The sequence below is a fragment of the Gottfriedia acidiceleris genome (genome assembly GCF_023115465.1).
GTDB classification, from domain to species: Bacteria; Bacillota; Bacilli; order Bacillales; family Bacillaceae_G; genus Gottfriedia; species Gottfriedia acidiceleris_B.
Window position 1 is genome coordinate 172285 of the sequence record NZ_CP096034.1, and the last position, 57671, is coordinate 229955.

Genomic DNA, 57671 nt, shown 5'->3' on the forward strand with positions numbered 1-57671 from the left:
AGTTGGGTTTATGTTTGGAATACTTTTAAATAAGGAGCATGTATTAGAGATTGAGTCGCTCATAATACGCTCGCTATTCGAATTAGATAAAGAGTTATCATCGCATAACTTAAATGAAAGAGTAAAAAATGAAATTGTCCAAAAGAAGAAAATCTTATATGACGTGTATAATAGATTACCGCTATAGGAGCTTATCCCTTTATTAATCGTATAGGGGGTAAAAAGCATAATTGCACTCCATTTTCGCAATAATAAAAGGCCGTTCACTTAGTCCATGAAAAGATTTTAAAAAAAATCATATTTTGTGTTGACGTTATATTTGAATACGTGGTATATTATTTCTTGTCTTCAACGACAACAAAAACTGATTCAACAAATTAAAAAATATTTTTTTAAAATGTTGACAGGCTATATTACAAAATGGTAATATTAAAAAGTCGCTTACGGGCGATTAAGTGAACTTTGAAAACTAAACAAAACATGAAGTAAACGTCAATTATTAGTTTTTTTGAGCAATACAAGATTTAAACTTAACTTTTATGGAGAGTTTGATCCTGGCTCAGGACGAACGCTGGCGGCGTGCCTAATACATGCAAGTCGAGCGGACTAATGGGAGCTTGCTCCCATTAGTTAGCGGCGGACGGGTGAGTAACACGTGGGCAACCTACCTGTAAGACTGGGATAACTTCGGGAAACCGGAGCTAATACCGGATGACATAAAGGAACTCCTGTTCCTTTATTGAAAGATGGCTTCGGCTATCACTTACAGATGGGCCCGCGGCGCATTAGCTAGTTGGTGAGGTAACGGCTCACCAAGGCGACGATGCGTAGCCGACCTGAGAGGGTGATCGGCCACACTGGGACTGAGACACGGCCCAGACTCCTACGGGAGGCAGCAGTAGGGAATCTTCCGCAATGGACGAAAGTCTGACGGAGCAACGCCGCGTGAGCGATGAAGGCCTTCGGGTCGTAAAGCTCTGTTGTTAGGGAAGAATAAGTGCTAGTTGAATAAGCTGGCACCTTGACGGTACCTAACCAGAAAGCCACGGCTAACTACGTGCCAGCAGCCGCGGTAATACGTAGGTGGCAAGCGTTGTCCGGAATTATTGGGCGTAAAGCGCGCGCAGGCGGTTTCTTAAGTCTGATGTGAAAGCCCCCGGCTCAACCGGGGAGGGTCATTGGAAACTGGGAAACTTGAGTGCAGAAGAGGAAAGTGGAATTCCAAGTGTAGCGGTGAAATGCGTAGAGATTTGGAGGAACACCAGTGGCGAAGGCGACTTTCTGGTCTGTAACTGACGCTGAGGCGCGAAAGCGTGGGGAGCAAACAGGATTAGATACCCTGGTAGTCCACGCTGTAAACGATGAGTGCTAAGTGTTAGAGGGTTTCCGCCCTTTAGTGCTGAAGTTAACGCATTAAGCACTCCGCCTGGGGAGTACGGTCGCAAGACTGAAACTCAAAGGAATTGACGGGGGCCCGCACAAGTGGTGGAGCATGTGGTTTAATTCGAAGCAACGCGAAGAACCTTACCAGGTCTTGACATCCTCTGACAACCCTAGAGATAGGGCTTTCCCTTCGGGGACAGAGTGACAGGTGGTGCATGGTTGTCGTCAGCTCGTGTCGTGAGATGTTGGGTTAAGTCCCGCAACGAGCGCAACCCTTGATCTTAGTTGCCAGCATTTAGTTGGGCACTCTAAGGTGACTGCCGGTGACAAACCGGAGGAAGGTGGGGATGACGTCAAATCATCATGCCCCTTATGACCTGGGCTACACACGTGCTACAATGGATAGTACAAAGGGTTGCAAGACCGCGAGGTGGAGCTAATCCCATAAAACTATTCTCAGTTCGGATTGTAGGCTGCAACTCGCCTACATGAAGCCGGAATCACTAGTAATCGCGGATCAGCATGCCGCGGTGAATACGTTCCCGGGCCTTGTACACACCGCCCGTCACACCACGAGAGTTTGTAACACCCGAAGTCGGTGGGGTAACCTTTTAGGGGCCAGCCGCCTAAGGTGGGACAGATGATTGGGGTGAAGTCGTAACAAGGTAGCCGTATCGGAAGGTGCGGCTGGATCACCTCCTTTCTATGGAGACATCATGAACCGATGGTTCATGTATGAAATGTTTCTTCATTGTTTTGTTTAGTTTTGAGAGTTCACTCTCAACTTTGTACCTTGAAAACTAGATAATGTCATTCATTAAACTGCGTAAGTTTAATTCAATTAGTTTTAAAATTAGTTAAGTTAGAAAGGGCGCACGGTGGATGCCTTGGCACTAGGAGTCGATGAAGGACGGGACTAACACCGATATGCTTCGGGGAGCTGTAAGTAAGCTTTGATCCGGAGATTTCCGAATGGGGAAACCCACTACTCGTAATGGAGTAGTATCTTTACCTGAATACATAGGGTACTGAGGACAGACCCAGGGAACTGAAACATCTAAGTACCTGGAGGAATAGAAAGCAATAGCGATTTCCTGAGTAGCGGCGAGCGAAACGGAAGATAGCCCAAACCAAGAGGCTTGCCTCTTGGGGTTGTAGGACACTCTATACGGAGTTACAAAGGAACGGGGTAAATGAAGCGACCTGGAAAGGTCCGTCAAAGAAGGTAAAAACCCTGTAGTTGAAACCTCGTTCCCTCTTGAGTGGATCCTGAGTACGGCGGAACACGTGAAATTCCGTCGGAATCTGGGAGGACCATCTCCCAAGGCTAAATACTACCTAGTGACCGATAGTGAACCAGTACCGTGAGGGAAAGGTGAAAAGCACCCCGGAAGGGGAGTGAAAGAGAACCTGAAACCGTGTGCTTACAAATAGTCAGAGCTCGTTAACGAGTGATGGCGTGCCTTTTGTAGAATGAACCGGCGAGTTACGATCCCGTGCAAGGTTAAGTTGAAGAGACGGAGCCGCAGCGAAAGCGAGTCTGAATAGGGCGATATAGTACGTGGTCGTAGACCCGAAACCGAGTGATCTACCCATGTCCAGGATGAAGTTCAGGTAACACTGAATGGAGGTCCGAACCCACGCACGTTGAAAAGTGCGGGGATGAGGTGTGGGTAGCGGAGAAATTCCAATCGAACTCGGAGATAGCTGGTTCTCCCCGAAATAGCTTTAGGGCTAGCCTTATGTGTTAGAGTCTTGGAGGTAGAGCACTGATTGGACTAGGGGCCCCCAACGGGTTACCGAATTCAGTCAAACTCCGAATGCCAATGACTTATCCATAGGAGTCAGACTACGAGTGATAAGATCCGTGGTCAAGAGGGAAACAGCCCAGACCGCCAGCTAAGGTCCCAAAGTATACGTTAAGTGGAAAAGGATGTGGAGTTGCTTAGACAACCAGGATGTTGGCTTAGAAGCAGCCACCATTTAAAGAGTGCGTAATAGCTCACTGGTCGAGTGACTCTGCGCCGAAAATGTAACGGGGCTAAACGTATCACCGAAGCTGCGGATTGATACCGTATGGTATCAGTGGTAGGGGAGCGTTCTAAGGGCGTTGAAGCTAGATCGTAAGGACTGGTGGAGCGCTTAGAAGTGAGAATGCCGGTATGAGTAGCGAAAGACGGGTGAGAATCCCGTCCACCGTATGCCTAAGGTTTCCTGGGGAAGGCTCGTCCTCCCAGGGTTAGTCAGGACCTAAGCCGAGGCCGAAAGGCGTAGGCGATGGACAACAGGTTGATATTCCTGTACCACCTCATTTCCGTTTGAGCAATGGAGGGACGCAGAAAGATAGGGTAAGCGCGCTGCTGGATATGCGCGTCCAAGCAATTAGGCTGATGTGTAGGCAAATCCGCACATCATAAGGCTGAGTTGTGATGGCGAGGGAAATATAGTACCGAAGTTCCTGATTCTACGCTGCCAAGAAAAGCTTCTAGCGAGGAAATAGGTGCCTGTACCGCAAACCGACACAGGTAGGCGAGGAGAGAATCCTAAGGTGAGCGAGAGAACTATGGTTAAGGAACTCGGCAAAATGACCCCGTAACTTCGGGAGAAGGGGTGCTCTTTTGGGTGTATGCCCGGGAGAGCCGCAGTGAAAAGGCCCAAGCGACTGTTTAGCAAAAACACAGGTCTCTGCGAAGCCGCAAGGCGAAGTATAGGGGCTGACGCCTGCCCGGTGCTGGAAGGTTAAGAGGAGGGGTTATCCCTTACGGGAGAAGCTCTGAATTGAAGCCCCAGTAAACGGCGGCCGTAACTATAACGGTCCTAAGGTAGCGAAATTCCTTGTCGGGTAAGTTCCGACCCGCACGAAAGGCGTAACGATTTGGGCACTGTCTCAACCATAGACTCGGTGAAATTATAGTACCTGTGAAGATGCAGGTTACCCGCGACAGGACGGAAAGACCCCGTGGAGCTTTACTGCAGCTTGATATTGAATTTTGGTACAGCTTGTACAGGATAGGTAGGAGCCTGAGAAGCCGGAGCGCTAGCTTCGGTGGAGGCGTCGGTGGGATACTACCCTGGCTGTATTGAAATTCTAACCTAGAGCCGTGATCCGGCTCGGAGACAGTGTCAGGTGGGCAGTTTGACTGGGGCGGTCGCCTCCTAAAGAGTAACGGAGGCGCCCAAAGGTTCCCTCAGAATGGTTGGAAATCATTCGAAGAGTGTAAAGGCATAAGGGAGCTTGACTGCGAGACCTACAAGTCGAGCAGGGACGAAAGTCGGGCTTAGTGATCCGGTGGTTCCGCATGGAAGGGCCATCGCTCAACGGATAAAAGCTACCCCGGGGATAACAGGCTTATCTCCCCCAAGAGTCCACATCGACGGGGAGGTTTGGCACCTCGATGTCGGCTCATCGCATCCTGGGGCTGTAGTCGGTCCCAAGGGTTGGGCTGTTCGCCCATTAAAGCGGTACGCGAGCTGGGTTCAGAACGTCGTGAGACAGTTCGGTCCCTATCCGTCGTGGGCGCAGGAAATTTGAGAGGAGCTGTCCTTAGTACGAGAGGACCGGGATGGACACACCGCTGGTGTACCAGTTGTTCTGCCAAGAGCATGGCTGGGTAGCTATGTGTGGAAGGGATAAGTGCTGAAAGCATCTAAGCATGAAGCCCCCCTCAAGATGAGATTTCCCATAGCGTTAAGCTAGTAAGACCCCTGAGAGACGATCAGGTTGATAGGTCAGAGGTGGAAGCGTGGTGACACGTGGAGCTGACTGATACTAATCGGTCGAGGACTTAACTAACAAGTTTGATGATGACATTATCTAGTTTTGAAGGTACAAAAATTATTATAAAAAACTTCAAAAAGTTATTGACTTTTTAAAGAAATTTGATATAATAATTAATGTCTTAAAGAAAATGAATCAAGTGATGATAGCGAAGAGGTCACACCCGTTCCCATACCGAACACGGCAGTTAAGCTCTTCAGCGTCGATGGTAGTTGGGGGTTTCCCCCTGTGAGAGTAGAACGTCGCTTGGTTTTAAGATTATTCCGCAGTAGCTCAGTGGTAGAGCACTCGGCTGTTAACCGAGTGGTCGTAGGTTCGAACCCTACCTGCGGAGCCATTTTCAACTTAATGCTTCCATAGCTCAGCAGGCAGAGTACTTCCATGGTAAGGAAGAGGTCACCGGTTCGAGCCCGGTTGGAAGCTTAGGAAAAATTGTACTGGCCCGTTGGTCAAGCGGTTAAGACACCGCCCTTTCACGGCGGTAACACGGGTTCGAGTCCCGTACGGGTCACCATTTATTTTACGGAGGATTAGCTCAGCTGGGAGAGCACCTGCCTTACAAGCAGGGGGTCGGCGGTTCGAGCCCGTCATCCTCCACCATTTAATTTAATAAATACCGGAGGGGTAGCGAAGTGGCTAAACGCGGCGGACTGTAAATCCGCTCCCTGTGGGTTCGGCGGTTCGAATCCGTCCCCCTCCACCATTTATTGTTGGGCTATAGCCAAGCGGTAAGGCAACGGATTTTGATTCCGTCATGCCCTGGTTCGAATCCAGGTAGCCCAGCCATTTTTTTTTATTTTATCGTAATTTTATTGCGAGCCATTAGCTCAGTAGGTAGAGCATCTGACTTTTAATCAGAGGGTCGAAGGTTCGAATCCTTCATGGCTCACTCTTTTTTTTTATGTGCGGAAGTAGTTCAGTGGTAGAATACAACCTTGCCAAGGTTGGGGTCGCGGGTTCGAGCCCCGTCTTCCGCTCCATTCGCATATACATAAATAGTGGGGCCTTAGCTCAGCTGGGAGAGCGCCTGCCTTGCACGCAGGAGGTCAGCGGTTCGATCCCGCTAGGCTCCACCAATATACATAAAGTTAAACCTTAGTCAAATGACTAAGGTTTTTTGTTGTATATAATCATATGATATAGTATCTCAAAAGCCAAAAATGCATATGTATACAAAAAAATGTCGAGTTGACCCATTTGTTTCAAAAGATTTAAACTATTAATATAATTAATAACTTTAACAGTCAAAAAATTATATTTTTTCAAAAACAAGTAAGCGTTTTCTTTTATGAATTTCAATAGATGGGGGAAATAAAAATGTTAAAAGATATTTCAATTATTGGAGTACCACTAGATTTAGGACAAACTAGACGTGGAGTAGATATGGGGCCAAGTGCAATTAGATATGCACAATTACACGAACGTATTGAAAGAATGTCTTATCAAGTAGAAGACTTAGGTGATATTTTAGTAGAACGTACACCAGTTATAGAAGATAATTCAGAACATAATTTAAAGAACTTAAAATCTGTAAAAGAAACATGTGAAAAGCTTGCTGCTGAAGTAGATGAAGTTATTAAAAGAAACAGAATGCCACTAGTACTTGGCGGTGATCATAGTATCGCAATCGGTACATTAGCAGGTGTATCAAAACATTATAATAATCTAGGATTAATTTGGTTTGATGCACATGGAGATTTAAATACTGCTGAAACATCACCTTCTGGTAATATTCATGGTATGTCATTAGCTGTTTCTTTAGGTCATGGTCACGATTTATTAACGAAAATAGGTGGATACTTCCCTAAAGTAAAACCAGAGAACGTGATCATTATTGGCGCACGTGATCTTGATGAAGGCGAAAGAGCAATTATTAAAGAACTAGGAATTAAAGTTTATACAATGCATGAAATTGATAAATTAGGAATGACAAAAGTAATGGAAGAAAGCATTGACCACTTAAAAGGTTGTGATGGTGTACACTTATCTTTAGATCTTGATGGTCTAGATCCAATTCACGTTCCTGGAGTAGGTACACCTGTTCCTGGAGGTATCACTTATAGAGAAGGTCACTTAGCGATGGAAATGTTATCTGATGCTGATATCATTACTTCAATTGAATTCGTAGAAGTTAATCCAATCTTAGACGAAAGAAATAGAACAGCAATCGTAGCCGTTGCATTAATAGGCTCATTATTAGGTGAGAAGTTACTTTAATTATTTCAAAAATAAAAAAGCTAGCATTCGCTAGCTTTTTTGCATGCTGTTGAAAAACTACTTGTCAATTAATTATCAAATTTTCGTAAAAGGAGTAGAGTGATGTTGATTTCCATTACAGGATGCTCGCTTTCCATGGGGCGAGACCTGAGCCTCCTCGGCAAGCCGAGGCCACTGAAAAAGTCCTTGTGATTAAAAAAAGTGAAGGCTTTCTCGATTTCATCGAGGAAGCCTTCACTTTTTTCTTGTATAATTGTTGTATCAAGTAACGGTGGTGTATCGAATGATCTCAAATCAAGAATCTTTTACTCTCAGTCCTTTCATGGCTTTATACGATTTAATTGTTCCGAAAGATAATATACTTCGTCAAATAAATGAATTAGTAGATTTTACGTTTGTTTTAGAAGAATTAAAAAATAAATATTGCCTTGATAACGGCCGGAATGCAGTGCCGCCTATTCGTATGTTCAAATATTTGTTACTAAAATCGATCTTTGATTTATCAGATGTTGATGTTGTTGAACGATCAAAGTATGATATGTCTTTTAAATATTTTCTTGATATGGCTCCGGAAGAATCAGTGATCAATTCAAGTTCTTTAACGAAATTTCGTAAGCTTCGTTTAAAAGATGTTGAATTATTAGACATGTTGATCAATAAAACAGTCGAAATCGCACTTGAAAAAGAACTAATTAAAAGTACTTCCATTATAGTTGATGCAACTCATACAAGATCGCGATATAATCAAAAATCACCAAAAGAATTTTTAATGGAAAAGTCAAAGCTTCTTCGAAAAGCTGTTTATCAAATCAATGAGGGAATGAGAGGAAAATTCCCACAAAAGCCAACAACGAATGATTTAATCGATGAAATTAAATATAGTCAAAAAGTCATCCAATCTGTGGAAAAAGAAGAATCAATCCGTGAATATCCAAAAGTCAAAGAAAAACTAAACTATCTAAAAGAAATTGTAGAAGATTACGAGGGCAACCTAGAATTTTCACATGATCCTGACGCAAAAACTGGTCACAAATCAGCTGATACCTCATTCTTTGGTTATAAAACACATATTGCGATGAACGAAGAGCGTCTTATTACAGCTGCATTGGTTACTACTGGTGAAAAAAATGATGGAAAGTACCTACAAACATTGATTGAAAAAAGTTGTGAAACAGGAATGGAAATTGATACAGTCATTGGTGATACAGCTTATTCAGAGATTGATAATCTTCAATACGTAAATGAAAATGAATTAAAATTAGTTTCGAAATTAAACCCAACGATTACACATGGAACACGTAAAAAAGAAGATGAATTTCAATATAATAAGGATGCGGGTATGTACGTTTGCAAGGCAGGTCATATGGCAATCCGAAAAAGAAGACAAGAAAGAAAAAATCAGAAAAAAAATCCGCGAGATATGTATTACTTTGATATTGAAAAATGTAAAAAATGTCCCTTTAAAGATGGATGTTACAAAGAAGGTGCCAAAAGTAAATCATATAGTGTAACAATTAAATCAACTGAACACAAAGAGCATGCACAATTTCAAGAAAGCGAATATTTCAAAGAGAAATCAAAAGAACGCTATAAAATTGAAGCAAAAAATAGTGAATTAAAACACAGACACGGGTACAATGTAGCAAATTCCACGGGTCTATTAGGCATGGAAATGCAAGGGGCAATGGCCATATTCGCAGTTAATTTAAAACGAATACTGACCTTAATGAAGGAAGAAAAATAAAAATGTATAAAGGAAAAGGCGATTTTCCGTTCAATTCTGAACGAAAAATCGCCTTTTTTAGATCATATATAGATTACAGTAAATAAAATTGACTGTTTTTCAGTGGCCTCGGCAAGCCTGCGGGGTCTCAGCCTTCCCGCTTATCCCATAGGAGTCGAGCATCCCTCCATTCCAATCAACTTATTCATCTAAAAATGTCTGCGATAAACCCTAATCAAAAAGCCTTTACTTAGAGTAAACTAAGTTTAATCAGATTGTAGATCAATTAATATTGAACATTTATTAAACTAAAAAATCTAATTTGTTTTCTAAAAAAAGCTCATAATATTTTTTTAACTTTTAAAAAAATCATTTCTAGTGTTATTGAAATAATGAAATTGCTCAGACATATTAACATTTATAACCATTAAAAGATCATTCAAAAAATGCTAATTTTATAATTATGAAATGTTCACTTAAAGTCCGTTTTCTCTATTGACGTTTTTATATTTCAACACTCTGTAAAGTAAAAAAGCTAGCATTCGCTAGCTTTTTTGTTTTTATCAAAAAATTCTTGAGAACTATCCTTCAAAAAATTCAAAATTAAATATGAATTGATGGTCATTCTCCTATTAATACAGAGAGCCAACATATATATATCTGTAATTTTGTTTAATATAATTAAAATAGTCGTTAAAGTATTGTTAATATAATTAATAACTCACAAATTTTGTGTATTGCAAAAATATGGTATAATACTCAAGATACAGTTTTATTCTATAGAATTTGGAGGGTAAAAGATGCCTTCTTTACATATAAATTTTTTACAGTATTTACAGAATGGATTAGATATCCTAATAGTTTGGTTTGTTATTTATAGATTAATTATCATTATTCAAGGGACGAAGGCTGTCCAACTCTTAAAGGGTGTTACAATCATTATTGTTGTAAAAGTATTAAGCAGCCTATTTGGACTGCATACCTTACAATTTTTAATGGATCAAGCATTAACATGGGGATTCTTGGCGGTTATTATTATCTTTCAACCTGAATTAAGGAGAGCACTAGAACAGCTTGGACGTGGCCGTTTCTTCTCTAGAACGACAGGTAGTGGGATTAATGACCGAAATGATATTGTTGAAAACATTGCAAAGGCCACTGAATACATGGCTAAACGAAGAATAGGTGCACTTATTTCATTTGAGAGACAAACAGGTATGGGTGACTACATAGAGTCCGGTATTCGTATGAATGCTAATTTATCATCAGAATTATTGATTAATATCTTTATACCAAATACACCACTACATGACGGAGCGGTAATTATACAAGGTGAAAAGATTACAGCAGCAGCCTGTTATTTACCTTTGTCTGAGAGTGCATTTATTTCAAAGGAATTAGGAACGAGACATCGAGCGGCAGTTGGTATCAGTGAAGTTACTGACAGTATTACGATTGTGGTTTCCGAGGAAACAGGTGCAGTTTCAGTAGCAAGGAATGGAAATCTATACAGAGAATTATCAAAAGACGAGCTTATAAATTTATTAAATACTGAACTAAAATCACCAGAAGAGTCCACTACATCTAAATGGAATTGGAAGGTGAAACGTAATGGATAATTTTATGGATAATCGATGGATATTAAGAGGAATCGCTTTATTAGTAACATTATTACTTTTCATGTCTGTCAATCTAGTTCCACAATCTAGTACATCGGGATTAGGAGACATACCGTTTGTTAATAATAAAGAATTAGTACGAGATGTACCAGTAACTCCTATTTACGATCAGCGCAATCTAATTGTAACTGGAATTCCAAAGAATGTTTCAGTGCAATTAGATGGACCTAATAGCATTGTAAAAACGGCTGAAATGAAGAAGGATTTTGAAGTATATTTGGACCTAACTTCTTATGCTTTAGGTACATATGAAGTTCCTTTAAAAATTAGAAATATTTCAGATAAAATAAAAGCGACTATTAAACCAAGAACTGTTAGAGTAACAATTAATGAAAAAATTGAAAAAGCAGTTTCAGTTAAAGTTGTTTATTTAAATGAAAAAAAGATTAAACATGGCTATAAGGCAGAAAATGCGATTGTTAAACCAGGTTTAGTTTCAATTGTAGGATCAAGAGATGAAGTATCACAAGTGGCATATGCAAGTGTTGGTGTGGATGTTACTGATGCGAATCAAACATTTAGTCAGGTGTTACCTGTTAGATTATACAATAAAAAAGGTATTCAACTTCCGTTCACTACAAGTCCAAGAAAAGTTGAAGTAACTGTTCCTATTGTTTCTGAAAGTGCTAGCTTCCCGATTAAGTTAGTGCAAACAGGAACACTTAAAGAAGGTTTAAAACTAAGTAGTCTTGCTAGTAAAGTTGATGCAGTAAGAATTTATGCGTCTAAAGATTGGTTGGACAAGTTTAACGGACCTATAGAAGTGCCAGTTGACATCTCTTCATTTGATCAAAGTGGTACATATGAAGTTAATGTACCTACTCCAAATGGAGCATTTAGAGTTGACTCAAGTACGATTAATGTAGACGTTAATTTTGATCAAGAAACGGAAAAGAAATTTAGTAATATCCCTATTAATTTAGTGGGTGAAAATAATCAATTTGAATATAAGTTTACTAAGCCTCCATTAGGAAAAGTAGTAGTTACTGCCAAGGGATTTAAGGAAGACTTGGATGCGATTAATCCAAGCGATTTAAATATTACAGCAAAAGTTAATGGGTTAGATCCAGGAACTAGAGATGTAGCGCTTACTATTACCGGCCCAAAAGGAGTTATATATAGTTTAGAGTTTGATAAAATAACGATTGAAATTACTGATAAAAAATCTGCTCAAACTGATGAAAATGAGAATTCAGGCGATGTAGGACAGTCATCGAATTAGAAGGAGAGTTAAAATGGGTAAATATTTTGGTACTGATGGTGTACGAGGAGTTGCAAATAAAGAGTTAACTCCTGAATTAGCATATAAAATTGGACGATGTGGCGGTTATGTATTAACTAAAAACAATGTCAAACCTAAAATTATTGTTGGGCGTGATACACGTGTATCAGGACATATGCTTGAAGGAGCACTAGTTGCAGGTTTATTATCAATTGGTGCTGAAGTTATGAGATTAGGTGTTATTTCTACTCCAGGTGTTGCCTATTTAACAAAAGCTCTTGGCGCACAAGCGGGTGTTATGATTTCAGCTTCGCATAATCCTGTTGCAGATAATGGAATTAAGTTTTTTGGTCCAGACGGTTTTAAATTGTTGGATGAGCAAGAAGATGAAATTGAAGAACTAATGGATGCTGAAGTTGATCGTCTACCAAGACCAACTGGAAATGATTTGTGTCAAGTTAGTGATTATTTTGAAGGTGGTCAAAAATACCTACAATTCCTTAAAAACACAATTGATGAAGATTTCTCAGGCCTATTAGTTGCTCTAGATTGTGCACACGGTGCTACTTCTTCATTAGCGCCGTATTTATTCGCAGATTTAGAAGCAGATATTGTTACAATGGGAACGAATCCTAATGGATTTAATATAAACGATGGTGTAGGTTCTACACATCCTGAAGCTTTAGCAGCTCTTGTAAAGGAAAAAGGTGCTGACATCGGTTTATCATTCGATGGAGATGGAGATCGTCTAATTGCAATCGACGAAAATGGTGAAATCGTTGATGGTGACCAAATAATGTATATTTGTGCAAAATATTTAAATGAAAAAGGTCGTCTAAAACAAAACACAATCGTATCAACAGTTATGAGTAACTTAGGATTCTACAAAGCAGTAGAAACGAATGGGATGAAAAGTGCAGTAACAGGTGTTGGAGACCGTTATGTAATGGAAGAGATGAGAAAGAATGGTTTCAATCTTGGCGGTGAGCAATCTGGTCACATCATCTTTTTAGATCATATTACGACTGGTGATGGTATGTTAAGTGCAATTCAGCTCGTAAGTATTGTTAAGGAAACAGGTAAAACTTTATCACAATTAGCTGGAGAAATGAAAAAGTATCCGCAATTATTAATTAATGTACGTGTTACAGATAAAAATGAAGCACTTAATAACGAACGGATTAAAGCAATCATTTCAGAGGTAGAAGAAGAAATGAACGGCAATGGTCGTATTTTAGTTCGTCCTTCTGGTACTGAGCCACTTATTCGTGTAATGGCTGAGGCTCCTTCTGAAGCAGAATGTAAAGAATATGTAGAACGTATTGTTGCTGTTGTAAAAGAAGAAGTTGGAGAATAATTTAAATTAAAAAAATATGCATTGATGAGCACTTTTGTGTAAGTCTATGCATATTTTTGTTATATACAGCTATTCTATAACTTTTTTTCAACATTTTTTGTTGACCAGTTTAAATACAGTATAGTATAGTTGTTTTATTGTTTTCCTAACAAGGAAGGAGTATAGAAATAATAAAATATTACAAAAGCGCCAGAACTACACTAGACGTGAATGTGTAGTTGACGAGGTGGAGTTTTATCGAAGTTTCGGCGGATGACTCCCGGTTGCTGTATCACAACCGAAATTATTTATGAAAAACACATGGGTGACTGTGTGCACAAACGTAAATAATCTGATACACCGTTTAAAACAAAAAATGAACTCGCTAATGAGCGGAATATGAAAGGTAGGTGGATATTGCTTGTAAGTCCTCTACCATTATTAAACATGACGAGGGAATAGAAAAATAAATAGTTAAACGGTTAGGAAAACAGCATTCCATTCCTATACATTTTGTATGTCTTGTTTTTGGACTTACTAAGCAATAGTAATTATGTGTGGAATCGTTGGATATATTGGAAATGATAATGCGAAAGAAATTTTATTAAAAGGTTTAGAGAAATTAGAGTATCGTGGTTACGATTCTGCTGGGATTTCTCTTTTAACTGACAAAGGTGTAGAAGTTTACAAAGAAAAAGGTAGAATTGCAGTATTACGTAAATCAATCCCTACAAAAGCGGACGGACACGTTGGAATTGGTCATACAAGATGGGCAACACATGGTGCTCCAAGTAAACGTAATGCGCATCCTCACCAAAGCTCTACTGAACGTTTTACACTTGTTCATAATGGCGTTATCGAGAACGATGTACAATTAAAAAACGATTATTTAAATGATATTGAATTTACAAGTGATACAGATACTGAAGTAATTGTTCAGTTAGTTGAATTGCATATTAAAAAAGGTTTATCTGTGCTAGATGCTTTTAGAGAAACACTTAAGCTTCTTAAAGGATCATATGCAATTGCATTATTAGATAAACAAAACGATGATGTAATTTATGTAGCAAAAAACAAAAGTCCATTACTAGTTGGTGTTGGTGAAGAGTTTAATGTTATTGCATCTGATGCGATGGCAATGTTACAAATTACTGATCAATTTATTGAATTAATGGATAAAGAGGTTATTTTAGTTACTAAAGATCGAGTTCAATTAATGGACCTTAACGGAAATATAAAAGAACGTTCTCCATATACAGCAGAAATTGATGCTAGCGATATCGAAAAAGGAACTTATCCTCATTTCATGTTAAAAGAAACAGATGAGCAACCTCTAGTAATCCGTAATATTATCCAAAAGTACCAAGATGAAAATGGCGAGCTTGTAATCGATTCAAAAATTAAAGCGGCTTTAGCAGAAGCTGACAGATTATATATTGTTGCTTGTGGAACTAGTTATCATGCTGGTCTTGTTGGTAAACAGTTTATTGAAAAAATGGCGGGATTACCTGTAGAAGTACATGTTGCAAGTGAATTTTCTTACAATATGCCACTGCTTTCAGAAAAACCATTATTCATTTATATTTCACAAAGCGGTGAAACTGCTGATAGTAGAGCATGTTTAGTACAAACAAATAAATTAGGTCATAAAGCAATTACACTGACAAACGTTCCAGGATCAACATTATCACGTGAGGCTGATTTCACTCTTCCTTTACATGCAGGTCCTGAAATCGCTGTTGCATCAACGAAAGCATACACTGCACAATTAGCAGTACTTGCAATTGTTGCAAATGCTCTTGCAAAAGAAAAAGGAAAAACAGTTAACTTTAACCTAGTTAAAGAACTTGGAATTGTAGCAAATGCAATGGAATCAATTACAAACCAAAAAGAAGAGTTTGAAAAAATTGCTACAGAATATTTAGCTACAACTCGTAATGCTTTCTTCATCGGTCGTAACGTAGATTACTTCGTTTGCCTAGAAGGCGCATTAAAACTAAAAGAAATTTCTTACATCCAAGCAGAAGGATTTGCTGGTGGAGAGTTAAAACACGGTACAATTGCTCTAATCGAAGAAGGGACTCCAATCTTCGCATTAGCAACACAAGAATCAGTAAACTTAAACATTCGTGGAAATGTAAAAGAGGTTGTTGCACGTGGTGCTAATCCTTGTATCATTTCTATGGAAGGATTAAATATGGAAGGCGATCGCTTCATTTTACCAAGAGTACAAGAAGAATTATCTCCAATCCTTTCAGTCGTACCATTACAATTAATTTCTTACTATGCTGCTTTACATCGTGGTTGTGATGTTGATAAACCACGTAATCTTGCAAAATCAGTTACTGTTGAATAATCAAATTTGAAAATAAAAACTGATTGTTAAAAACAAACAAAGACGGTAACTCAACAACAAAGTTGGTAACTCAACAACAAAGATGGTAACTCAACAACAAAGTTGGTAACTCGAAAACAAAGGTATTTTTTAAGCTTAAACAATTATTTTGAAATCCTACTATGTAATTAATGGGAGATGATTCGTTTGAATATATATAACGATGAAAGTATAACTAGTAAAGATGAATTTATTGTTAGTGAAATTGATGAACGTGTAGTAGTTAAAAAACCAGCTAAATAAGATAAGATATTTTAACCAATTACTTTTCAAATTAGTAGAAGAATTAATTTACAACCGTACCGCATCTATATAGGTGCGGTTTTTTTATTGGGTATTATTAATGAATATATTGATTTTTAAAAATTATAAATTTTCATGATATAATATTTGTTAAAAGTTGATTAATGTAAGAAAAAAAGATGTGTAAATTTTAGAAAGGTGTTTTTGTATTATCTTTAAAATATGTACTGAATTTAGAAATCAATCTAGGAGGTAAAAATATCAATGGATGGTAATTCTTCTTGGGATACAAAGGCAAAGTTGGATGCTTTTAATCTAATTGACACAATAGATAAGATACATAGAAAAAATATAGAAAAAAATGAAAATGAGGAACTGTTTTTTTGGGAGGAAGAAAACGCAAAAATTCATATTCGAGAGCGAAAATATAGAAAGCATTTACCAGAAAATGCGACTATGGACGATTATAATATTATTATAGAAAGTATTTTAACGAACGACCCCGATATGAGTTTACATTCGAAAAGTGATAGATATGTATTTGGGAAAACTGATATCAAAAACGGTGAGGATTGGATAGTAATATTAACTAAGGAAAGAAGTGTTATTACTGCCTATAAAACCGATAAACCAGAAGATTATTTTTCACATTTTTCTGCATCCAATGGTTATTTCAAATTAGGAACCTATTATGAACTTGTTAGGGAGCTGGATGAAGAATAATAATACCCACACGTCAATAGACAGTCACTAAGCGGTTGTAGCGGTTGTATTTTGCGAATTAGTAGCTAATTAAATTGCTAATTTACTTTTTTAACCTACTGAAAGTTTTGAATGTTATTTAAAACAATAGAACTGAATTATTTATTAAGACTCTGTAGCATTACACAGAGTCTTTTTATTGAGGTTTGTAATGAAATAATGAAAAAATAAAATTTAATTTTTGTTTTTTAGTATTGTAATACTAAAAAATGAGTAATATAATAAATGCATACTCCAATTAAAGGAAGGAGGGTATAATATGGACTCTGCAATACACAATTTCTGGAATATATTATTTAAACGAGACATTGTAAAAAAAGATGAGTTACTAAGAGAAGCAATCCGAGTGAAGAAAACTCAGCACCTAATTGAAAAACAAAAAATGGATTTTTCACAAGAAGATACTGAATCTCTTTTTGAATTTATGAAAGAGAATACAGAAGATAAATATCTAGGTTACTTTCCTGGGGATAGGGAGTTTTTTGCAGCCCTTTATAGTATTGGTAAAGAACTGCAAATTATCGATTTTGTAATAGAAACTTATAAAAATGATTACTCAGGTACTATAATTGCACCTATCTATTTAACTGATTATTTAAAAAGGTATATTGAGCGAGAAGATTCCAATTCTATCCTAATAAATGAAGCCGAAAAGTTTTTAATGGGATTGGAATTATTAATAAATTCTTCATCAAAACAGAGGTACACATTAACGACTTCTAATTATTTAATGTATGAGATGCTAAAAATTGCATTAATCAAAGAAAAACACATAAAGGTAGTACATTCCTCTTTGTATCTCCCTCTAGAGTTAGAGGATAGGTTTGATGTAATAATATCAATTCCTGCCTTTGGGGGGAAAATTAATGATGTTAAATCATTTATCACTAATGATACTTCAGGTATTGCTACTGAAAATCAGCTTAAATTATTAAAGGAAGATGGAGATTTAGTAGAGATAGTACCCGCTAGCTTTACATTTTCATCTGGCTCTATTTCTAATGTTAGAAGATTGGTCACTGAAAAATTTTATTTAAAGTCCATTTATTCTTTACCTGAAGGTACCTTCCGTCCATATACAGGTATTAAAACTTATATTTTGACCATAAAGAATAGCTTAAATAAGGAACAAATTGAAGTTGGTAAACTAACGTTTAAAGATAAACTTTTGAAAGTTGAAGATTCCAAAACCATTAGAGCCGATATACTAGAAAAGTATGAAGATTGGCGTATTGAATTAATTTTAGCCGAAGATAAAAGTGAGATAAAAAAGTACAATGAGTCAACTGTACCAAAAGTGAAGTTAAATGAAATAGCAGAAGTATTTCGAGGTAAATCAATTATGAAAAATGACCTAAAGCCAGGTGATATTTTTATATTAAACATCTCGAATATAGAAGATGGACAAATTTTACATGAAACAATGGAAACTATCAACGAGGAAGAGAGAAAAGTTAAACGTTATGAACTTATAGAAAATGATTTAGTTATCACTTGCCGTGGAACGGTTAACAAGGTGGCGGTATTCAAGGAGATTAATAAAACTGTAATCGCTTCAGCAAATGTTATTGTTATTCGATTTAAAGAAAAAGTTGCAAGTGAGTATGTTAAAATATTCCTCGAAAGTCCAGTTGGGACTGAGCTAGTTAAGACGTTTCAGCGAGGAACAACAGTTATGAATATAAACCCAAAGGATATTAGTGAAATGGAAATACCAATGGTTGATTATCATAGACAACTTGAATTTGTTAGGAAATATCAAGAGGAATTAGAGCTTTATCAAGAATCGGTTAAGAGAGCTACTGAAAGATGGAATAGTCAAAAACATACAATTTATAACTGTTTAGTATAGGGAGGAAAATAGAAATGTCAAAAACAGCTGCAAATATTGGATACGAAGAAAGACTTTGGACAATGGCAGATAAATTAAGAGGTAGTTTGGATGCTGCTGAATATAAGCATGTGGTACTTGGATTATTGTTTTTAAAATATGTTTCGGATGCTTTTGAAGAGGAATACGAGGAACTATCTAAAGAAGAATATGCAGACCCTGAAGACCGTGATGAATACCTAGCTTCAAATGTGTTCTGGGTTCCTAAAGAAGCACGTTGGTCTCATATTAAGGAAAATGCAAAGAAACCCGAGATTGGACTAATAATTGATAGTGCAATGGTTGCGATTGAGAAAGAAAATAAATCACTAAAAGGCGTTCTCCCAAAAGATTATGCTAGACCTTCATTAGATAAGACCAGACTAGGGGAAGTTATCGACCTTTTTTCTTTTAAAGTAGGAGATAAAGAAAGTCGTTCTAACGATGTCTTAGGAAGAGTATACGAGTATTTTCTTAGTAAGTTTGCAAGTGCAGAAGGTAAAAATGGTGGAGAATTCTACACTCCTAATTCTGTTGTGCAATTGCTTGTTGAAATGATTCAACCTTATAAAGGGAGAATTTATGACCCTTGTTGTGGTTCTGGCGGTATGTTTGTACAGAGTGAAAAGTTTGTTGAATCACATCAAGGGAAAATTGGGGATATTGCCGTTTACGGACAAGAATCAAATCACACAACCTGGAGATTAGCAAAGATGAACCTTGCAATCAGGGGAATCGACAGCAACTTAGGGGAACAAAATGCTGATACTTTTCATAATGATTTACACAAAGGATTAAAAGCAGATTACATTCTTGCAAATCCTCCATTTAACATTAGTGAATGGGGAGGAGAACGTTTAACTGAAGATGTTCGATGGGCTTTCGGAACACCACCAACGGGTAATGCTAACTATGCCTGGATTCAGCATATTGTTTCTAAACTTGCTCCGAGTGGCACAGCTGGTTTTATATTAGCGAACGGCTCTATGTCTTCCAGCCATACTAGTGAATCTGAAATAAGAAAAAATATAATTAATGCAGATTTAGTGGATGCCATAGTTATATTACCTGAACAATTATTTTATTCCACACCAATTCCAGTATGTCTATGGATTTTATCAAAGAATAAACAAGCAAAAGGATTTAGAAATCGTAAGAATGAAGTTTTATTTATAGATGCAAGAAAAATGGGTTATATGGCTGACCGTACACATAGAGAATTAAGTGAAGAGGATATTAAGAAAATATCTGAAACTTATCAATCATGGAAAGGTCTTTCAGAGAATTATCAGGATATAATTGGGTTCTGTAAATCTGCTAACCTTAAAGAAATTGAAGAACATGAATTTGTATTAACTCCTGGTAGATATGTTGGAATAGCAAAATCTGAGGATAATGATGAACGTTATGAGGATAAAATGAAACGTTTAACAGAAGAACTTGCAGAACAAATCTTAAGGTCAAGGAAATTAGAAGATGAAATTATAAAGCGCCTAGGGGGCATTGGTTATGATTTCTAAACAGGTTAATACAGTCTCATTAGGTGATGTTACGGAAATCTTTACAGGTTTTCCCTTCAAAAGCGGACAATTTAATACTGACTTTAAAGGTGTTAAATTAGTAAGAGGTAAGAATGTTAGTAAAGGTTTTCTAAGATGGGGAGAAGATACTCGTTATTGGGAAAATGTAACATCTGAATACGAAAAGTATTTATTAAATGAGAACGATATTGTAATCAGCATGGATGGTTCTTTGGTAGGTAAAAATTATTCGAAAATAAAAAATGAAGAACTACCATTGCTTTTGGTACAACGAGTGGCTTGTTTAAGAGCAAAAACGAATATAAGACAAAATTTTTTATATTACTTAATTGATAATGAGAATTTTATTAATTATGTTGATAGCGTAAAAACTGGCACTTCTGTGCCTCATATTAGTGGAAAACAGATTAAGGATTATAAATTTGTTTTGCCCTCTCTTGAGGTACAAGATGAAATAATAAAGATATTAGAACCGATTTATAAAAAAATAGAATTGAACAAAAAAATGATAGATAATTGGCTTGGAATAATTCAAGCATTATATAAAAATTGGTTTTATGATTTTGAATTTCCAAATAAAGAGGGGCTACCTTATAAAACTTGTGGTGGAGAATTTCAAACTAGCGAAAATGGTCCAGTTCCAATAGGGTGGAAAGCTTGCAATGTCTTTGATGTAATTGAAGAAGTGTCAATTAAGAATAAGGAAAATAATGATTATCCAGTCCTAACTGTCGTAAAAGAAGGGGTATTTGTAGCTTCAGATGAATATTTCTCAAAACAAGTATACAGTAAGGATACAAAAAATTACAAAGTAATAAAAAAGCATGAAGTAGGATTTAATCCGTCCAGAGCAAATATTGGTTCAATTGCAATGTTAAAAGAATTTGAAAGTGGTTTACTTAGTCCGATTTATAAAGTATTTAGAACTAAAAATGAATTACTGCCATTTTATTTTTATAACTATATGAAACAGACGGATTTTATTGAATGGATTAAACATTATTCATCTGGTACTACAAGACAAAACTTCGATATTAAATCATTTAAACACTTTAAGATTAATGTGCCACCGATAGAAATTCAAGAAGAAGCATACAGAATAATTGAGCCAATCGAAAAAAAGGTAAGAGAAAATATACTTCAGATTAATACTCTAGAAGAAATCAGAAAAACAATACTGCCAAAATTATTAGCAGGAGAAATTAATAATTTAATTAGTGTATGAGGATGGGAGGAGGATTAATTTTGTATAACTTTTCAGAAGATGAATTGGAACAAGCAGCCCTTGAATGGTTTGAGGAGATTGGTTACGAAAAACTGTATGGACCAGAAATATCTCCAGGAGGGGACTATCCTGAGCGTGAAGATTATAGTGATGTACTATTAGATGAGCGATTAAAAAGTGCTCTTTCTCGTATCAACAAGAACCTCCCCCAAGATGCTATAGATGAAGCATATCGTAAAATTAAAATACCACAAAGTCCAAGTTTATTGATGAACAATAAAGAATATCAAAAAATGATTACTGATGGAATTGATGTTGAATACAGGACTAATGAAGGTGAATTCAGGACAGAGAAAGTCTGGTTATTTGACTTCAATGATGACTTCAATAATGACTATGCAGTTGTCAACCAGTTAACAATCATCGAAAACGGGATGGATAAAAGACCCGATGTAGTTGTATATATAAATGGAATACCAGTTGCTGTTTTTGAACTGAAAAGTACATCAAATGAAGATGTTGGTATAAGCGAAGCATACAACCAACTCCAGACTTATAAAAAAACAATCCCATCTCTTTTTACTTATAACTCAATCATGATAATAAGCGATGGGTTGAATGCAAGAGCGGGTACTTTAACCTCTGATGAGGAGCGTTTTATGATGTGGAGAACAATAGAGGGGGATGATGTTGCATCTCCTACAATTCCACAACTAGAAGTATTAATAAAAGGTATTTTTGATAAAAGATGGCTTCTTGATATCATAAAACACTTTATATTGTTTCAATCAGATGGAGAAAAAACAATTAAGATTTTGGCTGGATACCATCAGTATCATGCTACAAATAAAGCAATTGATAGTACGAAACGAGCAACATCTGACCAAGGAGATAGAAAAATCGGAGTTGTTTGGCATACTCAAGGTTCTGGAAAGAGCCTATCTATGGTCTTTTACACAGGTAAGTTGGTTCTTGATTTTAATAATCCAACCATAGTTATTATTACAGATAGAAATGATTTAGATGACCAGTTATATGCAACTTTTAGCAAATCGAAAGACTTACTTCGTCAAACTCCAAAACAAGCCGAAGATAGAGCGCACTTAAAAGAGTTGCTTCAAGTTGAATCTGGGGGTATTGTCTTTACTACAATTCATAAGTTTGCTCCAGAAGAAGGGAAAGATTTTCATCCAGTTCTCACTGATAGAAAAAATGTTATTGTAATAGCTGATGAAGCTCATCGTAGTCAATATGGCTTTGGTGCTGATGTAACATCTAATAAGAACAACGATGAAGCAGGAATAAAGTTTGGATATGCAAAGTATATGAGAGATTCACTCCCTAATGCTTCGTATATTGGATTTACTGGCACCCCAGTTGAACTAACTGATAAAAATACGCCAGCTGTTTTTGGTGACTATATCGATATTTACGATATGACTAGGGCTGTCGAAGATGGTACTACAGTGAAAATTTTCTACGAAAGCAGAATTGCAAAAATCGAACTATCCGATGAAGAACGTCCTTTAATTGATGAAACGTATGATGAGATTACGGAATATCAAGAAAATACTCAAAGGGAGAAACTAAAGTCAAAATGGTCTCGACTTGAAGCTTTAGCGGGTTCAGAGAAGAGATTAAAACTAATTGCAAAAGACTTTGTTGCTCACTTTGAAAAGCGACAAGAAGCAATGTTCGGTAAGTCGATGCTTGTAGTAATGTCTCGTCGGATTGCCATTGATTTATATAAAGAAATTATTGCCCTTAGACCTGAATGGCACAGTGATGATGACGATGAAGGTGTTATTAAAATAGTTATGACTGGTTCTTCAAGTGACCCAGAAGAATGGCAACCATTTATTGGGAATAAAAGACGAAGAGAACACCTTGCGAGACGCATGAAGGATAATAATGACCCACTTAAAATTGCTATTGTCCGTGATATGTGGTTAACTGGTTTCGATGTTCCATCAATGAACACGATGTACATCGATAAGCCTATGAAAGGGCATAACTTAATGCAAGCCATAGCCCGTGTTAATCGAGTGTTCCGTGATAAACCAGGAGGATTAATTGTAGATTACATTGGTATTGCGGATTCCTTGAAATCAGCTCTAAGTCAATATACTGAAAGTGACCGAAAAACTGCTGGGGTCGATACAGAAGTTGCTGTCGATATTATGCTTGAAAAATATGATTTGATTAGGGATATATTACATGGTCATGATTATAGTAAGTTCAAAACTGGTAAAGCGACTGATAGAATGCAAGCAATTGTTGAAACGGTTGATTTCATTCTTGGTCATGGTGAGCAGCTTAAGAAAGACTTTATTAAATATGTCACAGAAATGGCTAAAGCGTATGCTTTATGTACCACTGAACCTGAAGCAGAACGATTAAATATTGAATTAGGATTTTTTAAAGCAGTAAAATCAGGTTTAATTAAAATTATAACCCCAGAAAATCAAAAGAGAAAAACTGTTAAACAGCTTGATGTACAACTTAATCAATTAATTTCTAAGTCAATTATATCTGAGGAAGTTGTGGATATTTTAAGTGCAGTTGGTTTAAATAAACCAAACATAGCAATTTTGTCTGATGAATTTTTAGAAGAAGTCAAAGGTTTAAAGCAAAAGAATTTAGCTGTAGAATTACTTAATCGATTACTAAACGGTAAGGTAAAAACTGTTGCTAGAAGAAATTATGTTCAGTCAAAAAAGTTCTCCGAAATGTTGGAACAATCGATTGTTAAATATAACAATCGAGCAATCGAAACCACAAAAATTATTGAAGAATTAATCGGCTTAGCCAAAGAAATGAATGACGCTTTTAAACGTGGCGAAGGAACAGATATGATTGAAGAAGAAGTAGCATTTTATGATGCATTAGCGGCTAACGATACTGCAGTTCAGGTTATGGGTGACGTAGTTTTAAAACAAATTGCTCGTGAGCTTTCTCATTCTATTAAGAATAATATGAACATTGACTGGAGTTTAAGAGAAAGTGTCCGTGCTAAAATGAGGGTAGCAGTAAAACGGTTACTAAAGAAATATGGATATCCACCTGATATGCAAAAACTTGCCATTGAAACTGTTATGAAGCAAGCAGAATTAATGGCTGGAAATGAAGTAAGTATATTAACTGAAGATTCAACATTTTATATGTAAATCACACACCATTTGTATCAGCAGAAGTTTCCTCTATAATTTGGAGGCTTCTGTTTTTATTATAAAATTTTACAAGCAGGTGAATTAGCTTATGGAAGAATCCAATAAATTTAATCAAATCAAAAAGCTAAGAAAAAAAGCGGAAAATTCAAGGAATGCATATTTTATGTTATCCAAAAAATATAAATTATCTAGTAGTCTATTACACTTTTTCATATTAATAGGTTCAACAGTAGTTGCCATATTAACTTTCGCTAATTATGATGTATTTTTACCCCTAATAAAAAGCATAACAGACCCTGTTTATAAGTTATTTATCGGATTATTAGCCTCAATGGTCTTTATATTTACAGTCGTAGAAGAATTCTTGAGCTTATCAAAAAAAGCTTCTGAATATGAAAGTGCTGGAAAGCAATTAACATCGTTTATTCGTTACGCTGATTCTATTGAAAAACGGACAAATGTGACTGATGAAGAAATTGACCATTTAACCCTACATTACACATTGATATGTGAGACGACACCTACGATACCTGATAAGTATTTTCTAAAAGCGAAAAGGCATCTTTATAGAAAAATCGAGATTAGTAAGGCTCTAGAGCACAATCCCCATTTGATTATATGGTTTCACAATTTTAAGAAGATGTTATTAGAACTAAAAAAGCCAATAATGAATGAGGGTAGTAATGGGAAAATTGATGAGAAACAGTAATTCTATCTTGGTATTGCTTAGTGGAGGAATAGATTCTACTGCATTGCTAGAATACTATCTTTCAAAAAAGTATGAAGTCTCTGCACTATTTTTTGATTATGGTCAACCAAGTTGTAAAAAAGAAAGTCAAGTGGCTCAAGAAATATGTCGACACTATGAAATTGATTTAATTGAAGCAAAGATGGGGTTCCCTCTAAAGAATAACAATGGTGAATTCGTAGGAAGAAACGCATTATTTATCGTAGTAGCCCTGAGTTTCCTTCCTTCAAATTATTCAAAGATTGCAATAGGGATTCATACTGGAACTTCATATTACGATTGTTCTCAAACGTTCGTGGAAGATTGCCAAAGATTAATAGATGGTTATTTTAGTGGTACAGTTTTATTGGAGGTTCCTTTTCTACAGTATTCAAAGGAACAAATAATCGATTACTGCATTCAAAAATCTATCCCTATTTCCCTTACTTATAGTTGTGAACTAGGTCATGAGGGGAATTGTGGAAAATGTTTATCGTGCAAAGATAGGAGGAGGTTCCTGAGTGAGTAATTTCTTATGTAAGGAAAGAATAGTAAATGAAATTAAGGCTACAACCCCAATTCTAATACCGTCTTTTTCAAGTAAAGGTATAAGAGATTTTTCTGAAATTTTTTATAATCTTAAAGACTATTTATCAGATGTTACACTTTTTAGTTCTTATGATTTATATCATAAATTAATCGATAGTAAACAGATATATGAAACAGAATTACTTTTTATTGATAGTGGTGGTTACGAAGCAGCAATTGAACCAGATTTATCAGAGGTTTATGGAATGGCGCATAAACCGCTTGAATGGAATGAAGAGTATTATTTAAAGCAAATCGAATGTATCGAACCAATGACTGAAATAGTATTAGTTAATTACGATTACATGGGATTACCATTAATAGAACAAATAAATAAAGCAAGTACTATCTTTAATAAATTTACTTCGTTTGCCAGTGATTTTTTAATTAAAGCAGAAAACGGAGAAGGAAAAATAAATGTTGAAAGCGTTATTAGTAATATAAATAAGCTATCTTCATTTTCAATACTTGGTTTCACTGAAAAGGAGTTAGGTTTTTCGGTCATTGAAAGGTGCAAGAATATATACAAAATCAGGAAAGCACTTGACGATAAAGGTTTAAATCAACCTATTCATATATTTGGTTGCTTAGACCCTCTAAACATTATCGTATATTTTTTGTGTGGAGCAGATATTTTTGATGGGTTATCATGGTTAAGATATGGTTTTAAAGATAACATTCCCGTTTATTTTAATAGCTATGCTATTACTAGTGGAAAGTGGAATTTAAGAACCGAAGACCTAAAAATGAGCATTTATTTGGATAACATAAAAACTTTAAATAAACTAAAACATAGTATGAAATTATTCACAAAAGTAAAGGATTTGTCTGTTTTTGAATTGGATGAAATGACTCAAATAGAGATAACTAAAATGATAGATTTAGTGAAGGAGGAGATGTAATTGGGTGGCAGTGGAGGATGGTATGTTCCAGGACAAAGTTTATCGGATTTATTAAAAGACCAAGCAATGCAGCAGCAAAAAGAGAATGAAAGAGCAATTAACGATTATCTTCAATCACTTTTAGCAGAGTTAAATAATCGTGATACTAAGCAGGTTCAACTTCATTTGAATACATTAATAAATGCTATTGAAAAGGACATTGATGGAACGGTTGACCTTTTATTTGGTGGCTCTATGAGTAAGCATACCTATGCACAAGGATTAAGTGATGTGGACATGTTAGTTAGAATTAATAATAGTGAACTTGCAAACTCAAAACCTCAGGAGGTACTAGATTATTTTGTTAGGCAAATCCAGAGTAGGCTCCCAAGAACTGAAGTGAAAAAAGGTGACCTAGCAGTTACAGTTAAATTCAAAAGTGGTTATGAAATTCAATTATTACCCAGTATTAAGACAGCTACTGGATATAAAATTGCAAAACCTGGCATTAATGAATGGAGTAACGTTATAAAGCCTAGGAGATTTGCTGAAAAGCTTACCAGTGTAAATAAGTCGAACGGTGGTAAAGTTATTCCAATGATTAAGCTATTTAAGAGTATTAATGACCAGTTCCCAAAGAAGAGCCAACTTTCTGGTTATCATATTGAATCACTTGCAATAGAAGCATTTAAAAGTAACCAAACCTTTCCTAAAACTGTTAAAGAAGCACTTCAAAAATTTTGTCAACATTCCAGGTCAGCTGTATTAAGTCCTATAAAAGATAGTACTGGTCAATCTCTACATGTAGATGATTACTTAGGAGTAAAAGACAGTATTAGTAGACAAAGAGTAAGTAATAATTTCAGAATATTAGAAAAGAAGCTAAATAATGCAAGTTCAATTGACGAATGGAAAGATATACTTGGGAAATGAATCATATTTAGTTTTGGGAGCGTAATAATGGAAATAAATGAGTTGATTTATGGAACGATTGAAGAAAGAATGAATCACATTCTAAATACTTCTTGGAGTGTTTTTATAGCCCATTGTTTAGAAGGTAGAGCTATTTTGAATAAAGAAGCATCATTTCAACATCATTTTGCAAATATCCTACAACGTGTTGGTTCACTTTATTGCTTTTCTAAGAAAGAAATATTTCATGTTGATTTAGAGTATACGGTAAAGAAACAAGTAGGTTTTGTGAGAAAAGCAGAAATCGATATAATTTGTGAGTTAGTTAACTTTGAAAATAATAATGGTGTTAAAGCAGCGATTGAACTAAAACACACTATAAAACCAGGGGATGCAACTGATATAGGAAGAATCAATTCTTATCAAGATATCTATAGATTGGAAAAGCTAAAAGAGTTGGAGCATGAGGGGTTTTCGATATGTAAGTTTTATATGCTCGCTAATCGAGTAGCTTATACAAATATTAGCCCTCCAAATACTTCTGGAGAAGACTTTCCAACTTATAGAGGATATACTATTGAACCCAAGAAGGTTTATAAGACAATACATTCAAAGGTTGGAAAAGATATAGAGCTTATTTTTAATAACTCATATAAATTTAATTGGGATATTTACGAGCAGCCAAAACGATTATATTTTCTTTCAGTAGATGTATGATTAAATTTTATAGATAGTAGATGGACCACAGTGCTCCTCGTAATAATTTATTATTAGAATTATCAATAGGAGAGATAATATTTGTATATTGATAACGTACGTAATTACTTAAAAAAAATGAATGAACCTTTAATTAATGATTTATCATTAATTATGTATTCAAAAATAAAGAGCAAATATACTTTTTCTATGAAGCCATCTGAAATTATCAAAAGTATTGACCGTTTTAAATATGGCGGGGAAATGTCATTAAAATATTTTGAAATATTATTAGAGAGTTTAGATGTTTTATATGATAAAGGAGTTGAAAATATACTCTTCGCAAAGAATAGTTCCCTTAATCCAACTTGGAGAGATATGTTATACGTTTCATTAGATAAAAAGCGGGTTTCAGATGATTTAAAAACAATGTTTGAAGATGAAAAAATTAGGGAAGAAGCAGTAGATATCTTTGTAAAACTAATGAAGTACTTAATTAACACCGATAGAGATATTTTTCTTAAAAATATAAGGACTATACGAGATTTAATAAATATTAGAAAGGGAGACTAATCCCTCATACTAATATAGAAATAAAATCTTGATATATTAAAACAAATGAATACGAAAAAAAAGACTGTTAAATTATTTAATAATTTTGCAGTCTTTTCTTTTAGAATGACTAATAAAATTAAGTATTTAGTTAAGGTTGAATATAATCTACATTATTTGTCTATATTTAAATAATGGTAAAATATAAACAACGAAAATTTATTAAGGAAATTTTGCTATTCCATATTTTAAAGGTTCAATGGTGGATTGAATATTTTCTATAAATTAAAAAGAAATAAAAAAAGAAATGAAAAAAGAAATTTAAAAAATTTAAACAAATTAATGATTTTTTTATCTTAAATTCACGAGTCGAAGGCTTTAATATCTTTTTAAATAGATATAAGATAATTTTTAAATAATGTAGATGAGTGGTGTTAATGAGTGGCAAAACATAAAAATTCCTGGACGGAAGAAAGAATTAAAAAAAAAATTAAAGAGGGCAAAGGAACAGGAGAGGGTATTAATTATAAACCTTGGTTAACCATTCAAGACTTCCCCTCTAAAGGCCTTGTTACGAGAACCGTTGGATGGAAAACAAACCGAATTCATCATTTCTTTTCAAAGCTAGAAAGAGATTACTTTTATTTATGTGAATGGGATGAAAAAATTATTGATATCAGAGAACAATTCCCGCTTCACAGAGAGGATACTTTGAAAATAGCATCTGACAAAAATATTAAACACCCGTTATGCCCAATTAATCAGATACCAATAGTCATGACGACTGATTTTATTTTGACTGTTAATACATCTAAAGGTATAAAGACTTTCGCTCGTACAATCAAACCATCAAAGGAACTTGATAACAATCGTATTATAGAAAAGTTTGAAATCGAAAGGTTTTACTGGAAACAAAGGGGAGTGGATTGGGGTATTGTTACGGAAAAGGAAATCTCCAAGCAATTAGTAACAAACATAGAATGGGTGTACAGTGCCTTTTTTTTATATGAAGAATTATCTTCATCGTCATATCAATCTCTGTTATCTGAGTTAAAAATTTTAATACAAAATGACCAGAAGACTTTAATTGAGATATTTACCAATATGGATATTGATTGGTCACTTGAAAGAGGAACAGCACTTTATCTCTTTAAACACCTAATTGCAAATCAAGAAATTATCATTAATATGGAGCAACCAAAAAGTTAATAAGATTAAATTAAGTATAAACCAAAAAAATAATATAGGAGCAAGTTAGATGTTTGTTTCAAATGAAATAATTTCCTTTAAAGGTGCGGATGGTGAAAGTTTTAGAGAACGAATACTCTGGATTGACGAAGATTACGTCATTTGCTACACAATAAATTTAAATGATAATAATGCACTTCCAATAAAACGAAAAATTTCTGATTTGGAGCAATTATTAATCGAAAAAATTTTAACGAGCAAAAATAAGGACCCATACTTTTATATTTATGAACAAGAGGAACAAATACCTGAAAGACATAAAGAAATACGAGATGAAAGATGGAAAATTATCGAAACCATGTGTCTGATGGAACCAGAAGTTTATGAAAAAAGTAAAAGAGGTAGTTTAATACAACAAACGGTGAAGAACACTGGGAAAAGTAAGAAAGTAATCTATGATTATTTACGACAATTTTGGGTTAGGGGTAAGGTTAAAAATACTTTATTACCTGATTACCGTAATTCAGGTAATAGAGGTAAAGAACGGATACTTAATTCAAATAAAACAGGGAGACCAAGGAAGTTTGAAACGATTCAAGGTGTAGGTATCAATGTAGATGAAGAATTAAAACGTATTTTTAATATTAGTATTAAAAAATTTTATCATACTACAAAACAAAATTCATTAACTGTTGCTTATAAACTAATGATTGCAGAATATTTTGCCGATGATTATAGATATGAAAATGGTGTGAAGTTACCTATTTTAAAAGATAAGGGTCTTTTGCCGACTTTTAGGCAATTTGAATATTGGTATAAAAAAACGTATTCCAATGAAGAAAAAATTCGTAAAAGGAAGGGAGACAGAAGATATGAATTACAGCACCGTGCAGTATTAGGTACTTCTGTTGGAGTAATGTACGGACCAGGTACTAAATTTCAAATAGACGCAACAATTGCTGACGTATATTTAGTTAGTAAATATAATCGTAATTGGATAATTGGAAGACCAATTATTTATGTTGTTATAGATGTATTTAGTCGAATGGTAACAGGTTTATATGTTGGTTTAGAAGGACCTTCATGGTTAGGGGCTTGTATGGCTTTAGCCAATGCCGCTAGCGATAAAGTCGCATACTGTAAAGAGTTTAATATTGATATTGAACCAGAAGAGTGGAATACAAATTTTTTACCAAGAACATTACTTGCTGATAGAGGTGAACTTGAAGGATATGATGTGGAGCGTATTGTTAATGCATTTAGTATAAATGTAGAAAATACTCCACCTTATCGTGCAGATTGGAAGGGAATTGTAGAGCAACATTTTCGTACAATTAATAGAAAAGTAAAACCGTTTTTACCAGGAGAAGTAGTTAAAGATTTACGTGTTAGAGGAGATAAGGATTATCGTATCGAAGCTACTCTAAATCTCGAAGAATTCACACAAATAATAATTGAATGCGTGTTATATCATAATAATTCACATTGGTTAAAGAATTATAATTGTGAAGAAATGATGTTGACTGACGAAGTAAAACTAATTCCAAGAGAGATATGGAATTGGGGGATTAAGAACCGTTCAGGATTTCTTCGAACTTTTAGTGAGGACATTGTAAAACTACACTTATTACCTGGTGGAAATGCAACAGTTAGTTTTAAAGGGATAGAATTTAAGGGGATGAGGTATTCGTGTGAAAGAGCTATAAAGGAAAGATGGTTTAATGAAGCTAGAGATAGAAGTTGGAAAGTTAAGGTTTCATATGACCCTCGTAATATGAACAAAATATACATACATGTTGATGACGGAAACGGCTATGAGATATGTACTTTATTGGAACATCAAATGAAGTATAAAGACCTTTTCCTTCATGATGTAGAATATCTTCAATTGTACGAAGAATATAATGCAAAATCTTATGCCAGTTATGAATTGCAAGAAGAAGTCAATTTGCAAGCTGAAATTTCAACAATAGTAAATAATGCAAAAAGTAAAATGAAAAATGAGAAAGAACAAATTAGTAATAACAAACGTATTAAGGGAATAAGAGCGAATCGTGCACTTGAAAAAGAAGCAAGAAGAGTCGAAGAGGCATTTATTTTATCTAATCATGAAGAAGAAAGTCAATTAGATACTATACATAGCGATTCTTTAGAAGATAGTAACACCAAAAATCATTTAAATAAAATGGATTTATTACGTCAGAAGCAAAAGGAGATGAAAGAATTTGCTAAACGAAAATCTAAATTATTTTAAAAAAATTAATATAATCAATGCGGAGTATTCAGAACAATTATTACCTGAATACCAAGGAAATCCACTAATTGAGTCATTACCTCCAATACTTACTGAAGAAGAGTTTATCCAATATAGTACAGTTTTCCCAGCTTATAATAATAAAGAATGTGAGTTAGACAATAGCTATAGATTTCATTGTATTCAAAGATTGTTTCAATATTTTCAACCCTTTGAAGTACATATTGATTTAGAACAAAGGATTTCACGTGCTATTAGACAAGGTTATATTACAAGAAATCCATTTAATGTTAAACAAGTTAAACAAATGAATGATAGTTACAAAGCACTAAAACTTGGATTATTTTTAGAAAATTATGAAGGGCCTATGACTAGAACAGCAACAGGTTTTACTATAATTGGTTTTTCAGGAATTGGAAAAACGACAGCAATTGAAAAGGTGTTGTCATTATATCCACAATGCATTTTACACAAAAATTTTAGAGGGGAAATATTTCATTTTTTGCAAATTTCTTGGTTAAAGCTAGATTGTCCGTTTGATGGCTCGATAAAAGGTCTTTGTATGAGCTTCTTTTCAGAAATTGACCGTTTAATTGGAACGAACTATTTTTCTAAACTTAAGTCGAGGAATAACTCAATAGACGTATTATTACAATATATGATACATTTAGCAAATTTACATGCGATTGGTTTAATTATAATAGATGAAATTCAGCATTTGAATTTGAGTAAAAGTGGTGGCTCGGAAAAAATGTTGAATTTTTTCGTAACACTCGTGAATACAATTGGCATCCCTGTGATAATGGTTGGAACTAATAAGGCTATTCGAATATTACAAAGTCAATTTAGACAAGCACGTCGTGGAAGTGGACAAGGCGATATGGTTTGGAATCAAATGCCTAAGAATGAGATGTGGGATTTGTTTATAGAAGGTATGTGGGATTACCAATGGACGAAAGAATTTACTCCACTAACCAATAATATTAATTCAATCTTATATGAGGAAAGTCAAGGTATTATAGATATTGCAAAGAAGCTATTTATGATTACACAATTGCAAGCCATTAGTGCTGATATAGAAAAAATAACACCGAGTCTAATAGAAAAAGTGGCAAAAGAAAATTTAAAATTAGTTAAACCTATGTTAAAAGCACTAAAATCTGGTATACCAAGTGAAATAGCAAAATATGATGATATCCAACCTATAGATATGGAAGAACAGATAGTAAAATTTAAAGCGTCTATAGATGTACATGAAAAAATTCGATTACAAAAAAAATTGCAAGAAAATAAAAGGAACATACAACAAAAATCTTTCTTAGAAGAGATTATGTTATTTTTATTATCATTTGAAGTAGACCCAAAAAAAGCAGAAGTACTTGCAGCTAAAATATTAAATAATCATAGTGAAGACGAGTCTTTTTCATTAGTAGATGTTAAAAAGGAAGCTATGAGATTATTATTTAGTGAAGAAAATAAAAAGAAGAATAATACAAAGGTTAAGAATTCAGCCTCAAATAAAGAGATTAAAGAAAATATTCTTTGCTATTTGGCTGACCGTGCAAAGAAGAACAAAAAATCAGTTTATGAGGAACTTTTACAAAGTGGTTATATCAAGGGAAAAATTGATTATACAGGAGAAATAGATGATATTAACATTTCCAACACCTTATCCAGATGAATTGTTATATAGTGTACTTGCTCGGTATCACGTAAGAATGGGGAATATTAGTCCTAAACGAACTATAGAAGAAATATATGGTAAACGTACTATACGTTCAGTACTAGATTTGCCTTGCAATTTACAACTTCTTGAAAAACGTTTAAATAATCGTCATTTAACAAGTGATTTTTTTATTTACAATAATACATTATTTCCATACTACAATGCTTTTTTTTTGCCTAAGCAAGCTGAAAAAATACTGGATTTGATGAAAAGTGAGTTCGGAGAACGGGTTCATTCTACTTCTGGAATTACTGCGAGCAATATTAGTAGGAAAGAATTTTTTATGCATTGTGAAAAATGTTGTAAAGACGACATTGAAAAATACGGTGAAACTTTTTGGCATAGAACACACCAACTACCAGGTGTATTTATATGCTATAAGCATGATATACCGTTGTTTAGTACGAATGTTTCAACTAAATCTCCAAACCAGCATGAATATATCAATGCTTCATATGAATCCGTGATAAGAGATGGAATTAAAATCAATATAAATGAAAAAGATGTTCCACACTTAATGCTAATTTCGAAATTATCATATCAGTTACTTCATGGAAACTTCCAGCAAAACAAAAATACACATTTACAAAATTTTTATAAAAAATGCCTTAAAGAGGAGGGGCTGTGTAGTCCGTCAGGATATGTTCAACGAGAAAAAGTTTATAATTTATTTCGAACTACTTTTTCCAATTCACTTCTTGAAATGATACAATCTGAAGTTAATTTGGAAGGAACAAACTGGTTAACAATGATTTTCCAAAAACATCGTAAATCCTTTCATCCGCTTAGACATTTACTTATAATAATATTATTTGGAAAAGAATTGAATAGATACTTCTATGGAAAAGAAAATTATGTTCCTTTTGGTATTGGTCCATGGTATTGTTTAAATCCAGTCTGTCCAAATTATCTTACACCAGTAATTACTGACTTGAAGATAAACAGTTGTCATGATACTAAAAGACCAGTCGGTACTTTTACATGTAATTGTGGATTTGTATATTCTCGTAGAGGACCTGATACTTGTTTAGAAGATAAATATAAATTAGGAAGAATTCTAAAGTACGGTACAATTTGGAACAGTACTTTAGAACAAATGATATCTGAAGGTCGGACTTTAACAAGCATATCTGAAAAATTGAAGTGTGACCCTTTAACAGTGAAACGAAAAGCAGTACAGTTAAACATCCCTATTAAATGGAAAGTATTTTCTACGAAAAAAAACAACAATACCCCTTCAGGGCATCATGATAACAAGCTAATGAAAAGACGTAACGAATGGTTAGATTTTCAAGAAAAATACCCTGAATTGTCTAAAACGGAACTACGCAAATTATGTCCTTCATTATTCATTTATCTATATAGACATGACCGAATGTGGATTGATGAAAATTCCCCGAAGTTAAAAAAAAATAAACCTGTAAACAATAGAGTAAATTGGGAAAAACGAGACGATTGTATTCTAATGCAGGTAAAGATTATTATTCAAGAATGGGATAACGACAAAAAAAAACTAACACGTATATCTTTACATAGAATTGGGATAAAACTTAATAAATTAAGTCTTCTTCAAAAAAATGGAGATAAACTTCCAAAAACGATGGCATATATTAATAATTGTATCGAGAATATAGAAGATTTTCAGCTACGAAGAGTGAGGTTTTTAGCTCAACAAATGAAAATTAATGAGGAATCGATTTTGGAGTGGAAATTAATCCGTAAAGCGGGACTGAGAAACAATGTGTCAGAAAAAGTAATAGATTTGGTTCGTGAGCTGTCAGAATAAAATTGTACTAGTTACTAACTTTGTTTGTAAGCATAAATAATATTTAGTTACCAACTTTGTTTTCCGTGTATTGTTTAACACAACGGTAGAATGCGGGTTTCGTGTTTTCAAAGTTACCAACTTTGTTTGTTATTAACACTGATCAGGGAGTGTAAAATGATGACTAAATTTAACGATGAAAATATCATCCCTACAAAAGACGATTTTCACGTTAGTGAAGTTGATGAGCGTGTTGTAATAAGAAAACCAATTAAATAACTTTCAATTTAAAATACAGGGGACTAGTGGTGCTAACCATTAGTCCTTTTTTTATTTTGAACATGATCATACAGACAAACTAAACTTCTGTAGTTTTATAAAAAACAAAAATTTAACGAAACTAAGTTAATCAATTGAGGCCTTCAAATAAGATTTACGAAAAAAAAGATAGGTAAGCAGATAATAATCTGTTACCTATCTTTTTTTTGATCAAAATTAATTTTTCGTTTTCACTATAATTTCACCATATTTTATTAGAATTCAATTTATTAAGAAATGAGAGGAGGGAAATAACATGAATAAAAGAGTAAAGAGAATTTTTACATGGGTCTCTATTACTGCAGTTTTTGTTTTAGGGGTACATTTTTTTCTTAGATTACTAGGTGGTTTTCATGAAAGACGTTTTGCTGATCAACATTCAATGTTCATGGATAGAGGCGGTCGAAACGAATTTAGATCACATCAGATGATGCATGGCCCACACCATTTTCATGATTTTTCTTGGATTGGTTTAGTATTATTCCTTTTAATCGCATTTGCGGTAGTGACTTTTATCTTTAAAAAGTTAGTTAAAAAGGGACAAGCTAGCCAGGTTAATCAAATTTCATTAGATACAACTAGTTTTAACACACCTATAAACAGAACAAACGCAGATTTATTGGATAAATGGGAAAAAAATCTATTATCAAAAAAGGAGAATAATTAAAATGGGTATTTTTAAAAGAATGAAATCAATATCGTTGGCTAAAGTGAACGGAGCATTAGATGGTTTAGAAGATCCAATCTCAATGTTAAATCAATATATTAGAGAAATGGAAGAAGATCTTTTGAAAGGTCAGGAAGCACTCTCTCGTCAAATCTATCTAGAGAATAAGCAAAAAGCATTGATTTTAGAGACAGAAGGGCTGGTAAACAAAAGAAGTGGACAAGCTAAGCTCGCAGTTGAAAATGGAGAGGATTCCATTGCAAAACTGGCAATACAGGAAAAACTTGTTCATGAAAAACAGCTAAGCCTATATACAGAGCAGTTAAATACAATTCAAAATCAAACTCAGTCACTTTATGAAAAATTAGATGAACTGAAAGGAAAATATGATGAATTTCTGCATAAGAGACTGTTACTAGTTTCTAGAGCAAATATTGCAAAATCAATTAAACAAATTCAACAAACATCTGTTTCATTTAATTCAGAAACAATTGCAAATGGAATCTCGCGTGCTGAAGATCGAATACTTATGATGGAAGCAGAAGTACAAGCTCAAATTAAATTTGCATATCATAATAACCAATCTATTGGATATAAAGATAACGTAATGAGTGATGAAATAGAAGAAGAGCTACAAAAGCTAAAGCAGCATGCTGTGGAAACTGCGTAAGGTCATGACCTAAAAAAATTTCGGGGAGCACCGTATTAAATTAACGGGTGCTTCCTTTTATTTTATAATTGATTTGAAAATGGAAAAGATGAAGAAGACAACTGAATATAGAGATACGTATATAAAACGAGGGAGTAATATTGATGATGAATATACTAGTAGCTGAAGATGATTTGAAACTTGGTGAGCTAATCAGTTATATGTTAAAGAAAAAAGCAGGTTATAAAGTGGAGTGGGTTACAGAGGGAGAAGAAGCTTACTATTACGCTACGAACACCCATTATGATGTCTTAATATTAGATTGGATGATGCCAGGGGGAACAGGAATAGAAGTGTGTCGTAGGTTACGTAAAGAAGGATATTCAGGAGCGATTCTAATCCTTACAGCTAAAGACGCCCTAGAGGACCGCATTGTAGGACTGGACTCAGGAGCTGATGATTACTTAGTTAAACCTTTTGAAATTGATGAGCTACTAGCTCGATTAAGAGCACTTTCTAGGCGTAATTATGCTCCTATTTTAGAGGAAGAAATTATTATAAGTGATATGATTCTAAATCGTACAAGCCAATCAATCAGAGGTGGAGACACTGAAATACAATTAAGCCCTCGCGAATTTCAATTAGTTGATTTTTTAATACAGAATAAAGGGCAAGTATTACCTCGTGAAATTATTTTGGAGCGGGTATGGGGTTTTGATTCAGATGTTGCAATGAAAACGATTGATGCTACTGTTAAACTTCTTCGAAAGAAACTAGATTTGCTTGGTAAACAAGATTTGCTACAAAGCATTAGAGGGGTAGGATATAAATTTGATAACTAATCTTATTTCTTCTTTACGTGATTTCCGAAATCGTGGAGGAAGAGATGTTTTTAAGCGTACGCAAAATCGCCTAACAGTACTATATAGCGGACTTGTTATGCTATTTCTAATTATATTCATCATCATAGTCTTTGTAGTGTTATATGTAGTCTTAATGAGTGATCAAAGACGTACAGTGGAATCATTGGCTAGTCAAGAAGCAAAGATTATCGAAAACTATATGATTCAAAATCAACAAGAAAACCTCCACGGCGATAATCAAGATGTAGTTTTAGCAGGTGTCGATCAATTTTTTTATTATGTAGTTAATCCAAATGGAGAATTAATAATGGGACAGGAGGATATCCCACAAATAAGGTCTAGGCTGTTTGGACAAATAAAAGATTGGATTCCAAAAGAAAATGAAACCCGAAAGGTAAAAATAAAATTAGAACATGAAGAGTTTGAAAACGACATGAGAAAATTCCATGATCATGATATTCATGTTCCTTCAAATCGAAAAGAAATTTGGTTGATGGTATCAAGTAAACCACTATTTTATAAAGGAAATTTCATCGGTACAATTTATGTTGGAAAAGATATTTCGGATATTTATCATTTATTCAAATTTGTTGTCATTATACTAGTTGGCTTAACAATCGTATTTTCTGGAGTTGCACTTTATATCAGTTTTTTTATGTCAAAGAAAGCGATGATCCCTATCTTTAAATCATTTAACCGACAGCGAGAATTTGTTGCAGATGCTTCTCATGAATTAAGAACACCATTAAGCGTTTTATTATCGTCGATCGATGCAATGGAAATGACAATCGATATAGAGAAAGATGATTTTTCTCGAAAGCTTTTATTTAATATGAAAGACGAAGTAAAAAGGATGACAAACTTAGTCAGCGGATTATTAACATTAGCTCGTTCAGACTCGGATCAAGTTGAAATTAAATTAGAGAAGTTTGAATTTCGTTCCATTGCAGAAAAGGCGCTTGTATCTCTACAACCGTTAGCAGCATCAAAACAAATTAATTTAAACTTAATTGCTCCAGAGAAGGTAATCGCTGTGGGAGACTCTGAAAAGTTATCACAGCTTTTATATATATTAATAGATAATGGGATTAAGTATACGCCTATTGGAGGAGAGGTTCAGTTAGTTCTTTCGGATAAAGAAAATGAACTATGTATCCAAGTAACTGATACAGGTATTGGAATTAAACCTGAAGACCATGCACGAATATTTGACCGTTTTTATCGGTCTGATAAATCAAGATCTAGACAAATTGGTAGCCATGGTTTAGGCTTGGCGATTGCAAAATGGATCGTGGAAATTCATAATGGAACTATTCAAGTAAATAGTGAAGTTGGAAAAGGAAGTACGTTTACTATTCGGATTCCAACTTCTAATATGAATAGTAAAAAGGCATAAGCCACAAGAGTAGAATAACCGATAAAAAGAAGTGGAAAATAAAAAAGGTTAAATTTGAATGAATTCGTTTCCTATTGTTTTAAAAGAACAATTGCCGAAATTAGAAATCCATTTTTCCTAAAAGAGAGGAATGTTGACGTTGAAAATTGCTTTCATTGCACACGATCAAAAGAAAAAAGAATTAGTAAATTTTGCAATGGCATATGAATCTATTTTATCTAAACATGAATTATATTCAACAGGAACAACAGGAACAAAAATAATGGAAAATACAAATTTAAAAATACATCGATTTAATTCTGGACCACTTGGGGGAGACCAGGAAATAGGTGCCTTAATAGCGAAGAATTTGATGGATATTGTTATCTTTTTTCGAGATCCACTTACAGCGCAACCACATGAACCTGATATTTTGGCTTTAATTCGTTTATGTGATGTTTACTCGATTCCTTTAGCAACGAACATGGGTACAGCAGAAATTTTAATTCATGGTTTAGAGCGAGGGGACTTAAAGTGGAGAAACATCGTACATGATAAACAAATTCGAGAAAGCAATAAATCTTAAAAAAGATGTAATAATCGAATAATTAACTTTGATGAAGGAAAAAGTAATGCTAGTTCAGTTAAAAAGGAGGTTTATGATGGATAATCAAGATTTTGGACATACACATGATACAGGTGAAACAGTAAAGATTACGGGCTATTATACTGATAAAGACGGGGAGCATATTGAATTAAAAGCAGGACAAAAATTCCCTAATTGCCCTTCATCAGGAAAGCCAACTAAATGGAGACACGGACGTTAAAATTAGATTTTAAAGTAAAAAAGATTGTACTTAAATACATAGTACAATCTTTTTTTACTGAACTGATACGCTATACATTAGTCCAAGATACATTGTAAACAAAAAGCAAAGACTAAATGCAATTGATAACATGATTTTTGTCTTTTTCATAAAGCTGATGACCAATAACACTAGGAAGATGATCGACATACTGATTAACATCATTCCTTCAAATGTGAAAGTAAAAGCTATTCTAATAGGTAAGTTAATATCAATCCCCATAATCCATTCAATCCACTTAGACGGACCCTCATTTTGCAAAGTTAAATTAATATTATGCGGAGGAGATTTGGTACCCATAATAGCTGTAAAAAAGAACACAATTATAATGGTAATATATTCTGCCTTTAACCAACTACGAATATTACTTGAAGGGTCTTCAGCGGACTTTCTCATTAGTACACCATTGAAAAAAGCAAAAAACAATACTGGAATGATGCTGATGTGCTTCAAGACTAACATCTGTCCATAAGGAAGTAACCAAGCATTCGTATAGTCTTTTAATTTAACGACTTCTAGCATTAAGACTACACCACTAATAAAAATAATAACGACACATATGATGGCTAAAGGTGTAAACCATTTTAAGAATCTACCATAGTTATTAGTATCCTTTGCTAGCCAAGTGACATTAAATAGAATTCCACTCCAAATAGAAACCATTAGGAAATGACTACTTTGAAAGATAAAACCCGTCCAAAAATTCATAGAGGTTATATGACCTGCGTAACCGATACTTAAAATCATCATGAATAACCAAAAGAAATTAAAAAACCTTTTGCCATCACTATAAATATTAATGACAAGCATAATGGCAAACATACTCGAGTAAATCCATGCATTACCTACAGCTGTTTTTATGAAAACAGAATAAATGGCTGTTTTAAGATGAACATCATCTAGGAAAAAAGTAATAATTCGTAGAGCAGGGAATAGTGAAAAGAATAATATGCCGACAATAACCAAATAAACAGTACCTTTTGAAATACTGATGGTTGGTTTTTTCTTTGAAGGTACAAAATCTAATATAAACTTTCCTGCTAATATCGAATAAAGGATATATGTTATGAGCTCCATGATTGGAAGGATATAACTCATTTTCTATTCCAAAGAACAACTCCACCAACCATTAACACGATTCCAAATAGCCCGATTGCAATTAATGGAATAAGATATTTAGATCTTTCTTTTTTAGGAGTAGCCTCTATTTGTTTTTCTTTAGCTGGCATTTGATCCTTAACTGCTTTGGCAGTTGTTTTAGTTTCAGTTGTTGTTTTAGTTTCAACTTGCTTTAATTGCACTTTGAAAGGAATTTGACCTGTTATTGGATGACCATCTTCACTTACTACTTTCCACTCAATCTTATAATCACCATTTTCTAAACCATTTGGCAGATTAGCAATTAATTTATTACCTTTAATAGAGACATTTGTAACAGCTGTAGCTGACCCCGCTTTATCTAATTTGATTGTACCTAATTGCTCAAGAGCCTCTTCAAATTCAAGCGTAATTTGTTTAGTTGGTTCAGTGATAATCTGCCCATTCGATGGATTAGAAGAAACAAGCTTAGTATGCGCACTAGCCATAGTTGGGAATAAAAACAGCAGTAAAATAATGATTGATAAACCTTTTTTCATATAAATCTCCTTCTTATGTAAAAATTTGTGCTTAATTTAATATAATGTAAAAACTTGTAATTATGAAACATTATTATTTTAGTTATATTCACTACTCGATTCAATTAACATTTTAGTTCAAAAATGTGATGTATTTGTGAAGAAGACGTAACTAGTCAGTTTATATTTGTAATCCTAATAAAAAGTAGTGGTTAAATTTAATTAAGAAAATTAATTTTTTAAAAACAATTCTTAATACTCTATTTACAGTACCTCCAAAGTAAATTAATAAAATTTCATTAAAATTAAGAGGTGAAATCTAATGAAATTTTAATTTTTAGGGGGTTTTTTTATGTTCAGAAACAAGCTTAAGAAAAAGTTAATTCCAGTAGCAGTGCTTTCAACAATGGCATTTGGTGCGTTTATTGGCTCTTCTGCTAATCATACAGTACAAGCTAAGGAAACAAACAAGAATGAAATTAGAAATGTAATTTTTTTAATTGGTGATGGAATGGGTGTTTCATACACGACTGCTTATCGTTATTTAAAAGATAATCCAAAAACAAGTGTAGTAGAACAAACAGAATTTGACCATTACTTAGTAGGCCAACAAATGACATATCCTGAGGATCCAATGCAAAATATTACTGATTCTGCTGCAGCGGCAACAGCTATGTCAGCGGGGGTTAAAACATATAATGCAGCAATTGGTGTAGATAATGATGGGTCAAGAGTCAAAACAGTACTAGAAGCTGCAAAGGAAAAAGGCAAAGCAACAGGACTTGTAGCTACTTCAGAAATTACACATGCTACACCGGCATCTTATGGAGCTCATGATGTCAGTCGTAAAAATATGAATGCAATTGCGGATGATTATTATGATGAATTCATTAAAGGTGGACATAAAATAGATGTCATGCTTGGTGGTGGGTTAAGTAACTTTGTACGAGAAGATCGTGATTTAACAAAGCAATTTAAAAAAGATGGATACTCTTATGTAACGAATAAAAACCAAATGTTAAAGGATAAAAACAATAAAGTATTAGGTTTATTTGCTCCTGGTGGAATGCCGAAGATGATCGATCGTGATGATTCAATGCCATCATTAAGCGATATGACAAGCACAGCAATTGATAAATTAAACAGTGATAAAGATGGATTCTTTTTAATGGTAGAAGGTAGTCAAATTGATTGGGCAGGACATGACAACGATATCGTTGCAGCTATGAGTGAGATGGAAGATTTTGAAAAAGCATTTAAAGCTGCAATTGCATTTGCTAAAAAGGACAAGCATACATTAGTTGTTGCAACAGCAGACCACTCAACAGGTGGATATTCTATTGGGGCAAAAGGTGATTACAATTGGTACGGCGCACCGATCGCTGCAGCTAAACGTACTCCTGATTTCATGGCTCAACAAATTAGTAAAGGCGCAGATGTAGAAAAAACATTAAAATCAACTATTAACTTAGAATTGAAGCCTGAAGAAATTCAATCTGTTAAAAAAGCAGCAGAGTCAAAAAATCTGTTAGAGATTGATAATGCAATCGAAACAATTTTTGATAACCGTTCAGTAACTGGTTGGACTACTAGTGGTCACACAGGTGAAGACGTAAATGTTTATGCGTATGGCCCTGGCAGCCAACTATTTGCAGGGAAAATTAATAATACTGACCAAGCGAAAAACATCTTTAGAATTTTAAAGAATGGTAAATAAGTAAAAAAACAGATCCCGTTAAATGACTTTATTTAACGGGATTTAAGAATGAAAGGGGAGTTTTATGAAAAAATTGATTCCATTTATTTTACTTTCTTTAATGCTTTCAGGATGTAGCTCAGTTCAGAAGGAGAAAACAACTGCTTCAGCGGAGAACATAAAAAATGTTTCTACAATCTCCAAAAGCCGAGCAAAGTCTTTAAATGATTTATATGTGCCAAATCCACAGGTTTCAGATGATACAAGTTTACTTATTAAAGGTCAAACACTTAAAGATGAAAAAGGTGAAGTTACTTTAGAGGGCATTGCTTCATTAAATAAGTCCTATTCAAATGGGCCAATCGATATGAAAATTAAACAGATTAAGCTGATCAAAAACTTACCTACGTATTCTTTAATGGATTATTTTCATTATTATACAGAAAGCTATGAAAGTTTTCGATTCGTTAAGGTTGAGGTAGAAATCATTAATCACTCGCAAAAACAATTACACTTTGGTCCAGTTGCCCATTTGATGACAAGTAATAATGAAGTAAAGGAATTTAAAGATGACTTCTATATTGAATATTTAGGTGGGGGAATCAATCCTAATAGTTCAAAGCAAGGTGCAATGGGATTTATAGTAGAGCATACTGATCCTAGCTTGAAGTGGATTGAAATAACAACTAGTGATGTATTAGATGATCAACATAAAGTTATTGCGAAAGCCCAAAATATTAAAGTGGATTTAAAATAGATTGCAGAAAAAAACTCCTTTCTTAAAAGAAAAAGGAGTTTTTTATTTATAGGGTTATCTCATCCTCAACTGGTGGAAGGAGTACTTCACTTTTGTCTGGGTACATATGTTCAATGTGATTTTCTCCCCAAGAGCACAGTAAGTCTAATACTTCTTTTAAAGACCATCCGTAATCCGTTAAGGAATATTCCACTTTTGGTGGAACCTGATTAAATACTTTTCGGTGAACGATATTGTCTTCCTGTAATTCCTTTAGCTGCTGAGTTAACATTTTTTGGGTAATGTTCGGCATTAATTTTTTTAACTGTGAAGTTCTTTTCGTGCCTTTTGTCAAATGACAAAGAATCACGACCTTCCATTTACCACCGATTACATCTAATGAAGCTTCAACTGGAATATTGTATTTTTTCATTTTCTCCTCTCCTTCTTTCTTTTTATTAAAACCTACGAAACATATTTTTAATGATTCAAATATCATAACATTCTCTACACAAACTGTGTAGTTTCTAGTTCCGTAAAAAACTTTTTTGTAAATTTTTCTCTGTTTTAAACCTTTATTGGCTTAAATGTTACTAAAAAGTAACTATATCACTTCAAAGTACATACTTCATTTACTCAATCCTATCGCTCATAATGACAATAGTTAATTGATTAACACATATTTAAGAAAAGTATTTTTTCCGTTCTTACTTAAATGTATAGAGGAAGACGTTACTTTTACTATTTCCTTTCATTTATGTTTTGAATGACAATGAGACTTTATTCAGGCGCCATGACTCTTTATATTCAAACTAATAATAAAACTCGCAATAAAAATAACAAGGAGGAATTTTATGAATTCGACTGCTGCTTCGATTAAAGTGCATGAGAAAAAAAGTGGCACTCCTGCGCTAATGGCTCTTGCTGTTAGTGCATTTGGTATCGGAACAACTGAATTTGTTCCCGTTGGTTTATTATCAACTCTAGCTGGTGATTTGAAAATTTCAATCACATTAGCGGGATTATTAATTTCTGGATATGCGATGGGTGTTGCGGTTGGAGCACCAATTTTAACCGCATTAACAAACAAAATTGGTCGAAAATCGTTACTAATGCTATTAATGATTATTTTTATTATTGGTAATAGTGCTGCTGCCTTTTCAACTAGTTTTGGGTTATTGTTAGTGGCACGAATTATTACTTCATTTTCACATGGTGTATTCTTTTCAATCGGTTCAACAATTGCGTCCGATGTAGTACCTGAAAACAAACGTGCAAGTGCGATTGCATTTATGTTTACAGGCTTGACTGTTGCGACTGTGACAGGTGTTCCATTAGGCACATTTATTGGTCAGCATTTTGGATGGAGATCAACTTTTGGAGCTGTAGCACTATTAGGTGTTATTGCAATCATTGCAATTGCAATATTAGTTCCAAAAACAATTAAACAGCCACCGGCATCAAAATTTAGTGATAACTTGAAAGTTTTAAAAAATGGCCCATTACTTTTGGCCTTTGCTATTACAGCATTAGGATATGGAGGTACTTTTGTAGCATTCACATACTTGTCACCAATCCTTGAAAAAATTACAGGCTTTGCGCCAAACTCTGTAAGTATTATCTTACTTGTTTATGGAATTGCAGTAGCACTTGGTAATACGATTGGTGGAAAAGCGGCAAATAAAAATCCTTTAAAAGCATTAACCTGGATGTTTGCAGTTCAAGCAATTGTTCTCATCATTCTATCGTTTACGGCACCGTTTAAAATAGTAGGAATTGTAACGATTTTCTTCTTAGGCTTGCTTGCTTTTATGAATGTACCTGGTCTACAAATTCATGTTGTGAAATTAGCTGAGAAGTATGTCCCATCTGCTGTTGATATTGCATCAGCGCTAAATATAGCAGCATTCAACGTTGGTATTGCAATTGGAGCGTTTATTGGCGGTTTAGTCGTAGATACAATCGGCTTGATTCATACACCATGGATTGGTGGAATCATGGTATTAGGAGCAGTTCTATTAAGCATCTCGAGTGCTTCTTTAGAAAAGAAAAAATAAATTTTAAAAAATATCATATAAAAAAGGAGAAATAAAAATGAATAAATTAGTTAAATTAAATAATGGTTTAGAAATGCCAGTAATTGGATTAGGAGTTTTCCAAGTAGAAGATGGACAAGTCGTAATTGATGCTGTAAAAGCTGCAATACGAAATGGTTACCGTAGTATCGATACTGCAGCGATTTATCAAAACGAAGAAGGAGTAGGGCAAGGAATTAGAGAAGCTCTTGAAGAAAATGGTCTTAAACGTGAAGACTTATTTATTACATCAAAGGTATGGAATGCAGATCTAGGCTACCAATCAACTATCGATGCTTTCGAATTAAGTTTGAAAAAACTAGGTCTTGATTATTTAGATCTATATTTAATTCACTGGCCAGTAGAAGGTCAATATATTGAATCATGGAAAGCACTTGAAACACTATACAAAAATGGTAAAGTAAAAGCAATTGGGATGAGTAATTTCCAAATTCATCATTTGAAAGAAGTAATGGCGAATGCTGAAATAATGCCTATGATCAATCAAGTAGAGTTACATCCTATGTTAAGTCAAGTTGAGCTAAGAGAATTTTTAAAAGAAAATTCAATTCAAGTAGAAGCATGGGCTCCATTAATGCAAGGACAGCTGTTTGAAAATGAAGCATTATTACAAATAGCTAACAAATATAATAAATCAATTGCTCAAGTTGTATTACGTTGGCATTTACAAAACGGTGTAGTGATCATACCAAAATCAATCAAAGAACACCGCATTCAAGAAAACGCAAATATTTTCGATTTTGAACTAACAGAAGAAGATATGAACCAAATCAACGCTCTGAACCAAAACCACCGAGTAGGTCCAGACCCTGACAATTTTGATTTTTAATTTAAAAAAGTAAACGGCTGTCAAATCTTTGACAGTCGTTTTTGTTTCGAATTGAATGTAGAGCGTTTGAAAATCAAATCTTTTAAAAAAATTAATCAACTCAAGCTAAATCATAGAGGCATTTTGTCTAAATGGTCGAATATCCGAATATAACAATTCCAATTACAAAAACTTCCTCAGCGTAAGACTTAAGACTTACTAAGTTTAATACTTAAGTTCGTTTCAAATTATTTACCGTTTCGTTACTATAACATAGTAGCGAATAATATATGGAGAACGGCCAAGCTTTAGTAGAGGAGTTGATAACATTGAAGAAAGAAAATAAACAGTTTAATACGATGAAAGAACTTACGTTACACATAGTATTATCTACAATATTGATCTTAATATTAGTCACTAGTTTACCTACTGTCGTAACGATTTATAAAATATCATTTGTTTTTGCAATCATGGTAATTTTGCTACTAGATTTCTATCTAGTTGTATCGAATCATAAAAAGCTTTTAAAGGTTACAAAAATAGCACTAGTTAGTTTACTACTTTGTATATCAGTAGTTGGAATTCTATTTTATGTTAGTCAATTTCTAGTGTTCGTTGATACGTACGGAGTTGAGCGAATATTAACCAATCATATTACAACTGCAAAATTATTATTTTTCTTAATCTGTTTGTTTCAACCGATTTTTTTACCTTTACCAGAAGCACTTACTATTCCTGCAGGTAGTGCTGTAATCGGATCGTTTACAGGAGCGGTTATTGGATTTTTAGGTTCAACTTTAGGTATTGTCATTATGTATTTCTTAGCAAGAATAGGTGGACTTAAATTAGTTTCAAAGTTTGTTAAAGAAAGACAGTTAAAAAAGTATCAGGAATATGTCAAAAAAAAAGAAACAATTATTTTAACTTTAATGTTTATCATTCCGATTTTACCGGATGAAATTATTTGTGTCGGGGCAGGAATTAGTAAAGTCTCTTTCAAAAAGTTTTTATTAATTGCTTCAATTTCAAAATTAATTACATCATCTCTACTATCATACTCTGTCTATTTGGCTAAATTTTTCTCTTTAACAACATCGCAAATAGCTTTAACTAGCTCCATTTTATTTGCCTGCATCTTATCTTTATCATTTATGATTAAGAAATCAATTAAACGAACTAATTCAAAAGAAGCTTATGTTACACAAAGTGAATAATAAAAAAAGGCAATGTAATGTTTAACATTACATTGCCTTTTTACTTATTAAGAAAGTTTAAAATTGTGTTTGTCGAAATTGAAAATTTCCTGAGAAATAATGTAGAAAACATGACGAATTTACATCAATACTTTAATACCTTGAACAATATTCCAAATAAAGACAATTAAATTAACAATGAAAGCTAAAATAAATCCACCGATAAGAGCAAAACCTGCACCGTCACCAAAAGTATTAAAAGTGAAAAGGGAAATAATCGCTAAAATAATAATTGTTAGAAATGGAAGTATATGTGAAAAAAATGCTCGTTTAGAATGGGATTTTAGTTGTTGATCCTTTGCAACGAAATAAACAATTATAGGGAATAAAAAAGGTGCGAAGAATACGCTAAAATAACATAATGAGGACAAAATCTTATTTGTTTCCATCTTTTTACCTCAATTTCTTAAAAAGTTTTAATTAACCTTAGTATAGTTTAATTTATATATAAAAATCGATTTATTTATTAACAATTTTTAAAAATACATAATTTAAAAAACTTTATGCTGAGAAATGTGTATCTTTTTTTTGTCTCTTTTTTAAAGAAATGTAAATGAAAAATCCGACTAAGATTGTAGCTGTAATACAGATTGTAATCCATGGTGAGCCAAGCAAGAAATTTCCGTATAAGGTATAAAGAACTGCAATCGGAATATTACCAGCAAAAACAATTGCAATATAGGACAAGTATTTCATATTGGTTGAGGCTGCGATAAAGCATGCGCCATCTGTCGGAGCTAGTGGAGTTGCAACTGTTAAGAATAAGTATCTTTTTCGGTTCGAAATAAGCTCTTCAAATAAAGAGGGATATTTATTCTCCATAAATTGCTGGATCGAATCACTTAAAATACTTCTACTTAATAAGTAAATAATTGTTTCTGTGATAGCCATTCCGATTAATGATAAGAGAATGGTTTCAAACGGGTGAAAAAACAAGCTACCTACTACAATTAGTACAGAGCTAGGAATGAATAGAAAGATTCTTGCACAGAAAATAGCGACAAATAATAGCATCGGATTGATGGAAGAATTAGTAATAAACTGTTTTATATCTTGCAATGATAAATGAAATAAATGATATCGAATTGCGAGTAGTAGCATTAAAATCCAAAAGCCGATTACAGTTAGTGGAACGACTTTTTTCATGATGTATGCTCTCCTTTTAAGTTAGAAAATCATCTGTTATAATATTCTATTCCACAAATATAAGAAAACTGATTCATTTTTTAAATATTATTAATAAAGGTCATAAACCTGTCAAAAAATGAATAAAAATAATTATGCACTAAATATCTCAAATTAAAGAGAATTGAGGTGGAGATATGCTTGATGAAGGCCTATTAGTTATTAGACTTGTTTTAGGTATTATTTTATTAGGTCACGGGGTGCAGAAAGTATTTGGTTGGTTTGGTGGTTACGGTATTAAAGGAACTGGACAATGGTTAGAGTCGATAGGAATCAAACCTGGAGCATTTTTTGCTTTTATAACAGGAGTGGCAGAAATCGTAGGTGGATTCTTTGTAGCGGCTGGTGTATATACAGAAATAGGTGCATGGTTGATAATAGTAGTGATGGCAGTAGCAGTTATAAAGGTTCATATAAAGAACGGATTCTGGAATAGTTCGAATGGATTTGAGTTTAATCTATTAATTATTGCAGCTGCAGTAGGATTATTGCTTACTGGTCCAGGAACAATGGTTTTATTTTAAGGGTTTGATAGTTAATAAGACTGGAGGGAGTCTCACTATTGAGGCTCCTTTTTTGTATCTTAATTATCGTTAAACGTTCATCTGTTACTCTAGAGATAGCATCTTTTCATGAAAAATATCTCTCATTCGTGATACGATAATATGAGTAATGACATTATATGGAGGGATCAAGATGGCAGATGCTATTTTTGAACAACTTAGGTTTACAAGGGTTTATACATTGAAGGTTCTTGGTTCAGTTTCAAAAGAAGCTGTAGATGTAATACCAGCAGGATTCAATAATAATATACTTTGGAATGCAGGACATGTGCTAGGGGCATATGAGCAATTACTTTATGCTAACACTGGTGATGCTGGGAAACTTTCAAAGGAATTCATTAATTTTTTCAAAGGTGGCACTAAACCTGGTGACTGGCAAGCGGAGCCACCATCATATGAGGAAGTTGTTACTTTATTAGAACAGCAAGTTGAACAAGTTATTTCTACATATGAAGGGCGTTTAGATGAACTCATTTCAAAAGAGATGAAAATAGGTAGTTTTGAAATAAAAACAGTTCGAGACATGATTAGCTTTAATATTTTCCATGAAGGGCTACATGCCGGATTAATAAACGGTTTAAAAAGATCACTTGGCCAGTAGAGTTATTTTTTGACTTTTGTCCACACATTAAATCTAGGAGTTTATGCTCTTAGATTTTTTTGTTATAATCATGTTTAACAATTTGTCATTTTGATAGTTTGAAAATTGTGGTAATTCAAAATAAAATAGGGCTCTATCTGATTGATTTTTGTTTTTAGTAACATTAATAATACTAATAAATAGCAATGATTATGATGAAAAAGGCCTAAAAAAACGAGGTTATATAAATGAGGAAAGAAAGTAATTTAATAATTTACGATCTAATTTTGTATTTAGTATTCCCACTTGTTTTATATAAAGTTTTACAACACTATTTTAGTGATTATTGGGCAATGCTCTTACCGACAGTTCCAGGGATCCTATATACTTTATTTCGTTTTTGGTATACTAAACAGTTTAATGTTACTGGAATTTTTATTATCTCAACATTAACTGTAAGTACTGCCGTTGATTTAATGGCATTAGGTTCTGCGAAAAACTTAATTTTGTACAATGTGTATTATCACTTTGGGGTTGTAGTCGTATTTTTAGTTTTATTGGCTTTAAAAAAGCCATTACCATATTATTTTATGATTGATATTGCTGCAATACAGGGGCAAGGTCGTGAAGAAAGTAAAAAATTATATAAACATTCTTCACTATTTAAAGTGTTTCAGTACTTGTTTGTCGCATGGATTATTAAAGATATCGTTTTTGCTGTTGCACAATGGTGGATGGTTGATACGTTTGGATTAAAAGCATATTACTCACGTACAATTATCTTTACAGTTGGTGGATATATTTTTGGCATCATTATGGCGATTGGCTATGCAATGGTTACGATGAGAGCTCAAAAATTAAAAGGAGACGACTCAGAGCAACCTTCCGATGAAATTATTATTTAGTAAAAGTCCTTATATAGAAGCAACCCCACAAGTTATAAAATTCTTGTGGGGTTTTCTAATGTCTATTTATCCCTTTAATGAATTTCCTACTCCTTGGAATTCCTGTTCTTCTCTAGTTGATGTATTTATGAAATCAATTTTTTGTATTCTCTCATTTTCTGGTTCGACATGAATTAATATTTTAGGATCAACTAAAACCTTTTTTATTTCTTCTTCAATTTTGTCACATAGTAAATGAGCTTCTTCAATGCTCATGTGTGATGGTAATACTAAATGGAAATCTATATGCTCCTCAGCACCCGAACGTCTCGTGCGTAAGTCATGATATTCGATAAATTGGGATTTAAAAGAATATAATACATTTTCGATTTGTTTTAATTCATCTTTAGATAACCCAGTATCAAGTAGGGGGGTAAACGACTTACGTCCAAGTTCGATTGATTCTTTCATTATATAAATTGCGATTCCAATTCCGATTAATGCATCGAGAAAATCCCAACCAGTAAGACTGACTAAAATTAAACTTATTGCAACTCCGAGCGATGAATAAACGTCTGTTAATAAATGCAAAGCGTTTGATTGCATTGCAACAGAATGAGTATCATTTCCTACTTTTTGAACGATTTTTCCTACTCTCCAATTGATTAACGCTCCAATTAACATGACAACTACACCGATAAAAGGCATTTTAATTGGGGTAGGATGAAGTAGCTTTTCAACAGATTCAATGATAATCCAAATACCAGCTACAAATATTAAGATTGTTTCGACCGTACCTGAAATATTTTCAAACTTACCATGACCATAAGGATGTTCCTTATCGGGCGGTCTGTTTGAAATCCTTACAGAGAAAAATGCAATGACTGAAGCAACTAAATCCAATAAAGAATGAATTGCTTCAGAGATAATTGCTACGGAACCAGTAAAAATCCCGACAATTAATTTTAATAAAACGATGAATGTGTTACTACATATTGAAAGTACTGCTATTTTGCTTGAACGCAATCTATTCACCCCTGTCCAATTTTTTCTACTTAAGTTAAGAGTTTTGTAATAAGGCAACAAAAAAGAAAAACCACTAACAATTTGTTAGTGGTTTGTTTTTTTTAGATTTAATTTATATTTATTGAAATGATTTTTCATTTTTGAATCACCTTTTCTCTCGCATAAAACATATTCTATAATATAAATACTATTTTTGGAAAGCAAAAGCTGTGTGTGCGATTAAATATAAATCGACACATAATTTAAAAATGGTTTGACATCTATTTTTAGACTGTGTTATACATAGACTAATATAAAAAATAACAGTCTATTCGTAGAGGTTGCATTGTATATGAGTATCATTTCAGAAAACTGTGGGTTTTATGACGAAATGAGAAAGGATCCTATGCCGAAGAAATAAATTGCCACACATTTTATTTCTGGGACTACATTTAATAAATGTAGTACTGTCACATGTGTTTGTGAAGAGCTATTGAAGAGATGTGATTGGCTAAGTCCTTTTTTTAAAAGCGATAGGCACATGAACATATCCTTCATGTGTCTTTTTTAATACACTAATACATTGAAGGAAGCTTCTAAGAATGATCTTACATTTGATTTGAAGGGAGAATACGAATGTATTTACATGGTAATAGTCGAATTAATAATGAAGGACATTTAGAAATCGGAGGTTGTGATACTGTAGATTTAGTAAAAAATTACGGTACCCCTCTATACATTTATGACGAAGCATTAATTGAATCAAAATGTAGGGAATTCCATGAAGCTTTAAGAGAAACGGGAATGAAGTATCAAGTTGCTTACGCGAGTAAAGCGTTTCTATGTGTTGAACAAGCCCGCTTAATAGAAAGAGAAGGTCTATGTCTAGATGTTGTTTCTGGTGGAGAGTTATATACAGCTTTGCAAGCTGGTTATCCAGCTGATAAAATTCACTTTCACGGAAACAATAAAACAATTGAAGAAATTGAAGAAGCTTTAAATGCAAAAATCGGTTGTTTTGTAGTCGATAATTTCTTTGAGCTAGAAATATTACAGGCCTTAGCTGAACAACGTAATGAAGAAGTATCAATCTTGTTACGTGTTACGCCAGGTGTTGAAGCACATACACATGAATATGTAATGACCGGTCAAGAAGATTCCAAATTTGGATTCGATATTATGTCTGGTCAAGCTAATGAAGCAGTTGAAGTTTCTTTAAAATCAACTAACCTAAAATTATTAGGAGTGCATTCACATATAGGATCTCAAATTTTCGAACCAGATGGATTTGTTCATGCAATCAATGTATTAATGAGCTTTTTAAATGGTCTTAAAAACGATTTAGGTTTTACAGCTGAAATATTAAATGTAGGTGGAGGCTTTGGTATTCGCTATACTTCAGAAGATGAGCCTTTAGCTGTTGCTAAACATATAGAAAAAATTACGAATATAATTAAACAACAATGTGAAGAGTTAGACTACAAATTACCTGAATTATGGTTAGAGCCAGGACGCAGTATTGTTGGTGAAGCTGGAACAACACTTTATACAATTGGTTCAACAAAAACGCTTCCTTCAATTCGTAAATATGTATCTGTTGACGGGGGAATGACTGATAATATTCGTCCTGCACTATACGGATCAAAATATGAAGCGATGCTTGCAAATCGAGCAAATGATGAGAATAAAGAAGTTGTTTCAATTGCTGGTAAATGTTGTGAAAGTGGCGATATGTTAATTTGGGATTGTAATTTACCTGTTGTACAAAACAATGATTTATTAGCTGTATCTTGCACTGGTGCATATGGCTATTCAATGGCTAATAATTATAACCGTATCCGTCGCCCAGCCGTAGTATTTGTTAAAGATGGTGTTTCAAGAGAAGTAGTTCGTCGAGAAACATATGAAGATTTAGTTAGAAATGACAGAGTTTACATCGAAAACTCTAGTAGATAATTAACAAACTTGTGTTAAGTGTCTCAGGTACTGACACTTCTATATTATATAGAAGTGTTTTATTTCGTTTTCCTTAATAAAAGATGATAATTTATCGACATATAAAGACATATTTATCATTTATATTACAATATTGTAACAATTGCGACTCTCTTCGGGAATCTATGGTATAAATATTTACGTAGATTAGCGAGAGGAGAAACGCTGAAATGTTAAGAAAAAAACTAGCAGTGCTGGCGATGGCAAGTACAATAGTATTATCATTAGCGCCAAATGCTTCAGTATTAGCTGATAGCAAAGTTGAAAAAAAGCAAGCTGAAGTAGATAAGTTCCAATCACAATTTAAAGAATTAAGCAACGAGATAGAGAAAATAGATCAACAAATTAAAACAACTAAGAATAACATAGAAGCAAAAAAAGCAGAAATTTCTGAAACAGAAGAAATTATTAAAGATAAAAAAGCGAGAATTACATATTTACAAGACAGAATTCAAAAACGTAACGATTTATTAGAGGATCGTTTAGTTGCAATGCAAAAGCAACCAAAAGTTAATCTAGTAACAGACGTTTTATTTAATTCTGACTCAATCGTAGACTTCTTTAATCGAGTAAACTCAATTTCAACACTTTTTGAAGCTGATGAAAATATCATTAAAGAACAAAAGTCTGAACAAGCAGAAGTAGTAAAAGAAAAACAACTTGTTGATGAGAAGAAAGAAACTTTAGTAACAGCAAAAGAAGATTTAGTTGCTCAACAAAGTGAACTTTCAAAATCACAAGCTGAAAAACAAAAATCATTAAATACTGCTGAAGCTAACTTAAAGCTAGCAGTTAAAGAATTAGAGAATGCTAAAGAAGATGAGAGAGTTCAACGTCTTGAGCAGCAATCTCTTGAACTAGCTGCATTATCTAGCGATGATGAAGAAGATGACAGCGTTAGCACTCCAGTTACTAAATCTAGTTCAAATTCTGATTCGAACTCGAATTCAAATTCTAGTTCAGATTCTAAACCTAAATCAGATTCAAATGATGATGGTCCAGCAGCAACTGGAAACTCACTTGTAGATTATGCTTTACAATTCCAAGGGGTACCTTATGTATTTGGTGGAACGTCTCCAAGTGGTTTTGATTGCAGTGGTTTCATCTGGTATGTATATTCACATAATGGATATGGTATCTCTCGTGGAAATGTAAAAACATATTGGAGCAATGCGACAAAAATCAGTTCTCCACAACCTGGTGACCTAGTATTCTTACAAAATACTTATATTAATGGTCCTTCACATATGGGTATTTACATTGGTGGAAATAAAATGGTTCATGCTGGAAGTAAAGGGATCAGTGTAATCAGCTTAAGTAATAGCTGGGTTCGTTCTCACTTCTTAGGCTATGGAAAATTCTAATAGTTTATTAACCTCGTATTATATTTAGTATAGTACGAGGTTTTTTATATTGTCTTATGGGAAAATCAAAAAGGTATAAGCTTTTAGCTTATACCTTTTTGGTTTGAAACCTGTTCTTTTAGTAAATCACGTATTTCAATAAGTAGAGCTTCTTCTTTAGTAGGAACAACAGGTTTTGCTTCTTCTATTTCTTTCTTTCTAAATGAAAGTCTATTAATGAATCGAACAAAGAAAAATACTGAAATTGAGATGATAAAGAAGTCGACTACTGTTTGGATAAATGAGCCATATTTAATTTGAGTATCATTGTATGTGTACATTAATTTTGAGAAATCTACACCACCAGAGATCAATCCGATTAGAGGCATCATAATATCGCCAACTAAAGAAGATACAATCTTACCGAAAGCACCCCCAATAATTACCCCGACTGCTAAATCAAGCACATTTCCTTTTAAAGCAAACTTTTTAAATTCTGCAAACATCTTATATCCTCCTGTGTAATTATCGTATAAGTTTACATACAAATTTTAATTCTTTCAAGATAGCAATTGGTCTTTTTTAAGCAAAAATATTTATATCACCTTCTAGATATGGTAAATATAATTAATGACAATTTTTAGGAGGAGTAAAGGTATGGGCACAGAATTGGCTACATTTGCTGGTGGATGTTTTTGGTGTATGGTAAAACCGTTTGATCAACAGGAAGGTATTATAAAAGTTGTTTCAGGCTATACAGGTGGGGAAAAAGAAAACCCAACATATGAAGAAGTATGCACTCATTTAACAGGTCATTATGAAGCTGTTCAAATTACATTTGATCCAGAAGTCTATCCGTATGAAAAATTATTGGACTTATTTTGGCAACAAATTGATCCAACAGATGTAGGTGGACAATTTAATGATCGAGGTAGCTCATATAAAACTGCAATTTTCTATCATAATGAAAGTCAAAAAGAGCAAGCGCTAGCTTCGAAAGATAAACTAGAGAAAAGTGGCATTTTCAAGAAACCAATTGTAACTGAAATTATACCTGCAAAACCATTTTATGAAGCAGAAGAATATCATCAGCATTATTATAAAAAGCACCCGGTTCGTTACCAACTTTACTTTAAAGGATCTGGTCGTCAAAAATTTTTAAAGGAACACTGGAAAACGGGCCAAGAGGAGCTTAAGCAAAGGCTAACACCAATTCAGTATGCTGTTACTCAGGAAGATGCAACTGAGCCACCATTTAGGAATGAGTTCTGGAATCATAAAGAAAAAGGAATCTATGTTGATATCGTATCAGGACTTCCTTTATTTAGCTCATTAGACAA

46 protein-coding genes, 9 tRNA genes, 3 rRNA genes and 1 riboswitch (1 of these 59 running past the window's edge) are annotated in these 57671 nt (G+C 33.9%); of the genes, 51 read left to right on the top strand and 7 right to left on the bottom strand.

Annotation, left to right across the window (positions count from 1 at the left end; genetic code table 11):
• The first annotated feature begins 10 nt into the window (after positions 1-10).
• From MY490_RS00940 to MY490_RS01135, 40 genes are all read left to right on the top strand, one after another.
• Positions 11-187 carry a hypothetical protein gene (locus MY490_RS00940; RefSeq protein ID WP_248267619.1) on the top strand — a complete coding sequence of 59 codons (177 nt, stop codon included), beginning with the start codon at positions 11-13 and terminating at the stop codon, positions 185-187.
• Positions 188-536: 349 nt separating this feature from the next.
• Positions 537-2086: ribosomal RNA gene (locus MY490_RS00945) — 16S ribosomal RNA — on the top strand.
• A gap of 152 nt (positions 2087-2238) precedes the next feature.
• Positions 2239-5176, top strand: a 23S ribosomal RNA gene (locus MY490_RS00950).
• Between the two features lie 120 nt (positions 5177-5296).
• Positions 5297-5412 (top strand): 5S ribosomal RNA (rrf, locus tag MY490_RS00955).
• Together the 16S, 23S and 5S rRNA genes with 9 tRNA genes alongside form the textbook arrangement of a ribosomal RNA operon.
• An 11-nt stretch (positions 5413-5423) precedes the next feature.
• Positions 5424-5498 (top strand) — tRNA-Asn (locus MY490_RS00960).
• A 13-nt stretch (positions 5499-5511) separates the two neighbouring features.
• Positions 5512-5584, top strand: a tRNA-Thr gene (locus MY490_RS00965).
• 16 nt (positions 5585-5600) lie between these two features.
• Positions 5601-5675: transfer RNA gene (locus MY490_RS00970), tRNA-Glu, on the top strand.
• 10 nt (positions 5676-5685) lie between these two features.
• A tRNA-Val gene (locus MY490_RS00975) sits at positions 5686-5761 on the top strand.
• 18 nt (positions 5762-5779) lie between these two features.
• Positions 5780-5864, top strand: a tRNA-Tyr gene (locus tag MY490_RS00980).
• Between the two features lie 8 nt (positions 5865-5872).
• Positions 5873-5947: transfer RNA gene (locus tag MY490_RS00985), tRNA-Gln, on the top strand.
• A 30-nt stretch (positions 5948-5977) separates the two neighbouring features.
• Positions 5978-6050: transfer RNA gene (locus tag MY490_RS00990), tRNA-Lys, on the top strand.
• A gap of 16 nt (positions 6051-6066) precedes the next feature.
• A tRNA-Gly gene (locus tag MY490_RS00995) sits at positions 6067-6141 on the top strand.
• A 20-nt stretch (positions 6142-6161) separates the two neighbouring features.
• A tRNA-Ala gene (locus tag MY490_RS01000) sits at positions 6162-6237 on the top strand.
• Between the two features lie 241 nt (positions 6238-6478).
• Positions 6479-7378 carry an arginase gene (gene rocF, locus MY490_RS01005; RefSeq protein WP_248267620.1) on the top strand — a complete coding sequence of 300 codons (900 nt, stop codon included), beginning with the start codon at positions 6479-6481 and terminating at the stop codon, positions 7376-7378.
• A 283-nt stretch (positions 7379-7661) separates the two neighbouring features.
• Positions 7662-9122: an IS1182 family transposase gene (locus MY490_RS01010; protein ID WP_248267122.1), complete on the top strand. Its 1461-nt coding sequence runs from the start codon at positions 7662-7664 to the stop codon at positions 9120-9122.
• A 779-nt stretch (positions 9123-9901) separates the two neighbouring features.
• The gene (cdaA, locus tag MY490_RS01015; protein WP_097978505.1) at positions 9902-10720 is read left to right on the top strand and encodes a diadenylate cyclase CdaA; all 819 of its coding nucleotides are present in this window, start codon (positions 9902-9904) and stop codon (positions 10718-10720) included.
• Positions 10713-12002 (top strand): CdaR family protein, encoded by a 1290-nt coding sequence (locus MY490_RS01020; RefSeq protein WP_248267621.1) that lies wholly within the window; start codon positions 10713-10715, stop codon positions 12000-12002. Before cdaA ends, MY490_RS01020 begins: the two co-directional genes overlap by 8 nt.
• Positions 12003-12015: 13 nt before the next feature.
• Positions 12016-13359 (top strand): phosphoglucosamine mutase, encoded by a 1344-nt coding sequence (gene glmM, locus MY490_RS01025; RefSeq protein ID WP_248267622.1) that lies wholly within the window; start codon positions 12016-12018, stop codon positions 13357-13359.
• A gap of 532 nt (positions 13360-13891) precedes the next feature.
• A complete protein-coding gene (gene glmS / locus MY490_RS01030; protein WP_248267623.1) occupies positions 13892-15694 on the top strand; it encodes a glutamine--fructose-6-phosphate transaminase (isomerizing) in 1803 nt (600 codons plus the stop codon).
• Between the two features lie 546 nt (positions 15695-16240).
• The gene (locus MY490_RS01035; RefSeq protein WP_248267624.1) at positions 16241-16699 is read left to right on the top strand and encodes a hypothetical protein; all 459 of its coding nucleotides are present in this window, start codon (positions 16241-16243) and stop codon (positions 16697-16699) included.
• A gap of 298 nt (positions 16700-16997) precedes the next feature.
• Positions 16998-18590, top strand: a complete 1593-nt coding sequence (locus MY490_RS01040; RefSeq protein WP_248267625.1) for an N-6 DNA methylase — start codon at positions 16998-17000, stop codon at positions 18588-18590.
• A gap of 14 nt (positions 18591-18604) precedes the next feature.
• Entirely contained in the window at positions 18605-20128 is a 1524-nt protein-coding gene (locus tag MY490_RS01045) for a type I restriction-modification system subunit M (protein ID WP_248267626.1), read from the top strand.
• The gene (locus MY490_RS01050) at positions 20118-21374 is read left to right on the top strand and encodes a restriction endonuclease subunit S (RefSeq protein WP_248267627.1); all 1257 of its coding nucleotides are present in this window, start codon (positions 20118-20120) and stop codon (positions 21372-21374) included. Before MY490_RS01045 ends, MY490_RS01050 begins: the two co-directional genes overlap by 11 nt.
• Positions 21375-21394: 20 nt before the next feature.
• Complete coding sequence (locus MY490_RS01055; protein ID WP_432707029.1) at positions 21395-24541, top strand: type I restriction endonuclease subunit R; 3147 nt, start codon at positions 21395-21397, stop codon at positions 24539-24541.
• A gap of 91 nt (positions 24542-24632) precedes the next feature.
• The gene (locus tag MY490_RS01060) at positions 24633-25253 is read left to right on the top strand and encodes a hypothetical protein (RefSeq protein WP_248267629.1); all 621 of its coding nucleotides are present in this window, start codon (positions 24633-24635) and stop codon (positions 25251-25253) included.
• Positions 25228-25800, top strand: a complete 573-nt coding sequence (locus tag MY490_RS01065) for a 7-cyano-7-deazaguanine synthase (RefSeq protein WP_248267630.1) — start codon at positions 25228-25230, stop codon at positions 25798-25800. Before MY490_RS01060 ends, MY490_RS01065 begins: the two co-directional genes overlap by 26 nt.
• A complete protein-coding gene (locus MY490_RS01070; RefSeq protein ID WP_248267631.1) occupies positions 25793-26761 on the top strand; it encodes a hypothetical protein in 969 nt (322 codons plus the stop codon). Before MY490_RS01065 ends, MY490_RS01070 begins: the two co-directional genes overlap by 8 nt.
• Positions 26762-27673, top strand: coding sequence for a CBASS oligonucleotide cyclase (locus MY490_RS01075; protein ID WP_248267632.1), 912 nt, complete (start codon positions 26762-26764; stop codon positions 27671-27673). It begins immediately after the preceding gene.
• Between the two features lie 27 nt (positions 27674-27700).
• Positions 27701-28369, top strand: coding sequence for a hypothetical protein (locus MY490_RS01080; RefSeq protein ID WP_248267633.1), 669 nt, complete (start codon positions 27701-27703; stop codon positions 28367-28369).
• A gap of 81 nt (positions 28370-28450) precedes the next feature.
• Positions 28451-28921, top strand: a complete 471-nt coding sequence (locus MY490_RS01085; protein WP_248267634.1) for a hypothetical protein — start codon at positions 28451-28453, stop codon at positions 28919-28921.
• A 420-nt stretch (positions 28922-29341) separates the two neighbouring features.
• Positions 29342-30109, top strand: a complete 768-nt coding sequence (locus tag MY490_RS01090) for a TnsA endonuclease N-terminal domain-containing protein (protein ID WP_248267635.1) — start codon at positions 29342-29344, stop codon at positions 30107-30109.
• A 49-nt stretch (positions 30110-30158) separates the two neighbouring features.
• A complete protein-coding gene (locus MY490_RS01095; RefSeq protein WP_248267636.1) occupies positions 30159-32342 on the top strand; it encodes a Mu transposase C-terminal domain-containing protein in 2184 nt (727 codons plus the stop codon).
• Complete coding sequence (locus MY490_RS01100) at positions 32314-34023, top strand: ATP-binding protein (protein ID WP_248267637.1); 1710 nt, start codon at positions 32314-32316, stop codon at positions 34021-34023. Before MY490_RS01095 ends, MY490_RS01100 begins: the two co-directional genes overlap by 29 nt.
• On the top strand, positions 33989-35854 hold the full coding sequence (locus MY490_RS01105; protein ID WP_248267638.1) for a TnsD family transposase: 1866 nt from the start codon (positions 33989-33991) through the stop codon (positions 35852-35854). The genes MY490_RS01100 and MY490_RS01105 overlap by 35 nt, the downstream gene beginning before the upstream one ends.
• A 553-nt stretch (positions 35855-36407) precedes the next feature.
• Positions 36408-36818 (top strand): hypothetical protein, encoded by a 411-nt coding sequence (locus tag MY490_RS01110; RefSeq protein WP_248267639.1) that lies wholly within the window; start codon positions 36408-36410, stop codon positions 36816-36818.
• Between the two features lies 1 nt (position 36819).
• Positions 36820-37488 carry a PspA/IM30 family protein gene (locus tag MY490_RS01115; RefSeq protein ID WP_248267640.1) on the top strand — a complete coding sequence of 223 codons (669 nt, stop codon included), beginning with the start codon at positions 36820-36822 and terminating at the stop codon, positions 37486-37488.
• Positions 37489-37634: 146 nt separating this feature from the next.
• Positions 37635-38309: a response regulator transcription factor gene (locus MY490_RS01120; RefSeq protein ID WP_248269292.1), complete on the top strand. Its 675-nt coding sequence runs from the start codon at positions 37635-37637 to the stop codon at positions 38307-38309.
• Positions 38299-39726 (top strand): sensor histidine kinase, encoded by a 1428-nt coding sequence (locus MY490_RS01125; RefSeq protein ID WP_248267641.1) that lies wholly within the window; start codon positions 38299-38301, stop codon positions 39724-39726. The genes MY490_RS01120 and MY490_RS01125 overlap by 11 nt, the downstream gene beginning before the upstream one ends.
• A 139-nt stretch (positions 39727-39865) precedes the next feature.
• Positions 39866-40291, top strand: a complete 426-nt coding sequence (gene mgsA / locus MY490_RS01130) for a methylglyoxal synthase (RefSeq protein WP_248267642.1) — start codon at positions 39866-39868, stop codon at positions 40289-40291.
• A 76-nt stretch (positions 40292-40367) separates the two neighbouring features.
• Positions 40368-40532 carry a hypothetical protein gene (locus MY490_RS01135; protein ID WP_248267643.1) on the top strand — a complete coding sequence of 55 codons (165 nt, stop codon included), beginning with the start codon at positions 40368-40370 and terminating at the stop codon, positions 40530-40532.
• Between the two features lie 54 nt (positions 40533-40586).
• Here MY490_RS01135 and MY490_RS01140 read toward each other — a convergent pair whose 3' ends face one another.
• Together MY490_RS01140 and MY490_RS01145 are read right to left on the bottom strand one after the other, a co-directional pair.
• Positions 40587-41669 (bottom strand): copper resistance D family protein, encoded by a 1083-nt coding sequence (locus MY490_RS01140; protein WP_248267644.1) that lies wholly within the window; start codon positions 41667-41669, stop codon positions 40587-40589.
• The gene (locus tag MY490_RS01145) at positions 41666-42208 is read right to left on the bottom strand and encodes a copper resistance CopC family protein (RefSeq protein ID WP_248267645.1); all 543 of its coding nucleotides are present in this window, start codon (positions 42206-42208) and stop codon (positions 41666-41668) included. Before MY490_RS01145 ends, MY490_RS01140 begins: the two co-directional genes overlap by 4 nt.
• Positions 42209-42539: 331 nt before the next feature.
• Between MY490_RS01145 and MY490_RS01150 the strand changes: the two genes are divergently transcribed.
• Both MY490_RS01150 and MY490_RS01155 read left to right on the top strand, forming a co-directional pair.
• Entirely contained in the window at positions 42540-43904 is a 1365-nt protein-coding gene (locus MY490_RS01150) for an alkaline phosphatase (protein WP_248267646.1), read from the top strand.
• A gap of 64 nt (positions 43905-43968) precedes the next feature.
• The gene (locus MY490_RS01155) at positions 43969-44640 is read left to right on the top strand and encodes a DUF4352 domain-containing protein (protein ID WP_248267647.1); all 672 of its coding nucleotides are present in this window, start codon (positions 43969-43971) and stop codon (positions 44638-44640) included.
• 46 nt (positions 44641-44686) lie between these two features.
• Here the strand turns inward: MY490_RS01155 and MY490_RS01160 are convergent, their stop codons facing one another.
• Positions 44687-45052 (bottom strand): winged helix-turn-helix transcriptional regulator, encoded by a 366-nt coding sequence (locus MY490_RS01160; RefSeq protein ID WP_248267648.1) that lies wholly within the window; start codon positions 45050-45052, stop codon positions 44687-44689.
• Positions 45053-45473: 421 nt separating this feature from the next.
• Between MY490_RS01160 and MY490_RS01165 the strand changes: the two genes are divergently transcribed.
• The 3 genes from MY490_RS01165 to MY490_RS01175 all read left to right on the top strand — a co-directional run bounded on the left by MY490_RS01165 (position 45474) and on the right by MY490_RS01175 (position 48737).
• Positions 45474-46676, top strand: a complete 1203-nt coding sequence (locus MY490_RS01165; RefSeq protein ID WP_248267649.1) for an MFS transporter — start codon at positions 45474-45476, stop codon at positions 46674-46676.
• 37 nt (positions 46677-46713) lie between these two features.
• Positions 46714-47544, top strand: coding sequence for an aldo/keto reductase (locus MY490_RS01170; protein ID WP_248267650.1), 831 nt, complete (start codon positions 46714-46716; stop codon positions 47542-47544).
• A 308-nt stretch (positions 47545-47852) separates the two neighbouring features.
• Complete coding sequence (locus MY490_RS01175) at positions 47853-48737, top strand: TVP38/TMEM64 family protein (protein WP_248267651.1); 885 nt, start codon at positions 47853-47855, stop codon at positions 48735-48737.
• 119 nt (positions 48738-48856) lie between these two features.
• On the opposite strand, the gene MY490_RS01180 is transcribed toward MY490_RS01175, so the two are convergent.
• Together MY490_RS01180 and MY490_RS01185 are read right to left on the bottom strand one after the other, a co-directional pair.
• On the bottom strand, positions 48857-49165 hold the full coding sequence (locus MY490_RS01180) for a magnetosome magnetite crystal formation protein family (RefSeq protein WP_069033916.1): 309 nt from the start codon (positions 49163-49165) through the stop codon (positions 48857-48859).
• Positions 49166-49277: 112 nt separating this feature from the next.
• Positions 49278-49922, bottom strand: coding sequence for a TVP38/TMEM64 family protein (locus MY490_RS01185; protein ID WP_248267652.1), 645 nt, complete (start codon positions 49920-49922; stop codon positions 49278-49280).
• 176 nt (positions 49923-50098) lie between these two features.
• Here MY490_RS01185 and MY490_RS01190 point away from each other — a divergent pair, with 176 nt between their 5' ends.
• The 3 genes from MY490_RS01190 to MY490_RS01200 all read left to right on the top strand — a co-directional run bounded on the left by MY490_RS01190 (position 50099) and on the right by MY490_RS01200 (position 52009).
• Positions 50099-50485, top strand: coding sequence for a DoxX family protein (locus tag MY490_RS01190; RefSeq protein ID WP_248267653.1), 387 nt, complete (start codon positions 50099-50101; stop codon positions 50483-50485).
• A gap of 172 nt (positions 50486-50657) precedes the next feature.
• Complete coding sequence (locus MY490_RS01195; protein WP_248267654.1) at positions 50658-51125, top strand: DinB family protein; 468 nt, start codon at positions 50658-50660, stop codon at positions 51123-51125.
• A 227-nt stretch (positions 51126-51352) separates the two neighbouring features.
• Entirely contained in the window at positions 51353-52009 is a 657-nt protein-coding gene (locus MY490_RS01200; RefSeq protein ID WP_248267655.1) for a VC0807 family protein, read from the top strand.
• A 66-nt stretch (positions 52010-52075) separates the two neighbouring features.
• On the opposite strand, the gene MY490_RS01205 is transcribed toward MY490_RS01200, so the two are convergent.
• The gene (locus MY490_RS01205) at positions 52076-53014 is read right to left on the bottom strand and encodes a cation diffusion facilitator family transporter (RefSeq protein ID WP_248267656.1); all 939 of its coding nucleotides are present in this window, start codon (positions 53012-53014) and stop codon (positions 52076-52078) included.
• 306 nt (positions 53015-53320) lie between these two features.
• Positions 53321-53494: riboswitch (Lysine riboswitch) on the top strand.
• 135 nt (positions 53495-53629) lie between these two features.
• Here MY490_RS01205 and lysA point away from each other — a divergent pair.
• The gene (lysA, locus tag MY490_RS01210) at positions 53630-54949 is read left to right on the top strand and encodes a diaminopimelate decarboxylase (protein ID WP_248267657.1); all 1320 of its coding nucleotides are present in this window, start codon (positions 53630-53632) and stop codon (positions 54947-54949) included.
• Between the two features lie 209 nt (positions 54950-55158).
• On the top strand, positions 55159-56352 hold the full coding sequence (locus tag MY490_RS01215) for a C40 family peptidase (protein ID WP_248267658.1): 1194 nt from the start codon (positions 55159-55161) through the stop codon (positions 56350-56352).
• 83 nt (positions 56353-56435) lie between these two features.
• Here MY490_RS01215 and mscL read toward each other — a convergent pair whose 3' ends face one another.
• Positions 56436-56837: a large conductance mechanosensitive channel protein MscL gene (gene mscL, locus MY490_RS01220; RefSeq protein WP_248267659.1), complete on the bottom strand. Its 402-nt coding sequence runs from the start codon at positions 56835-56837 to the stop codon at positions 56436-56438.
• 151 nt (positions 56838-56988) lie between these two features.
• Between mscL and msrA the strand changes: the two genes are divergently transcribed.
• Positions 56989-57671 carry the 5' portion of a peptide-methionine (S)-S-oxide reductase MsrA gene (msrA, locus tag MY490_RS01225; protein WP_248267660.1) on the top strand. The gene runs 265 nt beyond the window's last position, so the window shows 683 of its 948 coding nt (coding positions 1-683); it begins with the start codon at positions 56989-56991; the stop codon falls past the right edge of the window.

Excerpts from the sequence above, each read along its gene's own strand:
- MY490_RS00940 (WP_248267619.1), top strand. The coding sequence starts at position 11 with ATGTTTGGAATACTTTTAAATAAGGAGCATGTATTAGAGATTGAGTCG.
- rocF (WP_248267620.1), top strand. The coding sequence starts at position 6,479 with ATGTTAAAAGATATTTCAATTATTGGAGTACCACTAGATTTAGGACAA.
- MY490_RS01010 (WP_248267122.1), top strand. The coding sequence starts at position 7,662 with ATGATCTCAAATCAAGAATCTTTTACTCTCAGTCCTTTCATGGCTTTA.
- cdaA (WP_097978505.1), top strand. The coding sequence starts at position 9,902 with ATGCCTTCTTTACATATAAATTTTTTACAGTATTTACAGAATGGATTA.
- MY490_RS01020 (WP_248267621.1), top strand. The coding sequence starts at position 10,713 with ATGGATAATTTTATGGATAATCGATGGATATTAAGAGGAATCGCTTTA.
- glmM (WP_248267622.1), top strand. The coding sequence starts at position 12,016 with ATGGGTAAATATTTTGGTACTGATGGTGTACGAGGAGTTGCAAATAAA.
- glmS (WP_248267623.1), top strand. The coding sequence starts at position 13,892 with ATGTGTGGAATCGTTGGATATATTGGAAATGATAATGCGAAAGAAATT.
- MY490_RS01035 (WP_248267624.1), top strand. The coding sequence starts at position 16,241 with ATGGATGGTAATTCTTCTTGGGATACAAAGGCAAAGTTGGATGCTTTT.
- MY490_RS01040 (WP_248267625.1), top strand. The coding sequence starts at position 16,998 with ATGGACTCTGCAATACACAATTTCTGGAATATATTATTTAAACGAGAC.
- MY490_RS01045 (WP_248267626.1), top strand. The coding sequence starts at position 18,605 with ATGTCAAAAACAGCTGCAAATATTGGATACGAAGAAAGACTTTGGACA.
- MY490_RS01050 (WP_248267627.1), top strand. The coding sequence starts at position 20,118 with ATGATTTCTAAACAGGTTAATACAGTCTCATTAGGTGATGTTACGGAA.
- MY490_RS01060 (WP_248267629.1), top strand. The coding sequence starts at position 24,633 with ATGGAAGAATCCAATAAATTTAATCAAATCAAAAAGCTAAGAAAAAAA.
- MY490_RS01065 (WP_248267630.1), top strand. The coding sequence starts at position 25,228 with ATGGGAAAATTGATGAGAAACAGTAATTCTATCTTGGTATTGCTTAGT.
- MY490_RS01080 (WP_248267633.1), top strand. The coding sequence starts at position 27,701 with ATGGAAATAAATGAGTTGATTTATGGAACGATTGAAGAAAGAATGAAT.
- MY490_RS01095 (WP_248267636.1), top strand. The coding sequence starts at position 30,159 with ATGTTTGTTTCAAATGAAATAATTTCCTTTAAAGGTGCGGATGGTGAA.
- MY490_RS01105 (WP_248267638.1), top strand. The coding sequence starts at position 33,989 with ATGATATTAACATTTCCAACACCTTATCCAGATGAATTGTTATATAGT.
- MY490_RS01110 (WP_248267639.1), top strand. The coding sequence starts at position 36,408 with ATGAATAAAAGAGTAAAGAGAATTTTTACATGGGTCTCTATTACTGCA.
- MY490_RS01115 (WP_248267640.1), top strand. The coding sequence starts at position 36,820 with ATGGGTATTTTTAAAAGAATGAAATCAATATCGTTGGCTAAAGTGAAC.
- MY490_RS01120 (WP_248269292.1), top strand. The coding sequence starts at position 37,635 with ATGAATATACTAGTAGCTGAAGATGATTTGAAACTTGGTGAGCTAATC.
- MY490_RS01135 (WP_248267643.1), top strand. The coding sequence starts at position 40,368 with ATGGATAATCAAGATTTTGGACATACACATGATACAGGTGAAACAGTA.
- MY490_RS01140 (WP_248267644.1), bottom strand. The coding sequence starts at position 41,669 with ATGAGTTATATCCTTCCAATCATGGAGCTCATAACATATATCCTTTAT.
- MY490_RS01145 (WP_248267645.1), bottom strand. The coding sequence starts at position 42,208 with ATGAAAAAAGGTTTATCAATCATTATTTTACTGCTGTTTTTATTCCCA.
- MY490_RS01150 (WP_248267646.1), top strand. The coding sequence starts at position 42,540 with ATGTTCAGAAACAAGCTTAAGAAAAAGTTAATTCCAGTAGCAGTGCTT.
- MY490_RS01155 (WP_248267647.1), top strand. The coding sequence starts at position 43,969 with ATGAAAAAATTGATTCCATTTATTTTACTTTCTTTAATGCTTTCAGGA.
- MY490_RS01160 (WP_248267648.1), bottom strand. The coding sequence starts at position 45,052 with ATGAAAAAATACAATATTCCAGTTGAAGCTTCATTAGATGTAATCGGT.
- MY490_RS01165 (WP_248267649.1), top strand. The coding sequence starts at position 45,474 with ATGAATTCGACTGCTGCTTCGATTAAAGTGCATGAGAAAAAAAGTGGC.
- MY490_RS01170 (WP_248267650.1), top strand. The coding sequence starts at position 46,714 with ATGAATAAATTAGTTAAATTAAATAATGGTTTAGAAATGCCAGTAATT.
- MY490_RS01180 (WP_069033916.1), bottom strand. The coding sequence starts at position 49,165 with ATGGAAACAAATAAGATTTTGTCCTCATTATGTTATTTTAGCGTATTC.
- MY490_RS01185 (WP_248267652.1), bottom strand. The coding sequence starts at position 49,922 with ATGAAAAAAGTCGTTCCACTAACTGTAATCGGCTTTTGGATTTTAATG.
- MY490_RS01190 (WP_248267653.1), top strand. The coding sequence starts at position 50,099 with ATGCTTGATGAAGGCCTATTAGTTATTAGACTTGTTTTAGGTATTATT.
- MY490_RS01195 (WP_248267654.1), top strand. The coding sequence starts at position 50,658 with ATGGCAGATGCTATTTTTGAACAACTTAGGTTTACAAGGGTTTATACA.
- MY490_RS01200 (WP_248267655.1), top strand. The coding sequence starts at position 51,353 with ATGAGGAAAGAAAGTAATTTAATAATTTACGATCTAATTTTGTATTTA.
- lysA (WP_248267657.1), top strand. The coding sequence starts at position 53,630 with ATGTATTTACATGGTAATAGTCGAATTAATAATGAAGGACATTTAGAA.
- MY490_RS01215 (WP_248267658.1), top strand. The coding sequence starts at position 55,159 with ATGTTAAGAAAAAAACTAGCAGTGCTGGCGATGGCAAGTACAATAGTA.
- mscL (WP_248267659.1), bottom strand. The coding sequence starts at position 56,837 with ATGTTTGCAGAATTTAAAAAGTTTGCTTTAAAAGGAAATGTGCTTGAT.